The following is a 57,671-nucleotide window of genomic DNA, read 5'->3' as shown; positions in this document are numbered from 1 at the left end:
AGGCGTTGCAATTGTGCTTCAAGGTCGGTGAAAGTCTCGGCAAAGCCCGCCACCTTATCATATAAGTCGGCTGCAGTCTTCACAATTTTCTCCACGTTTTTGCTTTGCCTGTCGTATTGCCACAGGTTATATGCCAGCTGAAGCGCCATGAGCAAGTTGCTTGGCGAAATAATGATGATGCGTTTTTGGTAAGCATATCGACTCAAGTCGGGTTGTTGCTTCATGGCCGCGATGTAACTGTTTTCGTTTGGCACAAACATCAGCACGAAGCCAATAGCATCTTTCACCAGTTTGTCGTAGCTTTTAGCCGATAGCTCGTCGACATGTCGGCGCACACTTTTGGCATGTTCGGCCAAAAGTTGGTCGCGTTCGCGTTCGTCTTCGGCAGCAACAGCATCAGCATAAGCCTTTAACGACACCTTCGAGTCGATAACCACCGAGCGCCCTTCGGGAAATTTCACCACCACATCAGGGCGAAACGATGCGCCATCTTCGCTTTTCACCGTTTCTTGCACAAAGAATTCTTCATCGCGTTGCAATCCGCTATTCTCTAAAAGTGTTTCGAGCACCATCTCCCCCCAGTCTCCTTGCGTTTTGCTTTCGCCCTTCAATGCTCGCGAGAGGTTAGCCGCATCTTCACCAATACGTTCAGTTTGTAGTTTTAAGCTATCCACTGTTTGTTGTTGCTGCTGTTGAAACAGCTTCATTGTGCTTTCGAACGCTTTTTGCAATTCGGTTTTGTTCACCTCGTTTTGCGTTTTGCTCTCGTCTACAGCCCGTTTAAAGTCGTTGAATTGTTCCTTAATAGGTTTAAGCAAGTCGTCCATCTGCATGCGGTTGGTTCGTTGCAGTTCCTCTTGTTTAGCGGCCAGTTCTTTAGCCGCAGTGTTTTGCATGTTGTTTTTAAGGCTATCCAGTTTTTCTTCCCATCGCAGGTCGCTTTCTTTTCGCATTTGTTCGGCGTGTTGGCGTTCTCTTTCAAGGTTTTGGTTAGCGCGTTGCAGGTTGGCGTCAGCTTGGTCGAGCATGCGTTTAGTATATTCGCGTTCGGTTTCCAATTGCTTTTTCAGTTCGCCAATCTGCCGTTCGTATCCCGCCTTTGTGTTGTTAAAGAGCACAAAGCCAATGGCAACGGCCACGATGATGATAAGTGCAAAAACTATTTCCATGGGGAATTTTTAAGGAGTTATGGAGTTATGGAGTTGAGTCAATAAGCTATGAGGTTTTGAGGTTATAAGTGTTTTGCGGTTGAAGACAATTGAACAAAAGATGGTTGCATCAACTTGTTCAGTCGTTCACTCATCAACTCATCAACTCATCAACTCATCAACTTATCAACTTATCAACTCATCAACTTATCAACTCATCAACTCATCAACTTATCAACTCATCAACTCATCAACTTATCAACTTATCAACTCATCAACTTATAACCTCATAACCTCATAAACTTCAATCTTAATTATGCACCAATGTGCCTATATTTTCGCCGCGCATAACGCGTTCGAGATTACCCACAACATCCATATTAAAGACATAGATGGGGAGGTTGTTCTCTTTACACATTGTTGTTGCGGTGAGGTCCATAACCTTCAATCCACGTGTATAAATCTCGTCGTAGGTTATGTCGGTAAACTTAGTGGCCGTTGAGTCTTTCTCTGGGTCGGCAGTATAGATACCATCCACGCGCGTACCCTTGAGCATTACGTCGGCTTCTATTTCGATACCCCGCAGCGAACTACCAGTGTCGGTGGTGAAATAAGGCGACCCAGTGCCTGCCGAGAAGATGCAAACGTGGCCAGCTTCCATGCTTTCGATGGCCTTCCATTTGCTATAAAACTCGCCGATAGGCTCCATGCGGATGGCTGTGAGCACCTTGGTTTTAACGCCAATGGCTTCAAGAGCCGAGCTTAAGGCCAGCGAGTTCATCACCGTTGCGCACATACCCATTTGGTCGCCCTTCACTCGGTCGAAGCCTTTTTGCGCGCCACTGAGTCCGCGAAAGAAGTTACCACCACCGATAACGATACCAATTTGCACGCCCATTTCGTGCACCGCCTTAATTTGTTGGGCATATTCTTGCAAACGTTGTGGGTCGATACCATGGCTTTGAGAGCCCATCAAACTCTCGCCACTAAGCTTTAATAAAATTCTCTTGTACATAGTTTATAATATGTTATTGGTTTGTTGCTATATATAATAATGTGTGGTGTGCGCCGTTTTGATGTTTCGTGTTAGAGTACGAAGCGCAGTTTGTTGGCAGTTGGGCTATTGGTGGCATGCGGTTGGGTGTAAGTTCGCAATTGTTTTTGTTTGTCGCGAAGCGTTATTAACCCATTTGTTTCCACGCCAACCACTTCGGCTTCAAATAGTCCTTGCTCATCGCTATAGAGATGAAAGCCCGCCGACCGAAACAAAGATGCATTGTAGCGAGCGGTGATGAGTGGCGTTTTACCTTCCTGAACCAGCTGCAATTGTTGCAGAAAGCTTTGCACAATACAATTAAGGAGCGGCATTGGCGAGAGAGGTTGGCCTGTTATCTGCACCAAAGACACCGGGTTAGGTGCATCGCTTAGAAAGCGTTGCTGATTGACGTTAAGCCCGATGCCATAGACAAAACGACTGATTTGGCCCCGCGCAAGACTCGTTTCGATGAGTGTGCCACTAATTTTGCGGTCGTGCCAATAAATGTCGTTCGGCCATTTGATAGAGAAGTAGGGCGAAAACTGGTCGAGTACTTCCTTAATGGCCAATGCACCAGCCATGGAAAGTACAAATTGTTGTTGTACCGAGACGCACAACGGTTGGGCCATCACACTAAAAAGCAAGTTTTGCGCGCGTTCGCTTTCCCAGCAGTTAGTGCCCTGTCCGCGACCAGATGTTTGCCAATCGGTGCTCACCACCACCATTTCGCCCTGTTCTAGGGCAAGCGTTTTAATATAATCGTTGGTCGAGTTGGTCTCTTCCAAATGTATATGTCTAATCTTCATGCCTAAACAAGCAAGGGGTTAAAAGCGTCTTCGATGTGTTCAAGCTTAGCATTTTGTTGATTGGAACCAACAATTGTAACCACATCAAATCGCACCTGTTCCACCACATTAAACTGTTTGATGTAGTTGTTAGCGGCAATCCCCAGGTTTCTTATCTTCTGTTTGTTCACAGCATCGGCCGGTTCGGACACCTCATCAGAGGTTCTTGTCTTCACCTCAACAAACACAATGGTGGTAAGGTCGGCCGAAATAGCCACCAGGTCGATATCTCTTTTGCCACAATGCCAATCGCGGTCGCGAATAACATACCCCTGTTCTTTGAGGTATTCGGCAGCGAAATCCTCGCCCCATTTTCCCAGTTCGTTGTGCTTTGCCATGTTGTTTACGTTTTCTTTATTGCAAAAGTAGCCTTTTTATGCCAGTTCACAAAGCGCGCGTGCGTGTTTTTTAGTGTGATAAGCCTTAAGCAAAGAAGATGGTTTAGGCATCTTTGAGAGGGGATGAGCAGGTAAGAGGTGACGATGGTGCTTGAGATGTAATCAAAATAGGCGTTATTCTGGTTGGTAATACCTCTCGATAATAACGACAAAAAGAAGTATCATATATTATTGGAAAGTGATGTGTGTCAATATATTTGCAAATAATATGCAGGCTTGGAAGTGCTTGTTTTTGAATAACTAGTGCAATAAAATGCATTTTGTTTATCGTTTTTTAACTAAAAAGTTAATGCGCGTATGAGATAAGGTTACTAATTTTACACGCAAGTAAAGAAAGAAGACGAGGTGTTTGTTTGCCTTCCAATGCTTTTAATAGTGGTATTTGTGGCATTCAACAACCTTAAAGAATTAATGTTTCTAACCGCTTTTTAACAACCAAATGACAGTAAACAAAAGAAAACTTCTATTGGGAGCGCTCCTCGCTTTTACCTTAAGCGGCTTCGCCCAGAAAAAGACAACACTAAGTGCAGAGGTGTATGGTTACAAAAGAGAAATGGTTTATTTTGACTGCTTGCAGTCGCCATTCTTCAACTCAGAGTTTCATACCAACCCAGGCGACGAACATCTCTACTCGTTTGAGAGCAAAAGTCCGGTGTGCATGCTCATTAATGGGCAAGTAAATGTGTTTATGCTGCCAGGTGACAGTGTGCATGCCGTGGTGCGTTATGATGGAAAACGCCCTTCGGAAGTGGTGTTTAGCGGAACAGCTAAGGCCGTAACCGCAAATCGTTTGATGAATGGCATAGACGACATGAAGCGACAAATGCGCTATAAGGGTCAGTTGCTGGCTTGTGTGGTGGTGGATGTGAAGCCCCAACAACGCATAGACGATTCGCGAACATTACTTGCAAAGGTTCAGGAAATGGTGGCAAAAGAAAAGGCGCAGCTTAGTGATGTGGCAGCCGATTATATCCTTGCCAACACTGAAGCAGCTGCATACGTATCGTTTATGGAATATCCACCGATGTATGCGGACACAAGAAAGACGCCAATTAAAGACCAAGGCATTGGCGATTATTGGAAACTGATGGACGGTGTGAAGCTTCGTTCGAGCGTTGGTGCATTGTGCAACCCAGATTATGTAAGTTTCTTGATGCGCTATTGTTTCTACGAAAACGAGAAGAAGGCCAACGCAAAGCATGCCACTTACACCATGCCACAACAACTGGAAGACATGTTTAAGGAATTGGCAGCCTTCTATCAAGGTGAACAACGCGATGCCGTGCTCTACCAATTGCTCGTTAGCTTTGTGCGTAACGGAAAAGAACTGGAGCGCGCCAAACCTCTATTTGCCGAATATAAGGCTAAGTATAACAAGAATAAAGAGTATCTTGACATTCTTGAAAAGCTGATGGAATAAACCAATTTGCTTCAAACATGCAACCTAAACGGCTGGTGTGAGAGGGTGTAAAGAGGCTTAAAGGCCAATGGATTGTGTCCTTTCACCTTAGCCAAAATGGTTGTAAACAGATATACCGACTCCGAAACACATCATAAACTAATCTTGCTTATCGATGAAAAGAAATGTAAACTACTATCAAATCGCGCTTGCATGGCTCTGTGTGATAGGTGCTATGCTGCTGTATGTAACCGGTGCGAAGGCTCAAACACAAAGCCTAGACGACTGGAAGAATACGCCTGTGACCCTGCGCGTGAGTAACGAACCCTTGGGAACGGTGCTCAAGAAAGTGGCTAAGCAGGCCAATGCCACCATTGAATTTCAAGAAGTGGCACTCGTGGGCATTGCTAAACCAACCACATTGAATGTTAAGGATGTTCCCCTAGATAAGGTTTTGGGAGAACTTATTGGCGACCAAAATGTGCTAATTCGTTACGAGACAGGAAGACAAATCATTATCTCGTCGTACACAAAGGATGCGGATGCCAAAGATATGCTGCATATCGAAGGCGTGGTTACTGATGCTTCAACAAAAGAAACATTGGTGGGAGCCACCGTGGTACTTACCGATGGTACTAAAAATGGCGGCGTAAAGGGTAGTATTACCGATGTAAACGGAAAGTTCTCATTACAAGTTCCGCGTAAAGCTTCTATTAAAGTGTCGTATATGGGCTATGAGTCTGTGTCGATGCAGATAACCCGCCCTAACCAAAACATGAAAATCGCGCTCAAACCTGATGGCCAAATGATGGAAGAAGTGGTGGTAACAGGTTTGAGCAAACGTAGCAAATCAAGCTTCACGGGTAACTACGTGTCGGTGAAAGGCGACGAGTTGCGCAAGCTAAATCCCAACAACATCCTTAAGAGTTTGCAGTTCTACGACCCCAGTTTCAAGGTGATAGAAAACAACTCGCGCGGTTCGGACCCCAATGCTCAGCCCGAATTCCTTATCCGTGGCGACCAAAACCTTGGTTCAACGGCCTCGCTTAACAGCATGGACTTGTTGCTCGACAACGTCTCGAGCCGTCCTAACACACCGCTCTTCGTGCTTGATGGTTTCATTGTGTCAATGAGTCGCATCTTGCAACTCGACCCCGAACGCATCGAAAACGTTACCATATTAAAAGATGCTGCAGCCACTGCCATCTATGGTTCGCGTGCTTCTAACGGTGTGGTGGTTATCGAAACCAAGGTTGCTCCTGACGGCGTGCTGTCGGTTAGCTATAATGGAGGCGTAACTGTGCAAGCACCCGACCTCACCGACTATAAGCTTATGAACGCAAGTGAGAAGCTACAGATGGAATGGGATGCTGGTGTTTACAGTCCAACTAACGATAAAAGCATGAACCGTTACAACCAACTGTTGCGCAATGTACTGGCAGGCGTTGACACCTATTGGCTGAGTAAGCCACTTCGTACTGCTGTTACACATCGCCATTCGTTGTCGGCTGCTGGTGGAACAGAGGTCTTCCGTTATAGCCTAGACCTCAATGCAGCCTTCAATCCAGGTGTAATGAAAGGTTCGGAACAAAACACCAAGAGCCTTAACTTTAGCATGACTTATCGCAAAGAGAACGTAATGGTTGGTGCAAGCATCAATCTTTCGGAGAGTGGTGGACATAATTCGCCCTATGGCTCGTTCTCTGAATACACACGCGTAAATCCTTATTACCGCCCAACAAACGAGTTTGGGGAGTATTTACAGCAGCTAGATAACCACACGGGTGCTGGAAGTGTGCCCATCGCCAACCCATTATACAACGCCAATGTGGGCATTAAAGACCTCACAAGCAACACCAATATCACTGCTAGTCTGAATTTGGAATACCGCTTGTTGAAGAACTTACGACTCACCGAAAACCTGTCGTACATGCGCGGAATGGCTAGAACAGAGAATTTCTTGCCCGCTGCACACACCTCTTTTATAACCGAATTGGACAAGACTTTACGCGGACGCTACACTAAGAACACAGGAGAAATGACCTCGTGGTCGAGCAACTTGGGGCTTAACTGGAATATGTCGTTGCGCAAACATTTATTCAGCGTGTTTGGTAACTGGACACTTAGCGAAGACCGTAGCAACTATGTGAATCTCTCTGCCGTGGGCTATCCAGACCCACATATGGACGATTTCATCTTTGGAAACAAGATGACAACCAGCCCAAGCGGCTCTGAATCTATCGCAAGGTCGATGGGATTTATTACACAGCTTTCGTATAGCTACGACAATCGTTATTCGGTAGACGTAAATGTGAGCAGCGAAATAACCTCAAGATACGCCGATCACAACCTTACACCATTCTGGAGCGTGGGCTTAAGATGGAATGCTTATCGCGAAAAATGGCTTGAAGGGCGCGTTTCGAACCTCGTTTTTAGAGCTACATATGGTGTGACGGGTGCGCAAAACTCTAGTCCTGCAGATGCTATCGAATACTATACGTTTAGTCAAACAATGCGGCCTTATGCTTCGTTCTCTACATTGGGCGCAGTGCTCTCGCGCTTAAACAATCCCGATATCAAGTGGACCAAGACCGATAACCTTAGCCTTGGCTTTGATGTGGGCGTATGGAAAAACCGCATTAACCTGTCGTTCAACTATTATGATAATATTAGTAGGCAGCTGTTAACCAACTACGACCTTGCTCCCTCAACAGGTTTCGAGTCGCAATATATTAACGCTGGCGAATTGCAAAACCGCGGTTTCGATGCCACACTCAATGTTATTGCCTTGCAAAACATCCGTAAACAGTTCTATTGGACCGTGGCTATGGGTATGAACCACAACCGTAATAAGATACGTAAGATATCTGATTATCTGCGTAAAATGAATGAAGAGCAACTCAAATCTAAGTCTGCTCCGCTGCCTGTTTACCAAGAAGGTAAGTCAACCACTACATATTATGCAGTGCGCTCACTAGGCATTGACCCCATGACTGGTAACGAAGTGTTCCTCACTCGCAATGGTGAAAAGACCTTTAACTGGAACTCAGCAGACAAAGTTCCCGTTGGCGACACCACACCAAAGATTAATGGAACCATCAGTTCTTCTGTCAATTGGCGCGACCTTTCGTGCACATTAGGCTTCGTATATCGATGGGGTGGCATTGTTTATAACCAAACATTGGTAGACAAAATTGAGAATAGCAACATCGCATATAATCTCGATCGCCGTGCTGCACAAGACCGTTGGCACAATCCTGGTGATGTGACGATGTATAAAAGGATTGACCTTAACGGTTCGCAAACGCCTGCTTCCGACCGCTTCATTATGAAAGATAACGAACTGCGATTGGCAAGTATCAATGTTGGCTATCGCTTTAAACAAGCCGATTATAAGTTGCTGAGCCGACTAAACATCGATGTGTTGTCGCTTAACTTCACCACCAACGACCTCCTTCGTCTGTCAACTGTGAAGATGGAACGTGGTCTTGGATATCCATTCTCACGTTCTTACTCTCTCTCTTGCTCCATTATCTTTAAGTAACTAGCGTTATGAAGCACTTAAAATTCCCCTCCCTATTATATAAGGTGTGCCGAATGGGCACCTGCTGTTTGGCACTATCGCTTGTCACAGCTTGTTCGGATTGGTTCGATGTGAGCCCTAAAACCGACCTTAAGGCCGAAGAATTGTTCTCTACCGAGGCTGGTTTCGAAAGCTCACTCACTGGCATCTACCTCATGATGACCGACCAAGGCGCTTATGGTGGCAACATGTCGTTTGGCATGCTCGACCAATTGGCACAACAATACGATTACATCCCCGATGGTGCTAACGACCGTATGGCTATCTATAACTATGCCACAGCCACAACAGATGGCTTCCGCACCAAGCAAAAGCTGGCTCAATCGTGGTTAAAACTCTATAACATTATTGCTAATTGCAATAATCTTCTTAAATGGCTCGACAATAAAGGAGAAGCCGTTATTCGCAATGCTAATACAAGAAATGCATACAGAGCCGAGGCACTTGCTGCTAGAGCTTATTGCCAATTCGATTTGCTTAGGGCGTGGGGGCCATGGAAGTATGGCACAGATGCAACGGCTGCAGCTGCTAACTGCATTCCATATAGAAAGGTGGCCGATAATTCTAAACAACCACTTTTGCCCGCAAAAGAAATTGTGGCTTTAGCATTGAAAGACCTCAATGAGGCTAAACAACTGTTGGCAAACGAGAAAAAACTGCGCCTTGACGACAGCGAACGTCGCTTTAGATTTAATTATCATGCTGTGAACGCGCTCCTGGCGCGCATCTATTGCTATGCTGGCGATGCCACCAATGCTGTGGCTTGCGCCAAAGAAGTGATTGATAACTGTGGATTGACCTTGGCTTCAAGCAATCAAGACGACCCCGTGCTCTTCTCAGAATGCCTTTGTGCACTTAATCTCTACCATCTTTCGCAGTCTCTTTCTTCGCATTGGGCCGATGGAGATAAGTACACTAGCCAGTATTTTATTCGTTCCGAACGTTTTAATAGCTACTTCGAAGTGTCTGGCGACCGTCGTGAAGACATGCGTACTAAGTCGGCTGCGTTCTACGAACACGCCTCTACCAAAACGGCTTTGTCTCGCAAATACAACACCAATCCTAAAGAAGCAATCCCCTTGATACGCCTTCCCGAGATGTATTACATCCTTTGCGAAATGACACCCGACCTCAATCAGGCGGCACAATACTTAAATATGGTGCGCAACAAACGTGGATATTCGCGTTCGCTCAATGTGAACTTTGCTAACGAAGCCAGTCGAACCACAGCCTTAGACCGCGAGTTCCGCAAGGAATTTTATGCCGAAGGGCAATACTGGTTCTTCTTGAAACGACATGGAATGACGACTCTTGCTTACGACAACACCGTTACCTTGTCGAAAGAACGCTACGAATTCCCACTTCCTGATGCCGAGAAAGAATATGGCTGGACGGCATCTCACGATGCGCAAAACGGCGCAAACACCACTCATAACAACCCTTAAACCACGATGAAAATGAAGAATAAGTTTGGATATGTATTTGCCGCGGCTTTTGGTTGCATGCTCTCTACTGCGTGTAGCGAACAAGCCGTGCCTACTTACGATGCAAATGGCGACGGCGTTTACTTTAGCTATGGCAATAAAGAGGCGCTTAACGCAACGGTTAACTTTGCCGACTCCATTCTCACTGCTCCCAAAGAGATTGGCGTTTCTTTGAAACTCAAACTCATGGGACGCGATAGCGACCATCCCAGAAAGGTGGTTCTCAAGTCAAGAGCCGTTGAAGGTGTGGCACAAGCCATGGTCGTTTGTCCGGAGGTTGTGTTTAAACCAGGCGAACACGAAAAAACTGTGACGGTGTTGGCTCAACGTCCTTCTATCGTTGATTCTACTTTTCAAGCACAAGTTTACATTGATGCCAGCGACCCCGAATCACAAATTGGCGAAGGTATTAAGGATTTCCAAGCGTTTACCGTGCATGTGAAAGAAGCCTATTCTAAGCCTGCTCAATGGGATGGCATGGCCAGTTCGTATCTAGGCGAATGGACTGCTGATAAGATGAAGCTGATGGTAAAGGTTACAAAGCGTAACGATTTCTATAACGAACGCGACTATTATAAGTTTGTACAATGGAATCTTGCGGGCGTCGACAGCTTGCGCAAGGTGCAAAAGGCCTCGCCACAAACTGCCATAACGATAGCCATCCCCTTTACTAACGACAACGCTTACGAGAAGCCTTGGTATTGGTCCTCGCTACAAGATACTTATTTGGGCAACTATCAAAGTGGAGCTTTCGTGGGACTTTGCAACAGTATGGATATCACAACGGCCAACGAATATGCTCAATTGGGTGGAAACGAGGCCACGATGAGAAAACTAAACCTCAGTGCGGTGCACCTCATGATGCAGCGATACAACACCTTCTATCTTGATGGATGGCGTTCGGGCGATTCGTATAAGGGCAATTTTTACATTCCTATGATGGCTAATGCCAACTACGAACTCGTCGAGCCACAGCCTTGGAAAGACGAACAAGGTGGAAAGGCGTTGATAGAAAAGTACTACGGAACGTATTCTGCAGCCAAATATCGCTTTATGATTAGCGTTTGGCTCGAGCATAAAGGGGCCGACTTTGTACTCAATCAGATGTTCCCAGTGATGAACGAGTGGGGAAATGTGCATTGGGATAGTTCAATTGGCGGTGAAGCTGCCATCAAGGCTTGCAACAAGTTGTTCCGCGAAAAACTTTCACACGGCTCTTATCCTTTCACTTTCCCTAACGTGCCTTAAGGCATAGAGGATAAGGCAAGGGGCGTTGGGCGCTCTGCTTTGATAGCATCGCCTGGCGCATGTCATATCATTAACGTTTAAATAATCCTAGAAATGACGAATAACATAACCATATTAGAGGTACGCAAGCACATGATAAGAGCTGCGCGAACCGCGCAAAGCGCTGTGAAGGCCGTTAAAACGGTGGTGCCATTTACTGAAACACCAACCCCCGCTGCCGCAATAGAGCAGGGCATGGCGCATCATTCCTTACCCCTTTCCACGTGGAAGAGGGTTGGGGGTAAGGCTGTTTGTCTCTTTGTACTAGCTGCAGGCTTGTTTACTGCTTGCTACGAAGACAAAGGTAACTATACATATAACTTCGATAGCATGAATTCTATCGATACGCTTATATTCACTCCAGCCACGGTTGAGATGCTTACGGGGCAGACCATCGAGTTTACACAGCCTCTCACCGAAAGCGAAACGCATAAGCGAATCGAGGTGCAAGTACCCCAAACGCTACAATCTGGGCTCGACCAGTTAGACTTTACCTGGATTCGTTCTTATCAAAAGGGTAAGGAGACCATTTCTGATACGGTAAAGACGAAAGGCTATTTGGATGTGGAACTGCCTGTGGGAAAGACCACACGCTTTAATGTTCGCTTGCAGGTTTACGACCGCACCACTGGGCTTTCGCGCTATCAAAACTTTGCAGTAGCCACCCGCCCCATCTATAAAAACAGTCTTTTCTTCCTCCATGGCAAGCCTGGAAGCGTACTCTTGGGTAATGTTGAGAAGGTGGGAGCCGTTACCAATGTTCGTAGCGATGCTTATAAGCTTATTTATAAAGACGAGAAAAATCCCTTTGTCGATGCCTATAAGCTGATGTTTCATTATGGCTTGGTTGCCGAAGGACGAGATTTTGTGAAGAAATACAACTTCATTGTGTTCTCTAGTAAGGGCGTTGTGAAAACCTACGACCCATTTGGTATGACGCCACGTCTCACTGCTTATAAAGATTTTGTGGTGCCAATGAGTGCGCAAGGCACGTTCTTGCCCGACAAAATTGGTATGGAGGGCGACCCCTCTAATCAGTCCGACTTCTATTATATGCTTGGTAAAGACGGACGTTTCCTTACGGCGCGCACCATCCCTGCTTTCAAAACACCAGCCACCGAGGGGTCTGTGGCCAACTATAACGTTACAGCTTGTGCCATCTCGGCCAACAATTTTGTGTTCTGGGATGCACGCAACAATCGCTTCTTGTATGTTAACAAAGACGATGGTTATGGCATCTGGGCCGAACAACAGGCATATCAATCGCAACTAAACAATCCTGTGCTCGATGCCCATGTTGACTTCTCAGGACTTAAGGCTGCGCTATCGCCCGTTGGAAAGAAAGCTGTTTATGGCTTTATTCAATATCGCGAGAACTACGATAAGGCCACACCTTATTTTATTTTCCGCGATAAGGATGCACCCAATTATTATCTCTATCAACTCACCTCTACGGCTGCCGAGAGCGATAAGGATAATGGTGGTAGTAGCGACGAACCTGCATACACCATCAAAGCAAAGAAATTGGAGGGCTTCACACCATCCATCTTGGCTACTGTGATGTACAACACGTGGTTCAGCACCAATTATGTTTTCTATGCAGATGGTGGTGACGTGGTGCGATACAACACCAATAACGGCGATAAAACTGTGCTCTATTCGGCTCCTGCTGGATATACCATCACTTGTATGAAGTTCCGTTCAGAAGATAACTTCCTTTATTCTGCCGACTTGGGTCGTTATCTCACCATCGGTATGAATAAAGGTGACAATGGTGCTATCGCCGAAATAAAACTCAATACGGCATCAGATGTTGACGAGTCTTTCGCGACGCTGTTCTACGACGCTGATAACGATGGACGAAAATTGGGTAATATTCTCGACTTCCAGTTTGTTCGCGAGTATTCTTATTCGTTGCCTATTAGATAGAAAAGTGATTGATGAGTCTGCGAATTGATGAGTTTATGCGTTAATGAATAGCTCACTAAACACAAAACACGTTGATGGCAGGCTCATTAGTCCCAGGCCGAGTAGTCATTAGTTTCGCTCAATAGCAAAAAAAATCATAAATAACACCTCTAATTATGTATAAAATCTTCTTAACGGTATTGTTTTCGGTTCTTAGCACTTCGCTCTTTGCCCAAGCTTCTAGTAGCATTGAAGGCAAAATAGAGGGCATACCCGTAGGTAATTTGCAACTTCTTGTGCGCAATTCTGAAACTGGTTGGAATACCGTTTGCACCGTTCCATTCTCCAATGGACGCTTTTCCATGCCCAATATCAAAATCTCTGAGCCCATGCAAGCTCGTTTAGGTGTGGTGGGTTATCAAGGTGGTTTCTCGTTTTTTATCGAACCTGGTACCAGTTATAACGCTTTATTACGCGATGGCGAGGGATGGTTTATACATGGTAAGGGACTCCAAGACACCGATTTGGCTTATCAAGAGCGTTGCATGAGCATGATGAAAAGCTTATCTGCCTTACAAAATCGAGCCGATAGTCTTCGTAAAGCCTTGCGCTATGGTAGCGCAAGCCGTGTTAACGACACTATCGCACACATGCGCAAAGCGCTCGAAAACGAACGTGCAGCCTTTCTCTCGGCCAACAACAACATTCTCTCGGCAGCCATTATGTTGCAAGATGCCGAAACCCAAGATGCGTCTTTGGAAGTGTCTAAACAACTTTATGCTCAACTGGGCGATAAGGCTAAGCAAAGTCGTTGCGGACAAATCTTGCAACAACGCATATTGCGTTTGCAGATGATAAGCAAGGGTAGCAAAGCTCCCGACTTTACTTTGCCCACTGCCGAGGGACGTAGTTTCACCCTCAGCAAAATGCCTGGTAAGGTTAAAATCGTTGATTTCTGGGCTTCGTGGTGCGGTCCGTGTAGGCTCAATAATCCCATTTTGCGACAGCTCTATGCCGATTATCATGCTGCAGGATTGGAGATTGTTAACGTGTCGCTCGATGAAAAACGCGACCGTTGGCTTGCTGCCGTTAAGCAAGATAAACTCACTTGGACACAAGTGTCGTCGCTAAAGGGGTGGAAAGACGAAGTAGCAAAGCTATACAGTGTCACTGCCATTCCGGCTATATTTGTGCTTGACGCCAACAATAACATCTTGGCTACCGGCCTACATGGTGAAGACCTGCGTAAGTTTGTTACCAGATTGTTTGCCGAAGAGACCGAAAAGTAAGGGTATTATGTGATGGAGATAGCCTAGAGGCTGCTCACTGCGGTATCGCTTAGCTGCAAAGCCTGTTTTCTCCATCATATCTGTGGTTTTAAAACAACAAAAAACAACATAACAAACAACATGAAAAAAGAAGTCCTCAGTGTGTTGCTGCTCTGTGCCTGCCCAGCTATGGCACAGCAAAGCAATAACTATGTGATAAAAGGAACAATGAGTGTCGACTCGTTGCGCTATACGCCCGAGCGCGTAAAGAAGGTGTATCTCACCCATGAAGTTCAGGGACAAGACATTGTTGTCGACTCTGCTGTGGTGCAAAATGGCCAATTTAGCTTCAAAGGTACTGCCCCTGGTGCTGTTGCTCCCTATCACATCACAGGTTTCGACAATGGCGCTGTGCAGCTGTTTCTTGAAGCGGGAGAAATCACCGTGCTACCTTTCGATGCACGTTTCCCCGTGGGTGCAAGGGTAAAAGGTACGCCCACCAACGATGCTTTATTTGCTTATCAAAAAGCAAACGATGCCAGTGTTGATGCTGCTAAGGTGCGAATGGACAAGGTTATCTCTAGTCTTCCACCCGAAAAACGTAACGACGAAAAGGCGTTCTTCCCTTATCAGCGTGCCACTTACTATGCCAATAGCTTGTCGCATCGCACGGCGGCCATGCGTTTCGTAGCTAGTCACCTCGACTCTCCCTTTGCATTATACATCATCAAGTACGACCTTTTTAGGTTCTTTACACCACAAGTACTCGAAGAAACCTATCTCAACGCAGTTCCTGCTGATGTGCGCAAGCATCCTATGTATCGCGAACTAACCAACTTGGTACGGGCTGCCAACCTCGAAGTGGGCAAACCCGCACCCGATATTGATGGCCAAACACCCGATGATAAGCGCCTGGCCTTGTCAGACTTGCGTGGAAAATACGTGCTCATTGACTTCTGGGCATCGTGGTGTGCTCCGTGTAGACGCGAGTTCCCCGTTATCAAGCAGGCTTTGGCCGAAACGCAAGGCAAAGTGCCTTTCGTGGTGTTGAGCTATTCTATTGATAGTAAAAAGAAAGAGTGGACCGACTGCATCGAACGCAATGGCCTAAAGCATGCCAACTGGTTGCATATATCTGCCTTGAAGGGCTGGGGCTCGCCTGCTGCTAAGTTGTATAATGTTGAGGCTGTTCCTCGCACTGTGCTCATCGGTCCCGATGGCAATATTGTGGCATTCGACCTACGTGGCGAACAGCTCATCGACGCTGTAAGAAAGATGAAAAATGTTGATGCCAAGCAAGCCAATGGCTCAAAGGGGCAGAATACGATTAAGGCGGCTGTGATTAACGAGGCGCAAACCATCCCCGACAAACCGCTTTACGAGCAGTATGTGGCACTTGAACGTCAACGCGACAAACAAATTGCCGATGGTATTGCACAACTTCGAGCCACTAAAGGCGAAGCTTATCTCAATACGGCTGAAGGAAAAACAGATGTTGCCAGCATTCGCGGTATTGCCGAAATTTCGTGGATTGCCGAACGCTTGCAGTTCTTGCTCGACAACAATACTTCTGAATTGATGCCTATGCTTATGGAACGCGACATGCTACCACTGTTTAATAAAGAATATGGCCGCCAACTTTCGGCCTCTGTTGCACCACAGGCACAAGGTTCTGCCTACGCTCGTTCTCTAGAAAACAGTGTGCGTTCGCGCATGTTGATGCAGGGAAGCGATGTGCCCGATATTGCTTTGCCTTTGGCCAATGGCACAGTCAAACAACTTAGCAACAGCACAGGCAAATATGTGCTTTTAACGTTCTGGGCTTCGGGCAATGCCGATAGCCAACGCGAATTGGCTAAGCTAAAACAACTGTACGCCGATAGCCGCGCTTCGAAAGATAAGTTTGAGATGATAGGTTTCTCTCTCGACACCAACGCCAAAGAATGGAAAAAAACCGTTAAGTCGCTTGGTATTGAGGCTGCAGGATGGTTGCAAGCTTGCGACTTCAAGGGTGAAGCCTCGCCTTCGGTACGCCTTTTCAACGTTGAACATGCACCAATGCACGTGCTTATCGACCCAGAAGGCAAAGCCATCTCGCTTACGCTTCAAGGCGATGAACTGGTGGCACGCGTTAAACAAATTCTCTCGGGCGACCTCTATTATCAGAAAGAAGAACCTAAGAAATAAAACTTCTTGCCCTGGTGCGAGCTTTGGCGCGCATCAGGGCTCTGTTTATACACCACACCATGTAAACGCTGGACTTGCGCAAACAAGTTCAGCGTTTTTCTTTTGTGGCTTATTTCTTCGTTTTTCCGAGCTCTGCCCTCGCATGGCCCAACCTCTTTGTTTTTCATTACGCCTTTATAAAGCTCATGATAAATGCTGTGAAAGCTGTTTTCAGCCCGCAATGGCCTATGGGGTGTTTGTAAACAGTGATGTTGATGATAACACGTTTTATACAGCATAACGAGCGGTAGAAGGCCTTGTTGTGCCTAATACACGCGCTTTTTCCGAATAAATGTATTACTTTTGCATGTGTGTTGCCCTTATTAAGGCCATACACAACCTAAAACGCAATATACATGATGCAGAACGACGAACAACAACAAATAGACGAACAGATGATGCGCAAGGCTTTGGCCGAGGCTCAGTTGGCTTTGCAAAAAGGCGAAGTGCCTATTGGGGCGGTTATTGCTTGTAAGGGTAGGGTGGTGGCGCGTGCGCATAACCTCACCGAAACGCTTTGCGACGTCACCGCACATGCCGAAATGCAGGCCATAACGGCTGCTGCCAATATGCTCGGAGGCAAATATTTGCCCGAATGCACACTCTATGTCACGGTCGAACCCTGTCCTATGTGTGCTGGCGCATGCGGATGGGCACAGTTGGGACGCATTGTTTATGGTGCGCGCGACGAGAAACGGGGTTACGAGCGTTTTGCTCCCAAGGTGCTACATGCTAAGGCCACGGTTACGGTTGGCGTGCTCGAGGATGAATGTAGCGATTTGATGAAAAACTTTTTTGCCGATTTGCGCAAGTAATTTTTCTCGTTTCTTGTGCTTGCTTAGCATTGTAAGTGTTCTTCGTGTTCGCCAATGCAAACTAATGTGCCGTGTAGCAATGCTCGCAAGCGTGTTGAAAGATGGGAACTTGTTGCTTGTCTTATTCTTTTTACGCAGTGCACCACTGCCTTCAAGAATAACACAAGCAATGTGCTCAATCATATATAATATCTAAACAGCTCTAGCTCTAGCGATTGGGGTTAATTTATGGTGCTGGTTTTCGCAAAACAGCTTTCTTCCCTTTTTGTTAATTGGGTAATAAAATTTTACAAAACACATGCTTTCGGCCACACCATTCTAGCGAAAATTTAGGCCAAAAACCTACATTTTACTTCCTTTTTAAACCCTCCGAATTTTATTTTTACATCAACTTTGAACGCAACAACTGCGTTTTGCACCATTTTACCTTTCTATTTTGTCGTTGACGCGCCATTTTTCATTGCCAAAAATACAGCATTTTGTCGCTAAAAAGCTACTTTTTAAGGCGTTTTTTACTCTAAAAACACGTGAGAAGTTTTGCATTGAGCATACCAAAACGTAGACAAATATGTGTAAAATGTACCATTTAGCCTTGCATTTTGCATGAGTTAGCCTTGCGTTTTCTATGAGTTAGCACTGCGTTTTGCATGAGTTAGCACTGCGTTTTGCTGCATTTAGCGTTGTGTTTTGCTGCAAATAGCATAAAATCTTATGCAAAACACGGTTAATTTCGTCGAAAATTCGTTTTTCAAGACGCGTCACTTTAATTCTTTTTTCTCCTCAACAAACTCTCGCGAGAATCGATTATTTGCGAGCGAGTGGGCTGTTGATGAGAAAAAAGCCACTCATAATGTTAAAATTTATGTGAAATATTTTACATTTTGTAGGTCCGCACAACTTAAATCCCCAATAAAACAAGGTTAAAAACATATAAGCCCACGATTGCACCCCGCGAAAGCGTTAAGGTCGAAATAAGCTAGAACGCTATTTTCGTGGCGTGCGCGCAAATAAGGAGTCGCTGTTAGCCTAAGCCTAGTGTCTTAGTTCACGTCTAAGCCCATTTCTTGAGCCTTCTTTATCAAAAGTTGCATCAACGGTTCGCGTTCGTTAGGCACGCGATTATCTAGCACAGCATCCTTCAGCGTTTGTTTAAGCGTGCCAACCTCGCGGCTCGGCCCTAGGTGAAATATCTCCATAATTTCGTTACCATCTATCACAGGTTGCAGCAAGCGTTTATAATCGCGCTCCTTGAGGTCGGCCAGTTTTTCGCGCACAATGCGGAAATTGTCTAAGAACCGTTGCTTCTTGTTATGGTTTTTGCTGGTGATGTCGGCCTCACAAAGCGTCATCAGGTCGTCTGTATCGTCGCCAGCATCGTTCATCAAGCGTCTCACAGCACTATCTGTAACATTGTCTTCGGCAATAACAATGGGGCGCATGTGCAGGTCAACCATTTTTTGCACATACTTCATCTTTGCATCGAGTGGCAGTTTCAAGCGTCTAAACATGTCGGGTACCATCTTTGCGCCTATAAAGTTGTGATTATGGAAAGTCCACCCCGCTGCAGGGTCCCAGCGTTTTGTTTTGGCTTTACCCACATCGTGCAGCAAGGCCGCCCATCTAAGCCACAGGTTATCAGTGGTTCGGCAGATATTGTCTAGCACTTCGAGCGTGTGGTAGAAATTGTTTTTATGTGCCCGTCCGTTGCGAGTCTCCACATTATCCAGTCTAGTGAGTTCGGGAAAAATAAGTTGAAGCAGTCCGCAGCGGTGCAATTCCACAAACCCACGGCTGGGTTGCGGCGTCATCATAATTTTGTTTAGTTCGTCGGCAATACGTTCGCCGCTAATAATTTTGATGCGTTCGGCATTTCGTGTAAGTGCATCAAACGTTTCGTCTTCGATAAAGAAGCGCAGTTGTGTGGCAAATCTCACACATCTCAGCATGCGCAGCGGGTCGTCAGAGAAAGTAATATCGGGGTCGAGCGGTGTGCGTATAATACCATCTTCAAGGTCGTATATCCCATCGAAGGGGTCGACCAGTTGTCCAAAGTTTTGGGCATTAAGGCAAACTGCCATGGCGTTGATGGTAAAGTCGCGGCGGTTTTGGTCGTCTTCCAGTGTGCCATTTTCCACGATAGGCTTACGCGAGTTGTGGCTATAACTTTCTTTTCGTGCACCCACAAACTCAATTTCATATCCTTTGAACTTCACTTGTGCCGTTCCAAAGTTACGAAACACCGATATGTGCGCTTTTTTCCCAAGTTTTTTACGCAGTGCGTCGGCCACTTGTATGCCACTGCCCACAACAACCACGTCTATATCATTAGACGGGCGTTCCAAAAATAGGTCGCGAACATATCCTCCCACCACATAGCAAGGCACGCCAAGGGCATCGGCAGCTTCGCCTATTTGGTGAAAAATGTCTTTATCGAGGAGTTCTGCCAGTTGGGCATTTGATAATATCTTCATTCTAAATACAAGTCTTTTTAATGGTGCAAAGTTACGCATAAAAGTTGATAGTTGCTTGTTGTGCATTATATTTTAGGAGACTATGTTGTCAAGATGTGTTTCGCTGAAGCGGTGACAGGCAGGTTGTGGCTTAGCGAATACAAAATGGAGTGCAATTTGTAGAATAAATTTTAAAATACGCAAAGAGGGTTCGGCGGTTTCGCTTTTTATTATTACTTTTGTAAATTATGGTGCTTCAAGGGGCAATTTGGAACGCATAAGGCGAAACGAGCGATGTTTGCCATTTGTGTATAAAATAACAATACCCCTAACTACATCAAAAGCCCATGAACCCAATAACCGATAACCCCCCAAAGGATGAGCTTAATGGCTTGTAAAACACTAGAAATGAAAAAGATATTTTTGTTTTTGGCCCTCGTTGCTGTAACAGCGAGCTGCCAAAAGAGCGAAGACGAGAAGGCTGCACCGCTGCTTGCTAAGATAGATAGCTTGTATAAGGCAGCACAATATCAGGATGTGCTCGACTCTATTAGTGCGTTGCGCGACCGTTTTCCGCGCGCCATCAATGCCCGAAAAACTGCATTGAGCCTTTGGCAAACAGCGTCGATGAAGTTGGCGCAGGTGGATATAGCTCGTACCGACTCGGCTTTGCAGGTGCAAGAGGAGGCATTAAAGGTCACAAACCTCACTTCTCAACACAAGGCGCGATTGCTGGTTAGGCGCGATTCGTTGAAAATTCGTTACGAGGCTCTTTGCCAAATGGTGAAGGCTATTCAGAAAAAACAAGCGCAATGATGGCGCGCATGGCACGATAACTCGTGCCTTTTCTTTTGTCGTTTGCCGATAATTGTGTAATTTTGCAGAACTTAGGCTGCGCTCGGCAATGCAAAAGCCAGCTTTAATTGCGCTCGCTTGCACTAAGTTTGCAGAACTTAGGCTGCGCTCGGCAATGCAAAAGCCTCGCGTGTTGAACAAGCAATGTGTTTAAGCACACCACGTATAATGGCCTAAAAACATAAGAACGATGACACAACAAACAACAACAGAAGTACAGTTTGAAGACACGCTCAAGGAGTGTGCAGACCTTTTTACGAGAAAACTGCACGACTATGGCGCGTCGTGGCGCATTCTAAGGGCCACATCGCTAACGGATCAGCTCCTGATTAAGGCCAAACGCATTCGCTCGCTCGAAATAAAACGAACGGCAATGGTGGATGAAGGCATTCGCCCCGAATTTATTGCTCTGGTGAATTATGGCATTGTGGGACTGATACAGTTGGAAAAAGGGTTTGCTGATGAAGTAGACCTAACACCTGAAGAGGCTCTAAACCTCTATAATCAGTATGCCAACGAGGCACTCAAACTGATGCTTAAGAAGAACCACGATTATGATGAGGCGTGGCGAATGATGCGGGTTAGTAGCTATACCGATCTTATACTCACCAAGTTGCAACGCATAAAAGAAATGGAAGACCTTGAAGGAGGAACGCTGGTGAGCGAAGGTATTGATGCCAATTACATGGATATCATTAACTATGCTGTGTTTGGCGCCATCAAGTTGAAAGAAAATCAAACCGCTTGACGCACACACACGTGGCAAAAAAGCGGTTTTTCCATAAGGGATAACCAACAAGGCCTGTGACGTTAACAGGTACTCAGCATTTAGAAAGTGAACCGATTGATATATATACTTACCAATGTGTGCCGGCTGTTGCTGGCTGCCGTCTTCGTACTCTCGGGGTATGTCAAGGCCATCGACCCACTGGGCACACAATATAAGATTGACGACTATTTAACAGCCGTTGGACTTTCGGGCTACGTTTCTGAATGGATGACGCTCTTCACCGCCATTGTGTTGGCTGCAACAGAGTTTGCTTTGGGCATTTATATGCTCTTCGCCATACAGCGCAGATTGGTTTCGAAGCTGCTGATGGTGCTGATGAGCGTGATGACTCTCATCACATTGTGGGTGTATTTCTTTAACCCTGTGAAGGATTGTGGGTGTTTTGGCGATGCCATCCATCTCACCAACGGGCAGACCTTGGCCAAAAACATTGTGCTGTTGCTGGCTGCTGTGGTGGTGGTAAAATGGCCCTTACACATGGTAAGATTTGTTTCAAAGAGCAATCAATGGATTGTTACCAATTATACACTGCTCTTCATCATCGTGTCGAGTGCCTGGTGTCTCTACACTTTGCCCCTTTTCGACTTCCGACCCTATCATGTTGGGGCCGACCTACGCAAGGGAATGGAAATCCCTCCAGGGGCAAAACAACCCCAATTCGAAACAACCTTCGTACTTAGTAAAAACGGAGAGACACGCGAATTTACGTTAGAGAATTATCCAGACTCAACGTGGACCTTCGTAGATAGTAAGACCGTGCAGACCGAAGAGGGCTACGTGCCTCCTATTCACGATTTCTCTATCGAAGACCCTAACAATGGTGACAACATCACAACCGAGGTGTTAAACCGCAAAGGATACACTTTCTTGCTGATATCGCCATTCTTGGAACATGCAGACGATACCAATTTTGGTGCGATTGACCAGATTTATGAGTATGCCAAGCGACATAACGTGCCCATGATGTGCCTAACGGCAAGCGGAGACGCAGCAATTAGCCGTTGGCAAGACCTCACTGGGGCCGAATATCCTTTCTATATCACCGATGGCACCACGCTCAAAACAATGATAAGAAGCAACCCCGGGCTAATGCTGATTAAAGATGGCGTGGTGATTAATAAATGGAGTCATAACGCTCTGCCTCAACTAAAAAGGCTAGATGCACCGCTCGAGAAACAGAGTATTGGACAAATAGACCCCGCTAGCGTAACGGCACGCATCACCAAGGTGGTGCTTTGGTTTGTGCTCCCACTGTTCTTGCTCACCTTGGCCGACCGACTTTGGACGTGGACAAAATGGATTAAGAAACAAAGAAGACGCAATAAATTATATACACTGTTAAAGATAAAAAGAAGAAAAATGAGAAAAAAGATCGTAGCAGGTAACTGGAAAATGAACCTCAACCTGCAAGAAGGCCTGGCATTGGCAAAAGAAGTAAACGACGCTTTGGCAGCCGACAAACCCAATTGCGACGTGATTATCTGCACTCCTTTCATACACTTGGCTAGCGTGGCTGGTGTTTTGGATAGCCAACTCGTAGGACTGGGTGCCGAAAACTGCGCCGACAAAGAGCAAGGTGCTTACACTGGCGAGGTTTCGGCCGAGATGGTGAAGAGCACTGGTGCACAATATGTAATACTTGGACACTCTGAACGTCGCGAATATTACAATGAAACACCCGAGATTTTGAAAGAAAAAGTGCTACTCGCACTAAAAAATGGTTTGAAGGTGATATTCTGCATCGGCGAAACTTTGGCCGAACGCGAAGCTAATAAACAAAACGAAGTGGTGAAAGCCGAACTCGAAGGCTCGGTGTTTAACCTCTCTGCAGAAGAGTTTGCTAACGTTATCGTGGCTTACGAACCTATCTGGGCCATCGGTACGGGTAAAACTGCTACTGCTGAACAAGCTGAAGAAATTCATGCTTTCATTCGTTCGGTTATCGCTGAGAAATATGGTAACGAGGTGGCTGAAAACACTTCTATCCTCTATGGCGGTAGTGCTAAACCCAGCAATGCACCCGAACTGTTTGCTAAACCTAATATCGACGGTGGTCTTATCGGCGGTGCTGCATTGAAATGCGCCGACTTTAAGGGTATTATCGACGCTTGGAAGAAATAACAAGCAATGAAACTTCTTGGCGGAGTGGCTCTTTCGGGCAACGAAAGCTTGCCTACAGGGCTACTCCGCTATACTTAACATCCACTTCTCTAACGCGGAGTGCCTGCTGATATACCAAAACAAAACTTGGCTACACACAGCGCACGCCCCAACATCCATATCAATGAAACGTCTGGTAACGCTTATCACCATATTGGTTTGTATAACAATAGCCGTAGAGGCACAAACCTTTACCGACTATTTGCGCCGTCGCGACACCAAAACGCAAGGTGTTGTGACCGTCACACAGAGTGCCGCAATAGAACAATTGGTTAACGGCAAGGGTAACGCAGGGAAGTGGGCTAACCCAAATCCCAACGAACGAACAGCTACAACCGTAAACAACGGTTCAACTCTTAACGGTAAAACAACAACCGAAACAAACACCGCCTCGCGATTGCCCAACGACAAGCGTGAAACGGAACAAATGCATAAGAACGAAACCAATAAAAGGGAATCAACGCAAAAGAATAACGCCCTTGGCGACGATGGTGGAGACCTAAATATCCCCGTTATAGACACCCGAAAAAAGGTGATGAAGGGCGGTTATAAGGTGGATGGCTACCGCGTGCAAGCCTATGCTGGCGGTAACTCGCGCGACGACAAAAACCGAGCGCAACAAACTGGAAACCGGATTAAAGCTGCTTACCCCGACCAGCCTATCTATGTGCACTTTTATTCGCCAAGATGGATTTGCCGAGTGGGTAATTATCGCAGCATTGAAGAGGCCACTCGCATGCTCAACGCTATACAGGCGCTGGGGTATAAACAAGCGGTTATCGTGAAAGGAAAAATAACGGTGCAATATTAATATCAACGTTTTCGTTAAGCCAAATGAACAATGTCGAGCTTGCTCGTACATTGTCATGGCGAGAAAACGCACTTTTCAAGGAACGAAAAGAACGTTTTCGTTAAGCCAAATGAACAATGTCGAGCTTGCTCGTACATTGTCATGGCGAGAAAACGCACTTTTCAAGGAACGAAAAGAACAAAAACGAGCGAAACAATCAACAATGCCACAATACTAATCATGAACTTGGAACCAGAATACAGAGAAGGGCTTGACCAATTGGCCGCCCATTATAAAGAGGTGTTGGCCCTCTTGGGCGAAGACCCCACACGAGAAGGGCTTGAAAAAACACCTATGCGCGTGGCAAAAGCCATGCAGGTGCTTACTCGAGGCTATACACAAGACGCCAGAAAGGTGCTAACCGACGCTCTTTTTGAAGAGAAATACAACCAAATGGTTATCGTTAAAGACATCGATTTCTTCTCGATGTGCGAACACCATATGCTTCCCTTCTTCGGTAAAGTGCACGTTGCCTATATTCCTAACGGCTATATCACTGGCTTAAGCAAAATAGCACGTGTGGTAGACATCTTTAGTCATCGCCTACAAGTGCAGGAACGCATGACTCAACAAATAAAAGACTGCATTCAAGACACACTTAAACCGCTTGGCGTGATGGTGGTGGTAGAGGCTAAACACCTTTGTATGCAGATGCGTGGCGTGGAAAAACAAAACTCGGTAACCACCACTAGCGACTTTAGTGGCGCCTTTAATCAGGCTAAAACACGTGAAGAGTTTATGAACTTGATACGCCCTAAATAACATTTTTTATAGGTATGAGATGCAAGAAAAACGCAAACATGCGTTTATCTCGTAGTTATAATCAACAATGAACAAAATGAAGAAAACATTTAAAATGGCTGCTTTTGCCCTCTGTGGCATGGCAATGATGTCGTTAACTGCTTGTCTTAATGGTGGTGACGAGGGACAAGAAATTAGGTATAAACAAATCTCTAATACCGAACGCGCGGTTATTATGAATGCCGTTAAAGGCAATTATACCGGCAAATTGTACTTCAGAAAAAGCCACATTGAGAATAAATACGACTCGATTAATGTGGCTTGGACCATCACTGCTGATACTATGCTGGTGATAAATAGATTCCCCGTGAAGGCTGTTAGTGGATTAGTGCAAGCTGGAACCGAACTGCAAAACAAAATTTCTAAAGCAGATCCGGCTGAAGTGAAGATGAAAGTGCAGTTGCCTTCGTATCTGCTGGAAGATTATTACACGAAAGGATACTACCTCGCAAACCCTATTGCGGGCGAACCCATCGATGTGAGATGCGACGACACCAACGGCAAACTTACCTTTGCGAACCATATCGAAACTGGAAATATCCAAACTCAAAGGTTAAGCCAATTGTTGGAACAAAACAATGGCAAACAAGTTATTCGTTTGCTTATCGAACGTATCACGCTTGATAACCAAACTTACGAAATTAAAATGCCCTTCTATCTTAAGGGCGATAAACAATAATCCTATATGAAGTTTATTTCTTGGAACGTTAACGGACTGCGTGCCGTAGTTGGAAAAGACTTTGAAAGCATATTCAAAACGCTAGATGCCGACTTCTTTTGTCTGCAAGAAACAAAAATGCAGGCCGGACAACTTGACTTGCAATTTGAAGGGTACGAGTCGTTTTGGAACTATGCCGACAAGAAAGGCTACTCTGGTACGGCTATTTATACTCGCCATAAACCGCTGAATGTTACTTACGGCATAGGTATTGACCAGCACGACCACGAGGGAAGAGTGATTACTTTGGAGATGAACAATTTCTTTTTGGTAACGGTTTACACTCCTAATTCGCAAGACGAACTAAGAAGATTGGACTATCGTATGCAGTGGGAAGACGATTTTCAGGCCTACTTGCATAGCCTAGACCAAAAGAAACCTGTGATTGTTTGTGGAGATATGAACGTGGCACACCAGGAAATAGACTTGAAAAATCCGAAAACCAATAGGCGAAATGCTGGCTTTACCGACGAGGAACGACAAAAGATGACACAACTGTTGGACGCTGGATTTACAGATACCTTCCGCTGGAAATATCCCGAAGAGGTTACTTATAGCTGGTGGTCGTATAGGTTTAAGGCTCGCGAACGCAACACGGGGTGGCGCATTGACTATTTTCTCGTGTCGAACAGACTGCAACCCGAAGTGCTTGATGCCAAAATTCACACCGATGTGTTGGGGAGCGACCATTGTCCTGTAGAACTGGAGTTAAAGTAATAGGATAAATGTAAAACACCTCATTGCCAATCGTTGATTATTGCGAAAGGGCAATGAGGTGTTTTTTTGTTTCTGCTTGTGAAGATTTTTCTGTTCTTTTCGTTCCTTGAAAAGTGCGTTTTGCCTTTCCACTTCGCCTAAAGCTCCGTGTTGGCGATTTCCAATTCTCGCCATGACAATGTACGAGCAAGCTTGACATTGTTCATCTGGCTTAACGAAAACGTTCTTTTCGTTCCTTGAAAAGTGCGTTTTCTCGCCATGACAATGTACGAGCAAGCTTGACATTGTTCATCTGGCTTAACGAAAACGTTGGTTTAATCGCAAACGTTTGGTTTTTATTACATTGGTTGCTTCATGGGCATGCAAATTGCGGTTGCACGCTTTTTATCACGCCTGTGTTGGGCCAATACACTACTCGCGCATACTGATAGGGTTGCAAATCGTAGTAAAGTGCACGAGTAATATTATGTTCTTCTTTCGTGCTTCCGTTTTCTCTCTCCCAATAAATGTAGTAATTGGTTCGCTTTCTAGAAGTAGAAGTACTTAGTCCTATCTTACCTTGGTAAACCTTAACATCGTCTATAAAGACATCTCTCACTAAATTCACCGAAATGTAGCAAGCATATACACTGGCACCAATGCCCACTAATGCTCTTAAAATGCGCCAATAAAACTTATCTTTTTCCTTCAATGCAACTCTAAACAGGACAAATGCAGTAAAGAAACAAAACGCTGCGTAGCCCAGTTGTTGCACCAAACCCCAGTAACCGTAGGCGCCACTGCGAAATAGAAAGAACAAAGTTCCGAATACCGAAACGATTAGCAGTAGGGCGAGGACGATTTCTTTGAGTGTTCCGTCTTTATATTTTCGAGTCCAAAAGCCTCTTGTGTTGCTTTTCTCGTCTTCGTGATTATTCCACGAGTCTGCATTAGCGCCTTTCTTGCCTTGTATAGCGGCTCTTAACAATCCATCTTGAGCCAGAATAGAATGCCATTCTGCCGAGCCTTCCACCACTAGTCGTTCGCCACGATGGTCGCGTAGGGTAATAGAGACGGGCTTGTCACCATCGTATCTCACTGTCCAGCTTCGTGCTACTTGGTCGTTGTCGTTAGGGCAATTGCTGTTCATCGTTTCGCTTTCCACGGCATCAACATATCGTTTGGCTTGTTCCAATGTTCCTACACCCAAACGATGTGCTGTGGCTACAGCCTCTAACTTGCGTCCTTGTTTTAATAGTTCTATGATTTGTTCTTTCATCGTGAGCTTTGATTAAACGTTTTTCCCCAATTAAGCTATTATAAAGTAGCTAGGGGTATTACTCCAATAGACATCGGTAATAATTGAAGAGGCGCTATAAAACCTGTCGTGGGGGAAGGGAAATGTCGCATTGGTGTATTAGCAGTGTTACAACAAGACACGCTATCATCCACCCGATGATATACGCATAGTTATATGTAGAGGTGTCTGTTGGCTTTCCACGATAATAATTCATCACGCGTTCGTGTCGACCAGTCTTTACATAATACCTCCAAATACCGACGAAAAGCGCTAAAAAGGATCCACATACATATAGTATTGAGAGTTGTTTACCAAAAGGCAGCAAGTGTAGTTTATTCAATTTGTCTAACAATATAAGTAAAGGGAATAGTAAACCCATTGCTATTGCGCCTGGTCCGCTTACTTTTCTGTCGCCTCTATCATGGCTTCGTTCGCCTGCAAAGTATATTCTATCAATGATGTTAAAATGTGCCATAACGGTAAATTGGTAAGATTGTAAGACTCTAAAATCTTTGTATCCTAGTTGTATTTGTTTCTATGTGTTATAAAAGTCATTTCGGAAGAAAAGAAGAACCATATATGGTAATTATAATTGCGATTACTAAGCCCACAACAATTCCGCTGACAATATAGAAATAGTGGCATCCGCGAGTGTCTATTGCCTTGCTGCTATAGTAATTCATTACGCGTTCGTGTCGGCCACGCTTTATATATACTAACCAAACACAGAAATAAAGACCTCCTAAAGCAGCAAGTATGTAAAGGAGCGCGAACTTTTTATTAAAAGGTAGCAGGTTTTGCTCATGCAATTTATTTAATAATGAAAAGAATGGAAGAGTTAAAACATAGACTATCGCACTTGGTCCGTTCATTCTCCTGAAACCTCCAAGGTCATAAAGACGTTCGCCCGCAAAGTATATTCTATCAATGATATTTAGAGGTATCATAATGAAGAAAACAATGATGTGATGCTATAAGCGGTTTATATGTAAGCTAGCGTGGTGTTATTGGTAAAAATGGTGGATTTCAATTGATGCTTTGTTCTATTTTCTCCACACAAAAAGGTTAAGACGCCAGCGCATACTGTTTAAAAAGCAAACAAACGCCACCCTTGTTTGGGGCAAGAGCAGCGTTTGCGGTATGAATACGGAGTGTTTTCTCATCGCAAATGCTAGGTGTAACCATTGACACACCAGCTAATCGATGCAAAACACCGTTTAAATTATCCGTAAATAATCTTTCCGTTCTCGTCTTCGTAAGGACCAAGGTCCTTGCTGTATTGGTTCATGGCGCGCAGACTCATGCCCATGTTCGAAAAACCACCATCGTGGAAGAGTGTTTGCATAGTAACCTTACGAGTAAGGTCGCTAAAGAGCGTAACACAATAGTCGGCACATTCCAATGCAGAAGCGTTTCCAAGTGGTGACATTTTGTCGGCAAAGTCCATCATGTTGTCGATGTCCTTGATGCCCTTACCTGCTGTTGTGGGTGTAGGCGATTGCGAAATGGTGTTGATGCGCACGTTCTTTTCGCGTCCATAGATATAACCAAAGCTACGGGCGATGCTTTCTAGCAAGCTCTTTGCGTCGGCCATATCGTTGTAACCGAAGAATGTGCGATGCGAGGCAATGTATGTAAGTGCCACTACCGAACCATATTCGGCAATTGCGTCTACCTTCTTAGCGGCTTGCAGCATCTTGTGAAAAGAGATAGCCGAGATATCAAGAGTCTTGTTCAGCCAATTGTAGTCCAAATCATCGTATGTGCGACGCTTGCGCACGTTAGGGCTCATTCCAATAGAATGTAGCACAAAGTCGATTTTGCCACCCAATAGCTCTTGAGCTTGTACAAATACATTCTCAAGTTCTTCGTAGTTGGTGGCATCGGCAGCCACAACAGGGGCATTAATCTTCTTTGCCAGCGCGTCTAGTTCGCCCATGCGAAGGGCCATTTCGGTGTTGCTCAGCACAATGCTTGCACCTTCTTCGGCGCAGCGTTCTGCCACTTTCCATGCGATTGACATGTCGTTGAGCGCTCCAAAAATAACACCGCGCTTACCTTTTAATAAGTTGTATGACATAATTGTATTGATAATAATTCCCTGCAAAATTACGGTTTTTACGCTAGAATACCAAGAGAATGATGTGAAAAGGGCTTATAAGCCTTTTTACCCTTTCACCTTTTCTTCGCTCTTTCTCTGCGCAATACGTTTTGTAGTTCGAACACCACGTTGGGATTTTCTTTAGCTACGTTGTCTTTTTCGTATTCGCCCTTTGTCATATCGTAAAGCTGCGGAGCAGGATTATTACCCGTTTCAATCTTCGGACCCCACGAAATCATCTTCTCTCCATCGCTAGGCTCAATAAATTTCCATTGCGGAGTGCGCACCGAGAGCACACGTGAGTTGCTTTGCTCGATAATCCAGGGGCGCCCCTCATTGCTCTTACCCAAGAGATTTTCCATTCGGGCTTCGCTGTCGCTAGCTGCTCCCTTTGGCAATCGAGCACCAATAAGTTGGCCCAAAGACGCAAGCCAGTCTATTTGCGACATCAAAACATTGCTTTGCTGACCGCCCTTTATGCCCTTTTTCCACGATACGATTACGGGAACTGCTGTTCCACCTTCGAACGAACTATACTTGTTGCCTCTGAATGGGCCAGCGGGACTGTGCCCATTGAGTAGTTCTTCGGCTCTGTCGGCATAACCATCGTCAACCACAGGGCCATTATCGCTACTCAAAATAATGAGTGTGTTATCGGCCAATCCATATTGCTCTAAGGCTTTCATCAGTTGTCCAACACTCCAATCAAACTGCACAATGGCATCGCCACGATAGCCCATGGCATTTTTCCCACGGAAACGAGCGTGTGGAAAACGTGGAACATGCACATCGTTGGTGGCAAAATACATAAAGAAGGGGCGATGTTGGTTGTCGCGAATAAAGTTAATGGCGTGCGTAGTGATTGAGTCGGCTATGTTTTCGTCTTTCCAAAGCGCCTTTCCACCGCCCTTCATATAACCAATACGGCCAATTCCGTTAACAATACTCATATCATGCCCATGGCTCGACTTGAGGTTATAGAGCAGTTCGGGATGTGTTTTGCCAGTGGGCTCGCCCTCAAAATTGCGTTTATAGCTCACTTCTATAGGTGCTGTGGGGTCGTAATTGGCCACGTGTCCGTTTTCGATAAACACGCAAGGAACACGGTCGCTCGTGGCTGCCATGATGTAACTATAGTCGAAACCCAAGTCGCCTGGGGCTGCTGGTAATTGTGCATTCCAGTCTTGTTCGCCTCCCTTGTCGCCCAATCCTAAGTGCCATTTGCCAATGGCGCATGTGGAATAGCCCACACTTTTAAACATGTCGGCAATGGTAAACTGTTCAGGACGAATAATCATACCTGCATTTCCAGGTGCGATGTCGGTGTCGGGGCGTCGCCAAGCATATTCGCCAGTGAGTAACGAGTAGCGCGAAGGTGTGCTTGTTGCAGCCACGGCATGAGCATTGGTAAAGCGGACCCCCTGATTTGCTAGGCGGTTTACATTGGGTGTTTCTACGTTTTTGGCGCCGTAACATTGCAAGTCGCCATATCCCAAGTCGTCGGCATAAATGATTATGACGTTTGGACGGCGTGTGTCGTCGGCTCGATTGTTCTTCACCTGTTTAGCTTGTGCACCTACGGCCGTAAGCAATGCGGGAGCTAGGAGCACAGGATAGGTCTTCATTTTCTTCATCGTTTGCAGTATTGTTTGGTTATTTGTCGCTGCACGGGCTGTTCCGCTGGGCAACATAGTTTTGTTTATGCGCACTATGTGTTAGCGCGCGCGTTGTTAAATGTGGTTTTTAGTTTTTATGTTGTTGCATTAAGACTGGCAATGGGTGAGTTGGTGGGCTTTAATGCCATCTGGAGAGGGGCGAAAATCCCCCACATTACTACTTGTTACCATCGGTTTGCGCCCTTATACCTGTTGTTTAGAGCGACAAATGTTTTTGTCTTTACCTTAATTTTTGACAAAGTACGGGGGGTATAACGAAACGTGAAAATGAGGTAAGGAGCATTGCGTTAGTTTTCAGGGAGTTACGAAAAGGGATGGAGAGGTGGGGGTAAAACGAGATGTGACATTCGCGTTACATTCGTGTTACATGTAGGCGTTTTTTGAATGGTGTTCGAGGGGTGAATGTTACATTGGTAGCTGCGGCGAGGGGTTTTCGCGTGTTTCTTTTGCTTTGTATGGGCCTAACAACTACCATACAAAGCGTTGTTCCTAGTGTATGGGCAGGATGCTTTATGTTGAGGGCTATGGGGTGTTTTAACCGTTCGTTGCTCAGGTTTTGCCCTGCTTTCCATGTAGCGATATTCGATGTTGGGTTAAATTTGTTTTTATTGAATTATCGTAAATAGTTATTATTTTGTATATTTGTGCCCAAATATTACGATTATGACAAAGGTTATTCATGTTCATCTGCTGCATGGGCGGCGCAATTATTATTTTGGTTCTATCCCTGCCGTTTACAGCGTTTTGACGGCAGAGGACTTGGGCATAACTCAGAGCTCGCTGGAGCGCGTGGGACTAAGCAAAGGGGGCGTTGTGCTGAATAAGAAGGCGGTTATCAGGGCAGGCGAGCTGATACGCCATACTGCAAAGAAGCAAGTTCGCTAAAACATTGATTAAACAGCGGTTGAACGGCCTGTGTGCGCAATTTGAACGGCACGCAGGCCGTTTTTGTGTTCATGCGGCCATTTGCACCCCTATTTTAGAGGTTGGAAATGTTAAAAAGACGGGGTGGGAGTGCGTTTGGGGGTGCGTTTGGGGGTGCGTTGCAAAACGAAATGTAACGGTAGGGGGTGCGTTTGGGGGTGCATTTTTAACGTTTAATTGTGGCGATTTTTGGGTATTTAATGCAGAAAAACGCGTGTTTTTGGGGTGAAAATGCGTTATAGGGGGGGGCTTATTCCCGTTTTTGGGCGGCTGTTTTTAGCTAATAAAATCTTGTAAAAGCCTTGTTTACAGAGGTTTTGTGTATATTTGCAGTGTAAAACGACTAAAAAAGTATGTGTATGTGTGCTCATTATAATATTACCAACAAGCAGATAGAGTTTTTAGATGACGATACGCTTAAGTTGATTTTAGAGCGTTCGGACAAGTTAGCGGAAAGTTCTCTTGAACAGTTGCGCAGGTCTTCTGACCGGGCTTATACCTTGTTTGGATTTGTTTTGACCGTGTTTTCGGGCGTGACGGCATATCTGGTTGGCTGCCATGAGTTGCCCATGCTCATTATCGGTTATACGCTATGGGCTGGTATGGGAGTGGCGACGGCCATGATGTTTTCATGCGTTATACAGGTGCATTTGTTCAAGAATATAGGAAACGAGCCGAGGAATTGCATAACTGCGGACCTAATGAAGGCTTATAATACAAACAAGAAATACAGGCACATGCTGCTTGTTGCCGCCATTGAAGAGAACCAGGAATGTTATGACACGAATGCCAAGGTGCTTAAAGAACGGGCTGCAATGGTGGGCAAGGTTATGTGGGTGGTAAAGGCAACGATTGTTGTCGTTGCCTTACTTTCTGTCGTGGTGAAATTATTGTCCGTCTAAAAAATCTGTGCTGTTTGTGTATTCCGCACTCGTTCTTTGTGGACGGGGATATTTCACGTCATCCTTTTCTTTTTCTTCTTTTGCCATTGTGAAAAACATTAAGTGAATAAAAAATAATAGAAACGAATAATACGCCTTACTTCATGCTGTTAATGCGTACAGAGGCCTTAACAAGTGCCAGGGCATTGACACGCCGGAAGTCTATGTCGCGTGTCGCATGTTCAGGGTTTTCTGAACCAAGGGTTATGAAGGGTTCTCCCTTCCCTGATTTGCGAACATATTTCACTACGATATAGTCCTCGCCGTCTATATCATAGGACAGCAGGTACATCTCGCCGTAGAGCAGATTTTCGATATCGAGCGGCATCTGCTTATATAGTATTATATCTCCCGACTTGAGCAAGGGATACATGGAATCGCCAACAATGTGTATGGCCCCATCGCATTTGGGGAGATTGGGGATATGAATGTCATCGATTATTCTGTGCTGGTTGTTGTCGAACAAGGATCGCAAGCCTGCCGAGGCCTTGAAATCATATAAATATACCACCTGCATGGCCTCTTTCTTCTCCACAGAGCGTGGGTGGTGTATCTCTTGTACTTCTGGGGTTTGTTTGCTCTTCTCTGATTTCAGCATCTCACCTTCTCCCGTGAGCAGCCAATTTGCATCTAGATCAGGATATGCATATAGAATTTTTTCAATAGAAGCAGAGTTCAAGCCTTTTGTGCCATTTCTCGCTTTGCCTAGCTGTCCAATAGATAGACCTGCTTTTACAGTCATTTTATTATCGTTCAAGCCCTTGTTGTCCATGAAGATCTGTAATCTTTCTGAAAAAGTTGTATTTGATATTGACATTTTTCTACGTTTTATTTTGCGATATTGAAAATTATCTATAACTTTGCAACATCTGAACAGTTCATTTGCGCCCAAAGTTACAAAAAAAAGCGCGAAGGACATAATAAAACAAGAAAAATGGAAAGATACATCGAGCTAAGTCCAGATGGGAAGATTCATCTGAGGAAAATTTTCAACATCAGCAAAGGCATGGTGTCTGACACCTTGAACTTTAAGGTGGATACCGACACCGCGCGCAAGATACGCCATGTAGCCTTGTCGCAACTTGGCGGAAAGGAGAAAGTTCGTCTACCTATCGAAGAGACGATACACGACCATCAGGGGCTGATGGTGCAATACTTTCGGAACGGAGCGGTGTTGCGACTAGACAAAAGGAACGGGACGGTCACCATAACGAACAAGTATGGAGACCTGGTGAAAGAGGCGGACGTTAGTACAATATCCGATTTTGAAAGCTGCCAGGAACTAGCCGCAAGGCTGTAAGCCATTCCCGATTTTACATTCCACAACGTTAATGCAATATGGAATACTATAACAACATATTATGCGTAAGTTTCGCCGACCTCACAGCGGGGGTTATTAGCCGAAATACGCTGCGCTCAAACATCACTCGCAAGAACATCGAGTGCGTTCGTCGCGGCGGTGGCGAGGGTTGCGAGGCCTTGTACTCGTGGGCGTCGATTCCAGAGAAGTACAAACGCGCGTTCGTGGAGAAGTACGGCGACCCGGTAGAGAAGATGAAGCAAGCGCAGATTCAGAAGACGCTGCGCCTTGACGGCAAGGCGCGCGAGTTCTACGAGGCCTACACCTATGAGAAGGACGGCGCGCGGCAGCACCTGACGGGCAAGCTCATTGAAGAATACACCGTGAACGCGAGCGTCATCCGCACGCTGTTGCGCCGCATGGCCGAATGCAAGGCCGCCCGCGCCTCGCTGGGCATTGGCATGGGCGGCGTGTGGGACGTGGTGGCGGCGAGCTGCGAGAAGCTGCGCGAGACATACGGGCATACCCTACCAGCCAACACAGCGCGGTTGAAGGCTAAGATAAAGGCGTTTAAGGAAGAGGGCTACGCCGCGTTGGTTAGCGGCAAGGTGGGCAACACGAACACCTTGAAGATAACGGAGGAGTTCGGGCGCATGCTCATTGCGCTGAAACGCAGCCGCGTACCGGTGTACACCGACAGTCAACTGTTGGAGCGCGCCAACGAGATAGCCGGGGAGAGGGGATGGAAACCCATCCGCAGCTTGAGCGGGCTTAAACGCTGGCTCAACTCGCCCGAGGTGCAGCCGCTGTGGTACGACGCGGCGCACGGCGAGCAAGAGGCCCGCCAGCGGTTCAACCGCAAGCACCGCACAGCCTTGCCCACGCGTCGCGACAGCCTGTGGTATGGCGACGGAACGAAACTGAACCTGTACTACCGCGACGAGGACGGCAAGGTGCGCACGACATGCGTTTACGAGGTGATGGACGCCGCCACGGAGGTGCTGCTGGGCTACCACATCAGCGACACGGAGGACTATCTGGCGCAATATCACGCGCTGCGTATGGCGATACAGACGAGCAGGCACAAGCCCTACGAGCTGGTGACGGACAACCAGGGAGGGCACAAGAAACACGCGGCGAGCGGTTTTCTGGGCAAAGTGGCCACGATGCACCGCCCGACGATGCCCTACAACGGCGAGTCGAAGACCATCGAGAGCGTTTTCGGCCGCGTGCAGGCGCAGGTGCTGCACAAGGACTGGCGTTTCACGGGCCAGAACGTGGGGACGGTGAAGCGGGGCAGCCGCCCCAACGTGGAGTTCTTGGCTGCGAATAAGGATGCGCTGTACACGCTGGACGAACTGAAAGACGCCTACGCCGCAGCCCGCAAGGAATGGAACGAGGGGCTGCACCCCTCCACTGGGCAGAGGCGCATCGACATGTACGAGGCGGGCGTGAACGAGGATACGCAAGAGGTGACGACATACGATATGGTGGACATGTTCTGGATGTTTACGGAAAAGGCGGTGACGTTCACCGACCAGGGCGTCACCATCACGGTGAAGGGAAAGAAGTACAGCTACGAGGTGTACAGCGCGCCCGGAGAGCCCGACCACGATTGGCGCAGGCGGAACACATACCGCCGCTTCGTAGTGGCCTACGACCCCTACGACATGACCTCGGTGCGGCTTTACAGGCAAGAGGCCGACGGCAGCCTGCGTTTCGAACGCACAGCCGAGCCCTACTTCGTAATACGGCGCGCCAAGCAAGACCAGACCGCGGCCGACCACCAATTCATACGGCAAGAGCAGGAGGCCAACCTGCGCGACCGCATAGACCGGCAGGTGGCCGCCCGCGAGATAGAGCACGAGAACGGCACCGCTCCCGAACAGCACGGCCTGAACGCTCCGCAGATAAAGGGCGCGGGCAAACGCGCCAACGAGGAGATAGAACGGCAGGTTGAGCGGCGCGTGGCAAAGTACGGCATGTCCGCGGCCGACTTCGAGCTGGGCGTGCACACTAAAAGGATTTCGATGGACGACTGGCTCAACGCGAAGGAAAACAGTGCGGAGCTGGCTATTCCGCAAGCGAACTTGAAGAAAACGGCAGGAAAATTATAAACAAAAAACATAAGACATCATGGAGAATAGACAAAAGGAAGAGATAAGGGAAGCGCTTCGCCGCTACGTGGCGAAATACCCCTCGCAGAACAAGGCCGCCCAGAGCCTGCGCGGCACAAGTGCGGCCACGCTCAGCGCGATATTGGGCGGCAAGTGGGAGAACATCAGTGCGGACATGTGGCGTAACTTGCAGGCGCAGGTTGGCGACATGGGGCAGGCGGAATGGCGGACGGCCGAGACGACGGCCAGCCAGGAGATGCGCTTCGCGTTGGAAGACGCGCAGCGTTGGAAGAACGTGACGTGGGTGGTTGGCGAGGCCGGGTGCGGCAAGACCACGACCGCTAGGCAATACGAGGCGGAGCACTCGGAGGTGTTCTACATTCTCTGTTCCGAGGACATGCGCCGCGGAGATTTCATCCGCGACATCGCCCGGCGCATCGGCATCCGCACCGACGGGCAGACGCTGCGCGACAGCCTGGACGCCATTACGTCCGCGCTGGTGCAGATGGAACGCCCGCTGCTGGTGTTCGACGAGGCCGACAAGCTGAACGAGCGCGTATTCCATTACTTCATCGACCTGTACAACCGTTTGGAAGAACGCTGCGGCATCGTGTTCTTCTCGACGGCCTACATCAAGAGGCGCATGCGGAACGGCCTGCGTTACGACAAGAAGGGCTACAACGAGATAGACAGCCGCATCGGGCGCAAGTTCTTCGAGCTTGAGCCCACCAGACCCAACGACGTCTATGCCGTGTGCACGCTGAACGGCGTGACGGACAAGGACAGGATTTCGGAGATAATCCGCGAGACCGAGGAGTGCGGATTCGACTTGCGACGGGTGAAAAAGGCCGTGCACCGTGCGCGCCGGATGCGCGAACAAGAGGCGTTCGAACGCTGATTAAACGGCGTTTGAACGATGGTTAAGAGCGTAAAGAACAAGGACGGGACACGCCGTCTGAACCGCGCGCTGTCGGTAAGCGACGTCTACATGCTGGAACGAGCCACCTACCGGCTGTCTGAGCGTTGGCACGAGGCGTTTGGCGAGATAGACCGCACCGGCGTTTGGCTGATATGGGGCAAGAGCGGTTCGGGCAAGACCAGTTTCGTGTTGGAACTCTGCAAGGAACTGGCCCGTTTCGGCCGCGTGGCTTATGACAGCCTCGAGGAGGGTGACAGCCTGACGATGAAGAATGCCTTCATCCGTGCAGGGATGATGGACGTGGCACGGAGGGTGGTGCTGCTGAACCGCGAGAGCATGGCGGACTTGCACGAACGGCTGAGTCGCCCCAAAAGCCCCGACATCGTTGTGATAGACAGTTTCCAATACACGCGGATGCGTTATGCCGAATACCAGCGGTTTAAGGAGGCGCACGCGGACAAGCTGATCATATTCGTTTCGCACGCCACAGGCGACAAGCCTAAGGGACAGGCGGCGGACGCGGTGATGTACGATGCCACGCAGAAGATACTGGTAAAGGGGTATGTCGCGATAAGCAAAGGCCGATTTAAGCCAGGCGGGCGGTACGTCATCTGGGACGAGGGAGCGAGACGCGTGTGGGGCGAGGACATGGAAAGCGAACTGGACAAGTTCGCGGAAGGGTAAGTGATTATGGTATTTGTTATTATGTATTTGTTTAGCGACATCCCGGTTCGGGAGAATAGGGATGTTTTTAAAAAGGATTTCGAATAAAACGGTTACAATATGGGAAAGATACGAAACAACATGGTTTACGAGGAGCGCGGCAGGACAATGACATCGGCCGAGTTGAAAGCATACCTCGAACGGGTTATCGCTGAGTTGCCCCCAGGCGAGGAAAGGATAAGTGCCGACATCCTGCTATTTTTCAGGTGGTGGGACAAGGCGCACGGTGTGAGGCTTCCCGTCGTTTAGCGATGCGACACACTTCTGGTCGGCCCGTTCTATTAGAGGTTCCACCTCCGGGTGTCCGCATGAATGCGTATAGAACTTGGCATAAGACGAGACCTCCAGACAGGGCGATTTGCCACAGACGGGACACTTGATTTTGGCATACTCGGTGGCGAGCAGCTCATAAAGGGAATTATTAATGCTCATAACGTTAATTATATGATTGTACGCTACAAAGGTAGCGATAATATCCCGGTTCGGGAGAATAGGGGTATTTTAAAATGAAAATTCAAAATAACATTAAAAACGACAAGAATTATGAACAACAAGAGAATCTACATCAGCGGTGCGATTGCGCACCACGACCTGGACGAGCGCAAGGCCGCGTTCGCGGCGGCCGCCCGCAAGTTGAGGGGCGACGGCTACACGCCCATCAACCCATTCGACAACGGACTGCCCCAGAGCGAAGATTGGCGACGCCACATGCGCGTGGATATCGGCATGTTGTTACAATGCGACCGCATATACATGTTGCGCGGATGGGAGTTAAGCAAAGGCGCGAAGCTGGAACTGGATGTGGCCAGCAGCTGCGGAATAGAGGTAATGTTTGAAACGCACAAGCCATGATACGTGGGAAATGGGGAAAGATGACGCTCACGGACGAGGAGCGGGTATGGATGGAAGAGCATTTCGCCCATACGAAGAACGAAGAGGTGGCTCGTCACCTCGGGGTGTCGCTGCGAACTGCCGTGCGCCTGGCGCGCGAAATGGGCTTGGAGAAGAGCGCGGAGTTCGTACACACGATGCAGGCCAATGCCGTTAAGCACGCCGTACGAGCCAACCGTGGACAGGGTAATGCAGGCAAGGCCAATCTGCTGAAATACGGTAAGGCCTACCAGTTTAAGCCTGGCATAGGAAATAAGGACCGACTGTCGGCGGAAGCTTTCTCCGAAATGTACCAGCGGAGTGCAGAGACACGCAAGCGCACGGTGATGGCCGAACGTCGGCGGGTGTCCTTCGGGCTCGAACAAAAGACCGCACTGCGCGTGGTGAAAGCCCCAAAAGAGAAAATATGTCTGCGCAACAGGCTTCGCAAGCGTGGCTATGTGGTGCCCCGCGCATCGTCGGATGCAACGATAACCGCCGACACGCGTCGCTCGGCAACGTTGGAGCAGCGGGCAGAGAAGATGGGAATTAGGTTTTATCTAACAGAGAAACAGAATGATACACAAGGGAGATAAATTCACGGTGCACTGGGTTGGCCACGAGTCGGGCTATGTTGACAGAATCTACGAGGTTGTCGGAATAATTGACGATTGCCACTGTCCACGCTCGTCGTGGTTAACGGGACAACCCGAAACTCTCAGACCAATACACTGCCACATATCGGCGCGCCTGGTTCACTCTCCACTGAAGATGCTGGACAATGGGCTGCACTGGTTCAACGACATCGACCCACAGACGCTCCATAGCATAACCAGTTCCGACTTTTGGCTGGAGATTGTCCGGCAACCGGGCGACCAATTAAGTTTATTTTAAAATCAAGACAATGAAACAGATAATCGAAACAATAATGGCGCGCATGCAAGTATGGCACGAGGTGCGCGCAAGGAGAATAGAGGCTCGGCGTGTGAAGCTGCTCGACAACGAGTCGCGACGTCGCCTGCAGCTGATGGAACACAACGGCACGACCTACCTCTCAATGGACGGCATGCCCCTTCTGGAAGCTTCCGACTTGACCAACGGCCTTACCGAAAGCCTGGCACGGGTAAGGGCAAACTACGCCGACTTCAGGGAAGAGGGGATATGGGCTAAGAGGTAGACACATTCAAACAACATTAAAAGCAAGCAATATGCCCCCCGAATTCAATTACCGCCACTTCTACGCGCTGCTGGCCCGAATGCCCTACGCCGACAAGCAGACGCTGGTATATCAGTATACCAAAGGCCGTACCGACCACCTCGGGCAGATGCACCCCGAGGAATACCGCGTGATGCTGCGCGACATGAAACGCGTTGTAGACGATGACGAAGCGTCGCGCGAGCTGAAAGAGCGGCGCAGCTCGGTGCTCAAGCTGATGCAACAGCTTGGCGTGGACACCACCCAATGGCCTTGCGTGGACGCCTTCTGTCAGCATCCGCGCATCATGGGCAAACGCTTTTGCCGCATTTCGGTCGACGAACTCGAAGCCCTGGCCGTAAAGCTGCGCGCCATCAAACGCAAGGGCGGGCTGAAAGACGAGAGCCCAAATGCGGCACAACCAACACTGAAAGTGAAATACAATTTTATAATGAACAAAAACAACAACAAAGATGAAAAAGGAAATGCTTGAGGGCCTTTCGCCCGAGGAGAAGAAGGAATTGCTGGCCACGCTGCAGAACGAGGCCAACGAGGAGAAGAACAACCGCCGACAGGCATACGAAGAGTTGCGCGAGAAGTTTGCGCAAGACGTGCAGGCGCGGCTGAACGATGTGGTGACGGCCGTTACCGAGTTCCGCGAATGGCTGGAAAACGAAAGCCGCGCCTTCCGCGACGTGATGGCCGAATACGGTCAGCTGCGCAGTGAGAGCCAAGGCGGCTTCACCATGACGGTGGGAGACTTCCGCATGACGGTGGCTGCAAACAATGTGAAGGGCTTCGACGAACGCGCCGACATGGCCGCCGAACGGCTGGTGGACTACCTCAAACGCTATGTGCAGCAGACCGAGAAGGGAACGGACGACCCTATGTACCAACTGGCCATGACGCTGCTGGAACGAAACAAGAGCGGCGATCTCGATTATAAGAGCATATCGAAACTGTACGACCTCGAAACACGATTCGATGCCGAATACGCCGAGATTATGCAATTGTTCAAGGAAAGCAATGTGATTCAGCGCAACGCGCAGAACTTCTACTTCCACCGGCGCGACGATGTCGGAGTTTGGCGCAAAGTCGAACCCAGTTTCTGCCGAATGTAGTAAGGGTGAAAGGGTGAAAGGGTGAAAAGATGGCTCACGCCCGCAAGGCTATTGGCTTAACTCCCTTACTCCTTAACTATTTAAACCCTGAATGTAAAAAAGTCCCCGCAACGCTTGCCGTTGCGGGGACTTTTCCGTAATTTTGCATATTATTGTTAACGCACACAACGATTATGGCGAGAGGGAGAAACAAGGACTTGATTAACGAGCGCGACCGAAGGCTATTCGAGCGGTTCTATTATTGGAGCGAAGTTAAAAGGCTTCGCTTTGACGACACCATACGCAAGCTCTCGACCGAGGAGTTCTTTCTAGCCGAGGCCACCACGCTGCGCATCGTGCGGCGCATGCTGATGGAGGGTGCCACGGTAGACGGAAAGAGCGTGGAGAAGAGTCGGCGTCAGGGGTTCAGGTCTTCAACCGCACGGAGAGAGTCGTGCGGCCAACTGTCCTTGTTTCCCGAGTAGCCTCGGCCAGTGCGCATGTATAAGTCTCCTCGTACACCTTGATGCCGTGGTTGAAAGTGAAAAAGCGCGAGCGCGTGCGTATCAACGCCCCCTCGACCGATGGCCGATAGCCCTGCAACAGCGCGTGCAGGGCTTTTCTTTTTTCCTCGCGCTGCATGATGCGGTCTGTCGAATGGCTGCCTGCGTGGGTGTCGTCGTAGCAGTCGAGTATGAGGCGAACGCGTACCTCGCATGTTCCGCGCTGTGCGATGTCGCCTGTGTCGTTCCATTCCGTGCCGGGCATGTCGATGAGGACGGCGGGATATGTCAGTGGATACATATCCAATTGTTCGTTGTCCAGTGCCTCCAACTGTCCGTAGTCTTCGTCCACGGTGCGTGCCCAAGGCAGGGCACGTGCTATGTGATCTATCATGTTAACGAGAATCGATTCCATTTCCTATTTCTATTAGTGTGTTTAGTATCATCTTGCGTATCTTAACGTTTAGTTCGTGGCTCGGGCCGATGAACTGGCGGCGCGGGATGTGTATGGCTGTCTTGCGCGTTAGGGCCATTGCGCGCCACGCCTGCGCCATTGGCGGCAGCTCTTTCGGCATTTTATCGCCTTTTTTAACCTTGGCCAGCGAATACACCATGTGCCAGGCATAGCGGCGCATCTTGGGCGTGATGCCGATGTTGCCGCCCTCGTTGTGAATGGCGGCATAGGGCCGTGGGTTGGTAACCATCACCGCGCCGGGCATGGCCACGGCATCTATGCTGCGCATCAGGTTGTCGGTGGCCGAGGTCAGCGGCTTGTACGGCGATCCCGCCTCTTGTCGCCTTGTCTTCTTCCAGGGGTGCATCCCGCCGTTGGTGAAACCGCCATCGCGAAAGTTCTGCCGAAAGTGGTTCTTGGCGATGACGGCCGCCTTGCGGGGGATGTCTGAGCGCATGGCCTGCTCCACCCGCTGTGGGGCTCGGGCGATGATATCGGCTATTTGCTTGGCGTTCATTATTTTTCTTGTTAAAAAGTTTGTTCGTAACGAATAAATTCGTATCTTTGCAATGGTACTGGAGAGCCGGCTTGCCGTCTCCGGAACCTCCAATAACGTTAGGCTGAATAAGCCTAACGTTTTGTTTTGCCCCCATACATCAGCAACTTATTCTTCCAATGTACGAGTATTACACGTTCCTTTCCACTTTGTGAAAGGTAGCCATTAACAGTTCTATGTATAATCTCCCTATCAACGAAGCCAGGTATTTCCAGTACGATGTTGTCCGCTTGTTTCTTGGCTTTCTTTATGTGGTTGATGATGGCGTTGTGCTGTTCCTTCGCATTAGCATCCCTTTTTAAGCCGAACATGGACTTGCCGTCGAAAAGCTGTCCGTTTATCAGGTAGTCGGGGTTCTTTCCCTCTTTAACTCCCTGTGGCAACAATTGTCTGCGCAACATTCTTCCCTGTTCTGTTGTTTGCTCCAACCGTGGCAACAGGTACACCTTTGTCTTCAGCTTGTCGGCAAGAAATTCTGCCAGTCGCTTGTTGTCGTCAAGCTCGTTTTCGCCATGATAAGGGCTTATGAGAACTTGCCCGTGGTGCGTGCGCTTGTAAGAGCCCTCATCAGGCGGTTGAGCGTTAGGCTCGCCCCATTGTTTGCTTGGCAACTTAGCGTCAATGTACGGGCAATTAAAGCAATCTTTCTTCTGGTTCGAAAAGATGGCCCGCATGCGGTTCTTAAGTCCGCGCGGCTTGTAATACGGACATCGGGCACAGCTCTTGGGGAAGTACGGGTGCGTGTCGTTTATCAGGTGGCCGTCCTTGCCGGGGTTATTGTCCAGCCCCCGCTGCGGCTGCTGTGCGGGCATGTCCTCCACCACGTCGGCAGGCGTGGCGGGGTCGTCCGTGGCTTCGAGCATGCACTTGCAGTTCCAGCGGTCTTGCGGGTGGTGTTTCTCCCAAAAGGGATGCTCGATTGGCAGGGTGAGTTTCTTTTCCCAATATGAGCGGTGCGAGGCCTCGGCATCGGGCGACGTGGTGGGCATCCAGCGCAGGTTGGGGAAGATGTCTCGGTTCTCAACGAACTCCTGCCAGTCGGCCGCGGCGTGCGCGCGCAACACGGCCGTGTTGTATTCGGTGCGCAGCCACGCGCCCGTGTGGTGCGAGGCAATCGTCCGAACGTCGTTCGACCATTGTTCGAATGGTTTTATATTGCCGTTCGCATCGCGCAGTTTGTCGGCCATCGCCTTGCCCATCGCGTGTACCTTGAACGCCGCGAACACCTCGTTGCCGTGGCGCATGGCGTCTAGGAAACGGTCGTTGTGTTGCGGTTGGTATTCGCCGCGTGCCAGGCCCTCGGCTGCCGCCTCGTTCATGGAACGGCGCAACTCACGCCACATCTTCGGCTCGATTTCGTCGGAGGTATCAAAACCGTTATAGATGGTGTGCAGGAAGTCGCCCAGCAGGTCGGCCGAAACCTCCACGCCACCATCGGCGTTGTGGAAATGCGCGTGGCACCCGCACCGCCCGTCACCATAGTAGAGGTTGTCAATTAGAAGTCGTTGTCCGCCCCGATGGGTGTCGGGGCTAGGCCGAAAAAACGGCGCAGGGTGTTCTGTGGGGCTTTCTTTGTGTCCGGTTCGGGCTGTTGGGCGAGTTGCTGGTGCAAAGCCGCACGTTCCTCTTCCTTCTTCGCTTTCAGCTCGTTGTAGTTCTCCGGTTTTGTAACACCGAAAGTTTCATACAAATAGTCGTCGTCGATAGGCAGTCCCATGTTAGACAGCTTCTGCACGATGTCAATCTGCTGCGCGGTATCCACCTTCTCCTTTTTGGCATATACGAACTCGCCTCCGTCGGTATTGAAGCCCAGCTGGGCGAAGATGTCGCGCATCTGATAATTGAGGATGTTGAGGATGAAGTCGCGGTCGTCTGCGTTCATCTCGTTCTCCTCTTCCTTGTGTATCGTGCCCAGTGCTTGCGTGCCGGTACTCTTGGCGTCGGTGGTTAGGGTGTTGCCTAGCACGCGAATGCTTATCTTGCTATCCCAGTATTCGGCAAAGGTGCGGTACAGCTCGCTGCTGCCGGTCTTGTTAGCCGCCTCGAGCAGTTTTAGCTCACTGTCCTTTGGGTGAATATAAACGGCATTGGTACCCTGTTGTCGCGCCTCGCGGATGAGCGTGCGGCGTGCCTCTTCGTCGCCAGCATCGTAGGTATACTCGCGTATGGGCATGCCGAAGATGTTACAGAAACGGGCCCAGTCGCCCATATTGCCCTTCTTATATAGTACTGCTGGCAGAATTTCGGCGAATATGCCCAGCCCGCGCTCCGTCCCAACGAAGAGTGTATTTTCAAAGTTCTCAATGGGCACTCCACCCATGTCGCCCTGATAGCGAAGCACACGACCGTGAACGGGATCGTAGTGCTTACGGTTTATCAAGTCGAAATGGATATTTCCGTCATCCTCTTTTCGGAATTGCACCAGGGTAAAACCCCAGAACTCGGAGAGGATGAGTTCCTTGCGCAATTCCTTAAACCAAGGTGAGCGGAGTTGCCTATTGATCTCTTCGTCGGGCTTGCCTTCGCGCTGAAATTCGATGGGTATCTGTGTCACGCCACGCAACCGCTTGGCCATCACCCCTGTGAGGTGTAGGTCGAAATTCGCGCTCTCATACATATCATACAACCGCACGCGGTTGCTGTAATCGATGCCGCGCGCTGAGGTGACGGCATTCATGTAGTGTTGCAAATTGAAGTGGAACAGCTCGGGCATCTGCAGTACCACGTCGGGCTGTCGTTCTCCCGGGGCGGCGAGCATCCCGCCCTGCGTTATTCGGCGGCCTTGTGCGCGCCTTTGTTTCAGGTTTTTCATCTTTACCATTTTTTGTTTTTTCACTTATAAGAGCGTTGGGCGCACCTCATCCGCCTTTATCTGCCATCGACTTTTGTCCTCTACCTCTTCCGCCGGCAACAGCGGCGCACCGTCGATGGTTACGTCGCCACGCATCACGCCCTTGAGCCACTCCACCGCCCGGTTGTAGCGGTCTTCCCTACTCTTGGATATCTTATAGGGGTTGTGCTGGCAGAAGATGTGGTAGATGGCGATGTCCAGGGCGAACATCAGCACCAGGGCGTGGCGGTCGGTGCCGCTCGCGGAGAAAATCTTGTCGCAGTCGTACTTCTTATTCAAGTACGACCGCATCTCCATGACGGCGCGGTCCTCGCATATCTCCACAATCTGCGGGTCGTAGTCGGCCGTGCCCTGCCGCAGCAGGCTGTCGAGAATCTCGCGGTGGATGCTCGCGTCATAGTCGGTAATCTCTATAAAGTTGCTCATGTCGTCTATATAATAAATGGGTTGTCCTTGTTTATGTCCTCGTCGTTAAGGGCGATGGTGTAGGTGGGTTCCAATTCGCCCGTCTTGCGGTCTACCATCGTAACGGCCCCCTCCACGGCATCTGGGCCGTCTGCGGGGTAAGGCAGGGTGAGTTCGAAGAGCTTGAACTGGTTCATCAGCTCCTGCATGTGGGGGTTGTCCTTTTCTTCCTCGTTGAACACCCACGTGCTAAGCCGGTCGAGCGGTTCCAGGTTGGCCTCGATGCGCGTGGCCTTGTCGGTCTTCTTTCGCGTATCCTCACGAATGAAGAGTTGCGTATTGCGCGCTGCGCACTCGTCGCGCAGCAATGGCTTGAACACCTGTTGATAAAAAGGGTCTTGCAGCTTATTGTTTTCAATGTACCAATACACGTTGGCTCGGCCCGCCACATATTTGTCCAACTCAAAGTACCAGCCTATGAACTCGGCGTTGGTCTCACGTGCCAGGAAACCTTTTATCACGTAATACACCCCCTTGTACTTACCCACCAGCCACAGAGCCTTGGTGGAGCTGCCCTTCTTCTTGCTGTCGGAATAGGCGGGGTCTCCGTAGCCAATCAAAAAGCGGAACTTCTTCAAGGGCGGCACCTTACCGAAAGGCAGGTTCTTGAATATCTTGCCCTCTGCCACGGGGTTGTTGAAGTACTCGCCCTGCTGGGCGCGCACCGAGATCTTCGAGAGTATGCAGTCTATCTGCTCTTCGGTGTTCTTCTGCGGCCATGTGCTGCGCCCGTGCCTGTCGCGGATGTTCACCACATCCCAACTGTTGGCCAGCGCGCCGGCGCGCGTTATGCAGCAGTCTTTGGCGATGACGTTTCCGCACCACAACACCAAGGTCGGCTCCGATATGGAGCGCGTGGGATACAATGCCTGTTCGGCCCATTGCCACTTCTTGTCCAGCGTCACCGGATTTCGGCAATCCTCGTCGGTGTCATAGTCGTCGAAGTACAGCACGTCTGGGCGGATGGCCTCGTTGCGCATACCACGCGGGGCCGACCCTGCACCTAGGGCGATGAACTTCGCTCCGCATGCGCAGGTGAACTCCTTGTCGGTCCATGCGCCTATGGTTTCTTGCTTGCCGTAAAACTGAATCAAGCGCGCGTTCTTCTCAAAGTTGGCCTTATAGGGCGCAAGCAGGCGCGTGGCCGCATCGATGGTGGCCGCAGCCAATGCCACGAATCGCTTGCGCTTGGTTAGCGTTAGGTACATCAGCACGAACATCGCCACGGTGCTCTTCGCCAGCTCGCGGCTCCAAGAGAGAACCTCGTACCACTCGTCGTTGCCCACGATACGCCGTATGGCCTTAATATGGAATGGGGCGAACTCGTACTTGGCATAGGCTGGGAAAAAATAGCGTATCCACTCCACGGGGTCGCGTTCCAACTCCTTACGCCGGCGGTCTATCTCGTGGCGTGACAGGCCATCGTCCACCGGCACGTCCTTGGCCAGCCCTTCATGAAACCTGCGCCACAGCTCCAATGCTTGCTTGTCCGTATGTTTTGCTTTCATCCGCGTGTGGTCTGGTCTTTAATGAATGCGTCAAAGAGGTTGTTGAACTGCTTGGCCGCCTCGACGTCCAGCGGGCGCAGCCATGTTAGGAAGCGCATGGCCACGGACACGCAGTCGCTCACGCCGACATCGTTCTGTAACTTGTTTATAGCTCCTGCTAGTTTGGCCAACGCGTCGGCTTCGGCGGGCGTGGCGTAGCGTTGTCCCTCGTCACGCGCGGCGATGGCGTTGTTTACCTCAATAATCTGCCTGTTCCATTGTGAGATTATCTGTGCGGGGGTGATGGCCACGGATGCCTTCACTTCCTCCCAGTTGCCCTCGCGTATCCATCGGCAGACCGTCTGGCGGGTGGTGCCCACCTTGTCTGCAATCTCCTCCTGGGTGTAATTACCGTCCAAGAATAGAGATCGTGCAATGCTCTTCTTATCGATATTTGTCTTTGCCATCCATTTCTTATTTTGTATGCAAATTTCCCCCTTTTTTCACTAATGGTGAAATTGCAAATTAATCATATACGCCTGAATTGCAATGGTGTACATTCCGTATTACACCATATTTTTACGATTTTTCGGGTTCGTTTTTTCACTTTAATTTTGCCGAAAAATCAAATACGGTGCAAAAGAAATTCTTCAATATAATACCTGGTGAAGGTGAGGTTGCCATACTGCTATATGGTGACGTAGGCGACGGGCAGCGCGTGGACAGCGGCCGCGTGGTGGCCGAACTGATGGCCTTGCAGTCACAGTACTCCAAGATAGACGTGCGCATCAACAGCCGCGGCGGTGACGTATTCAGCGGCATCGCGATATATAATGCATTGCGCACGAGCAAGGCGGACATCACGGTCTATATTGACGGTGTGGCGGCGAGCATCGCGGGCATTATCGCCCTTTGCGGTAAGCCCTTGTACATGTCGCCCTATGCCAAGCTGATGTTGCATTCGGTAAGCGGCGGCGCATGGGGCAACGCATCCGACCTTCGAAGCATGGCCGAACAGATGGAAGTTCTTCAAGGCGACCTTGCGGCGATGATAGCCGGGCGGTGCGGGATGGATAAGGAAGAGGTACTCGCGAAGTATTTCGACGAAAAGGACCATTGGCTGAATGCCAACGAGGCTTTGGAAATGAAACTCATCGACGGGATATACGATATGGATGGCGAACAGGTGGAAGCCAAGACGGCAGACGACCTGTACGCATATTTCAATAACCGGCTGCAAGTTCAGCCACAAAACAATGAGAATGAAATGGCATTATTAGAATCTTTGAAAAGTGGCATCCCCTCGTTCGCCAACTTGGCCGACGAGAATGCCGTACTTGCGAAAGTTCGCGAATTGGAGAACAAGGCCGCCAAGGCCGATGCACTGGCGCAAGCCGTGGAGGGCTACAAGAAAAAGCTGCAGGACGTTGAGGATAAGGAAATCGCAGCCGTCGTGGACAAGGCGGTGGCCGAACGACGCATCACCGCCGAGCAGAAGGACAGTTTCATGGCGTTGATGAAGACTGACCGCGAGAATACCGAGAAACTGCTGGTCAGCATGAAGGCCCAGCCTTTTCGCCGCATCGTCGATGTGTATCGTGAGAATGGAGGTATCCCGACAGCCTTGGCCGACATGAGTTGGGACGAACTGGACAAGGCGGGTAAACTCTCGGAGCTACGAAATGCGGACCTCACCGCGTTCAAGGCGAAGTACCTGGAAAAGTTCGGTCTGGACTATAAGGAATAAACATCATTAGAACAACATTAAAACGACATTAGAATGGCATTGAATATCAGCATCTGGCAAACTACACTTGTCGAGAACTTCTACCCCGACAACAGTTTCGCCGCGAAATCGGTGGACGACTCCACGTTCGTCCATGCGCATAAGGTAATCATCCCCAATGCAGGCGCGCCCTCGAAGGTGCAGAAGAACCGCACGGTGAAGCCCGCTTCGGTGAACCAGCGCACCGACAACGACTTGGAATATGATATTGACGAGCTAACCACCGACCCGATCTACATTCCGAACATCGACACTGTGGAGCTCTCGTACGACAAACGTACGTCCGTAATCAGCAACGACCGCGCTCAGCTTCAAGACGAAGCGCACCTGAACCTGCTCGAACGGTGGGGCAAAGGCGTGCCTGCATCCAACGTGCTGCTTACCACTGGCACGACTGAGCGCGACGCTCACACCTCGGAGACGGCCACAGGCAAACGTAAGTGCATCACCAAGGCTGACTTGTTGAAGATTATGACACGCATGGACGCAGACAACGTGCCCGAAGAGGGGCGTTACCTGCTGCTTGACGCGTACATGTACGCCGACTTGTTGGCCGACCTCTCTGAGAGCGATAAGTGGATGTTCCAAAATTCTGCAAACATGCAGACTGGCGTATTGGGTAATCTTTACGGGCTCAACATCATGAAGCGCAGCAAGGTTCTCCGTGTGAAGAACGACAAGATGCTGCTGCCCTGGGGTGAGGATGCCGTTGCAGGCGAGCTAGCCGCCGCGCTGGCATGGCATGAAAAATCGGTAAGCCGTGCCCTTGGAGAAGTGAAGATGTTCGACTCGACGAACAATCCGCTCTACTACGGTGATATTTATTCGTTCTTGCTCCGCACAGGCGGCTCGGTGCGCCGTTACGACAAGAAGGGTGTATATCTGTTGGCCGAGGCTGCTAAATAAGAAAGGAGTGGCGTATGTTACCAAGAATTAAGATTCAGTTTTTAAACGGTCAGCTGGGTACCGTTGGTGAGAGCCCCGACGGCCTGTTCGCCCTGGTGTGCGGGGCGGCCGCCGTGGCCAAGACGATGGAGCTTGACAAGGCCTACGCGCTGCGCTCGTTCGACGACCTGGCGAAGCTGGGCGTGACGGCCGAGAACAACCCCCGCCTGCATAAGCACGTGAAGGAGTTCTACACCGAGACCGAGGAGGGTACGAAACTCGTCATCTTCCCTGTGGACAAGACGAAGACGTTCACCGAGCTGCTCGACAAGGAAACGGGCGTTGTCAAGGAACTCGTCACTGTGCAGAACGGTGCGTTGCGCGGCATCTTCGTTGCCGGCGACGGCCGTGAGGCGACCCTTACCACCAATGGGCTGGATGATGACCTCTTCACCGCCTTGCCCAAGGCGCAGCAGCTGGCCGAATGGGCCACGACGCAGCTCTACGCCCCGCTCTTCATCGTCATCGAGGGGCGCGGCTACAAGGGCGGTGCGGTGAAAGACCTGCACGGCGAAGCTTACAACCGTGTGGGCGTGCTTATCGGCGATACGGTGAAGGCATCCGAGGGCGCGGCAGTGGGCGTAATGGCCGGGCGACTGGCCTCCGTACCCGTGCAGCGCAACATCGGGCGCGTCAAGGATGGCGCGTTGAAGCCAATCGCCATGTTCATCGGCGAGAAGCCCGTGGAGGAGAACGCCTCGGCCGTTAGCGACCTGTACGATGCGGGCTACATCACCCCGCGCAAGTACGTGGGCAAGGCCGGCTACTTTTTCACCGACGACCGTCTGGCGTGCGTTCCCACCGACGACTACGCCCACATCACCGCGCGGCGTACCATCGACAAGGCCTACCGCATCGCCTATGCCGCACTGCTCGACCTGATGTTGGATGAGCTCCCCGTGAACGAGGACGGCACGTTGCAGCACGGCATTATTATGGCTTGGCAGCAGATGATGGAGAATGCCGTAAACCGCGCCATGACGGCGCAGGGCGAACTCTCCGCAGATGCCGACGGTGCGGGCTGCAAGGCCTACATCGACCCCAAGCAGAACGTGCTGGCCACGTCGAAAGTGGAACTCACGCTGAAGGTGCGCCCGTTCGGGTACGCACGCTATGTTGACGTGAAGCTTGGATTCCAGGTGGAAACGGCAGGTAAGTAACATTTCGTGGGTGGGCATCGCGCCCACTCACCTCACACTTCAAACTAAAAGGCTATGTTCAACAGCAGAGAATACGAATGGGCGGACATCTCCGTAGTGATGGGCGGACGGCCCGTTACCGGCATCCGCGGCATCAAGTACAACATCAAGAAAGAGAAGGAACTGCTATATGCGAAGGGCAACCGCCCGCACGCTGTGCAGAGCGGCAACTACGACTATAGCGGTGAGATAACGCTGTTACAGAGTGAGTATCTCGCCCTGCGCGAAGCCGCCAAGGGTGACATCCTCGCCGCCCAGCTTGATGTGGTCGTGGCGTATGGCAACCCCACCCGCGGCGACGCCATCTCCACCGACATACTGGTGGGCGTGGAGTTCACAGAGGATAACACAGAGTGGAAGCAGGGGGACAAGTTCCAAGAGAAGACCATCCCCTTCGTCTTCATCGATAAGAAATAGGGGTAAAACCAAACACCGAGATTATGAAATATACGAAACAACAGATAGAGGAGTGGAAAGCCAAGCACGGCGAACTCTTCGAAATAACCGTCGAGGGCAAGAGCTGTGTACTGCACCGCCCCACACGCCAGAACCTGAGCTACGTCAGCGTGTTGACAGATCCCATCAAGATGACCGAAGTCATGCTAAACCAGCTCTGGGTGGCGGGCGATGAGGAAATCAAGACAAGAGACGATCTCTTCCTCGCAGCAAGTCAGAAGATGCAAGAAGTGTTGGAGGTTAAGGAGGCCGAGATAAAAAAGCTTTAGAGGACGCCGACGTGGACATATCCGACGGCGTGGACGTCCTCTTCTTCAACACCGTGATGCGCTACTACCTGCACCTCGACCCCGATACGCTTTCGGACGAGGAGTGGGCCCACACGTACAAGTACCTAGGCGAGATTAGAAAAGCGGAAGCAAAAGCGAAAGGCGATGGATAATGTATTGAAGTTCCTCATCAAGCTCAAGGCCGACAAGGGCAATGTCGTGTCGGTGGCCAGGCAGACCGAACAGCAGCTGGATGCCATCAACCGAAAAGCATCGGTTGTCGGGCGCGGCTTGCGAAAGGCATTCTCGATGGAGGGGTTCAAAGGTTCGCTCATGTCGATTCCAGGCATGCAATTCCTCATGAACCCATACACGATGATTGGTGCTGGCATCGGGGCGATGGTGCGGCTGGGCGCGCAAGCGGAGAGCGTGAACGTGGCCTTCACCACGCTGGTGGGCAGCGAGCGTAAGGCCGCCGAGATGCTTGGGCAGATAAACGATTTTGCTGCACATTCGCCCTTCGGCAAGATGGACCTCACCAAGTCTGCGCAGACCATGCTCAACTTCGGTGTCGAGACGGGCAAGGTGCTGCCGCTGCTGCGCCAGCTGGGCGACATATCGGGCGGCGACAAGGATAAGATGTCGGCCCTCTCGCTGGTGATGGGCCAGGTGTCTTCTACTGGCTACCTGATGGGTCAGGACCTGTTGCAGTTCATCAACGCAGGATTTAACCCCATACAGGAGCTGTCACAGATGACCGGCATTGCCGTCGACAAGCTCAAGGACAAGATGTCGCGTGGCGAGATTACCTTCCGCAACGTAGAGCAGGCCATCGCCCACGCCACAGGTGCGGGCGGTAAGTTCAACGGCATGATGGACAAGCAAAGCCAGACGCTGGCGGGCAAGTGGAGCACGCTGATGGACACCGTGCAGCAGGGCGCGATAGACCTGTCGCAGAGCGTTAATACGCCCATCGCCGAGGTCGTGGACAAGATAACGGCGGCCATCCCGAAGATGTTTGCCGTGTTTCAATCCGTGTTTTCGGCCATATCCTCAGGCATCAGCCTCGTTGTCCGCTTCCGCACGGCGTTCATGTTGTTGGGCGGTGCGGTGCTCACGGTATGGGCCGTCTTCCGCAGCTACACGATGGCCCTGGCCGCCTACCAGGCCATAACCACGCTGGTGACGGCCGCCACAAAGATATGGACGGCCGCGCAGTGGCTGCTCAATGTGGCGATGACCGCCAACCCCATAGGCCTTATCGTCGTGGGTGTGGCCGCGCTTATCGCCGTCATCGCCTACTGCTGGACGAAGTTCGCAGGTTTCCGAGCATTTCTCATCACAATGTGGGACGTGTGGCGAAAGTTCGGCGACCTGATTAAGACCTACGTGGTGGACCGCATCAAGGAGCTTATCCGCGGCGTGGGACTGCTCTCCAAGGCGTTCTCCAAACTCTTTTCGGGCGACTTCAAGGGCGCGGCCGCCGACTTCGCCGAGGGCGTGAAAAACGTCTCGGGCGTAAACTCGGCCGTCTCGCTGGTGAAGAACACCGCCGCAACCGTTCGCGGCATCGGCGGCACGTTCCAGAAGAACCTGGCCGCAGAGCGCGCCAAGGACAAGCAGAAAGAGGGGAAGAAGAAAGGTGAACGCCCGGCCATCTCGACGCCAGGGCTCAAAGGCAGCGCGGCCGCGGAGAAGGTGGTGTTCGGTGCGGGCAAGGGCAAGGCTACCAATGGCAAGAAAGGCCGCCGCTCCGCCGAGGAGATTGCCACTGGCGGCCGCCGCTCAACGGCCATCACGATGAACATCTCGAAGTTTTTCGACACGCTGCACGTGCACATGGCCGACAAGGCCGACACGGCGGAAGTCGAGCGTATTGTCATTCGGAGTCTGAACCGCGCGCTGGCCATCGCCACAAGCACCGACCGCGGATAAACTTGTAAACCCGTAAACTCATGAATACCGTAACGCGCTTCGCTCTTGAAAATCTGGCACTCCGAATAACGGGCGGCAAGATACCTCCCTACTGGCTGTTCCGCGATGCGGGCGTGCGCCAAGTTGACGAGGGCGACTACTCCGCCATCCGCGCCATGAGCGACGCCGAACTGGCCGACCTGGTGCGCACCAACGCCCTGGGGTTGCCGATGGCAATGCCGTTGAGTTTGAAACTCGAAGAAGCCGGCGCACAAGAATGGCTGCTGCCTTTCGAGCCGATGGTAAGCATCATGGGCAGGCACATCATCAAGCGCAGGCAGGTGAACAAGGGACTGATACGCGGCAGCATCAAGGAGCGGTGGGCGCAGGACGACTACGACATCACCATCGAGGGCGTGCTTATCGGCACCGACGGCCGATACCCTTCGGCCGACGTGGCCCGGCTCAAGAACTTCTGCGAGGCGGCCTCCGTCACGGCCCTGTCTCCCTTATTGGAGGTGTTCGGCATATCTCGCCTGGTCATCGAGAGTTGGGAAATGCCCTTTACGGCAGGCGAAGCCAACCAGAACTACTCCATTAAGGCGTATAGCGACGACATATACAAGTTGCTGCTAGGCATGAACGAATAACTCATAACGAAAGGACACGCACATGTACACAATGGCCTACGACATCACCATCGGCCAATACAAGTTGGGCATGCTCGCGGCGGTAAGCGTGCACAAGAGCGTGGAGCTGCTGGCCGACACGTGCGAGATAACGCTCCCTGCGGCGCAACTCAACCAGGCACTCGACGTGGAGAACCGCATACGCCGCGGCGATGTCGTGCTGGTGAAGTTCGGTTATAAGGAAACGGGACTGATAGATGAGTTCCGCGGATGGCTGCAGCGCATCTCGACAGACGGGGGTGACATCAAGCTGTATTGCGAAGACGACCTCTTCACATTCAGGCGAGATTTGCCTAATGCCGTACTGAAAAACGTATCGTTGAGCACTCTGCTTGAACAAATCATCAAGGGCGTTGGCCGTGATTACAAGGTGAACTGCTCATACACTTGGACCTACGCCAAGTTCGTCATCCACGCCGCCACCGGCTACGACGTGTTGAAGAAGGTGCAGGAAGAATGCGGTGCTGACATCTACCTACAGGACGCTGCGCTGCACGTGCATCCACCGGGCGAGGTGACGGGCAAGGAATGCCGATACGACTTCGCCCTCAACGTAGAAGAAGCCGACCTCACCTATCGGCGCGCCGAAGACAAGAGGGTGCGGGTGGTGGTGAAGGCACTGATGCCTGACGGCAAAGTGAAGGAAGTGGAAGTGGGCAGCACTGGTGGCGAGAAGGTGGAGGTGAAATGCCATGCCTCGGACACCGCATCGATGCAGGCACGGGGCGAGGCCGAAGTGCGCCGCCGCAGTTTCGACGGTTACGACGGCAGCATCACCACCTGGTTGGTGCCGCAATGCGTGCCGGGCGATACGGCCACGCTGCACGACGCCGACTATCCGCATAAGGACGGCACATATTACGTGCGGGCCGTCACCACGGAATTCTCCGAGAATGGTGGGGTGCGTAAGATTGAATTAGGTTTCAGGTTAAGCTAAACGCAATATGGACAACTACAAGGAACTGGCGCAACTGGTGCGCACCGCAGCCGGCAAAGCCCAACTCACACTGATGCAGGGCATCGTGCGCAGGGTTAGTGGTCCGACATGCGAAGTGGAGATTGGCGGCATCACCGTGCCAGACGTGCGGCTACGCGCCTCCGAGGCTGCAACAGACGCGCAGGTGCTGATAACGCCCAAGGCGGGCACGGCGGTGATTGTGGGCAGCCTGTCGGGCGACTTGACACAGCTCGTTGTCCTGGCCATCGACCACGCGGAAAGCATAACGATAAACGGCGGCAAGCTGGGCGGCCTTATCAACATTGAGCAACTAACGCAAAAGATTAACGAAATGGTGCAGGCATTCAACGCCCACACCCACCAAGGCTTTCACGGGCCGACTGGTCCGCCCCTCAAGACTGCACAGCAGTTGAAACGGGGAGATTACGAAGATACGACGATAAAACATTAGGCAATGAACGGCATACAGCTGACGGACTTCGCCCCCGCTATCCGCGTTAGGCGAGACGAGCAAGGTAAGATCAACTCTGGGTTGCAAGTGGGCGACACGCTGCGGCAGAACCAGGCACTCATCCTCGCCCTGAACAAGGGCGAACTGAAGGAACGCCCCTCGGTGGGCTGCGGCATCGCCGACATGCTGATGGACCACGACCCGCTATATTGGCGCACCCTGATACGCGAACAGTTGGAGATGGACCGCCAACGGGTGAACAACATTAGAATTACGCCGAAAGGTATCGAAATAGACGCACATTATTACGCCAGTTCGGGATAAAAAAGTGCCCTAAAAAGTTGGTAATCTCGCTATTGTTTTGTAACTTTATAGTTGATAATCAATTAATTACAAACATATATAGCGATGATTACCACTGACAAAGTTACTGAAATATTCTGTGTATTGGATGAGTTCTGCAAGAATTTAGATGCCGAGTTAACTAAAAACCTACATATTGCCCCCATAGACGAGGGAAATAAGCGCATGCGAAACCGCAAAGGGCAGATGTCCAAGAGCGAAATCATGACCATCCTGTTGTGCTATCATTTTGGCTCTTTCCGCAACTTCAAGCACTATTATCTCTTCTTCATCAAGGAGCATTTGGCAAGCTACTTCCCTAAGTCCGTGTCCTACACGCGTTTCGTGGAACTCATGCCTCGCGTGTTCTTCGAGCTGATGGCCTTCATGCGCATCCAAGGTTTTGGAAAGTGCACGGGCATTAGTTTCGTGGACAGCACGATGATTCCCGTATGCCACAACA

General features: G+C 49.7%; 57 protein-coding genes and 1 pseudogene (1 of these 58 running past the window's edge). 41 read left to right on the top strand and 17 right to left on the bottom strand.

Features of this window, described 5'->3' with window-relative positions; all coding sequences use genetic code 11:
- The 4 genes from QME03_RS08200 to QME03_RS08185 form a co-directional block, all read right to left on the bottom strand.
- Positions 1-1,169, bottom strand: the 5' portion of a protein-coding gene (locus tag QME03_RS08200; RefSeq protein ID WP_025816599.1) for a DNA recombination protein RmuC. The gene continues 130 nt to the left of window position 1, outside the view; only the first 1,169 of its 1,299 coding nucleotides appear in the window; it begins with the start codon at positions 1,167-1,169; its stop codon lies beyond the left edge, outside the window.
- Positions 1,170-1,458: 289 nt separating this feature from the next.
- Positions 1,459-2,163: a UMP kinase gene (gene pyrH, locus QME03_RS08195; RefSeq protein ID WP_025816597.1), complete on the bottom strand. Its 705-nt coding sequence runs from the start codon at positions 2,161-2,163 to the stop codon at positions 1,459-1,461.
- Positions 2,164-2,234: 71 nt separating this feature from the next.
- A complete protein-coding gene (locus QME03_RS08190) occupies positions 2,235-2,990 on the bottom strand; it encodes a biotin--[acetyl-CoA-carboxylase] ligase (RefSeq protein WP_273146191.1) in 756 nt (251 codons plus the stop codon).
- 2 nt (positions 2,991-2,992) lie between these two features.
- Positions 2,993-3,367: a YraN family protein gene (locus QME03_RS08185; RefSeq protein ID WP_025816594.1), complete on the bottom strand. Its 375-nt coding sequence runs from the start codon at positions 3,365-3,367 to the stop codon at positions 2,993-2,995.
- 499 nt (positions 3,368-3,866) lie between these two features.
- On the opposite strand from QME03_RS08185, the gene QME03_RS08180 reads away from it, so the two are divergent.
- The 8 genes from QME03_RS08180 to QME03_RS08145 all read left to right on the top strand — a co-directional run bounded on the left by QME03_RS08180 (position 3,867) and on the right by QME03_RS08145 (position 17,397).
- Complete coding sequence (locus QME03_RS08180; protein ID WP_273146193.1) at positions 3,867-4,847, top strand: hypothetical protein; 981 nt, start codon at positions 3,867-3,869, stop codon at positions 4,845-4,847.
- Between the two features lie 154 nt (positions 4,848-5,001).
- The gene (locus tag QME03_RS08175; RefSeq protein WP_025816590.1) at positions 5,002-8,370 is read left to right on the top strand and encodes a SusC/RagA family TonB-linked outer membrane protein; all 3,369 of its coding nucleotides are present in this window, start codon (positions 5,002-5,004) and stop codon (positions 8,368-8,370) included.
- Between the two features lie 8 nt (positions 8,371-8,378).
- Positions 8,379-9,854, top strand: coding sequence for a RagB/SusD family nutrient uptake outer membrane protein (locus QME03_RS08170; protein ID WP_281724043.1), 1,476 nt, complete (start codon positions 8,379-8,381; stop codon positions 9,852-9,854).
- Between the two features lie 12 nt (positions 9,855-9,866).
- Positions 9,867-11,141 carry a DUF4843 domain-containing protein gene (locus QME03_RS08165; RefSeq protein WP_281724042.1) on the top strand — a complete coding sequence of 425 codons (1,275 nt, stop codon included), beginning with the start codon at positions 9,867-9,869 and terminating at the stop codon, positions 11,139-11,141.
- Positions 11,142-11,234: 93 nt separating this feature from the next.
- Positions 11,235-13,109 carry a PKD-like family lipoprotein gene (locus QME03_RS08160; protein WP_281724041.1) on the top strand — a complete coding sequence of 625 codons (1,875 nt, stop codon included), beginning with the start codon at positions 11,235-11,237 and terminating at the stop codon, positions 13,107-13,109.
- A 155-nt stretch (positions 13,110-13,264) separates the two neighbouring features.
- Complete coding sequence (locus tag QME03_RS08155) at positions 13,265-14,377, top strand: TlpA disulfide reductase family protein (protein ID WP_281724040.1); 1,113 nt, start codon at positions 13,265-13,267, stop codon at positions 14,375-14,377.
- A 120-nt stretch (positions 14,378-14,497) separates the two neighbouring features.
- Complete coding sequence (locus QME03_RS08150) at positions 14,498-16,543, top strand: thioredoxin-like domain-containing protein (protein ID WP_281724039.1); 2,046 nt, start codon at positions 14,498-14,500, stop codon at positions 16,541-16,543.
- A 395-nt stretch (positions 16,544-16,938) separates the two neighbouring features.
- On the top strand, positions 16,939-17,397 hold the full coding sequence (locus tag QME03_RS08145; RefSeq protein ID WP_025816577.1) for a nucleoside deaminase: 459 nt from the start codon (positions 16,939-16,941) through the stop codon (positions 17,395-17,397).
- A 1,040-nt stretch (positions 17,398-18,437) separates the two neighbouring features.
- Here the strand turns inward: QME03_RS08145 and QME03_RS08140 are convergent.
- On the bottom strand, positions 18,438-19,868 hold the full coding sequence (locus QME03_RS08140; protein WP_110370022.1) for a CCA tRNA nucleotidyltransferase: 1,431 nt from the start codon (positions 19,866-19,868) through the stop codon (positions 18,438-18,440).
- A 387-nt stretch (positions 19,869-20,255) separates the two neighbouring features.
- On the opposite strand from QME03_RS08140, the gene QME03_RS08135 reads away from it, so the two are divergent.
- The 7 genes from QME03_RS08135 (at position 20,256) to QME03_RS08105 (ending at position 26,738) form a co-directional block, all read left to right on the top strand.
- A complete protein-coding gene (locus QME03_RS08135; protein WP_025816574.1) occupies positions 20,256-20,663 on the top strand; it encodes a hypothetical protein in 408 nt (135 codons plus the stop codon).
- Between the two features lie 229 nt (positions 20,664-20,892).
- A complete protein-coding gene (locus QME03_RS08130) occupies positions 20,893-21,450 on the top strand; it encodes a DUF1599 domain-containing protein (RefSeq protein WP_025816572.1) in 558 nt (185 codons plus the stop codon).
- An 87-nt stretch (positions 21,451-21,537) separates the two neighbouring features.
- On the top strand, positions 21,538-23,613 hold the full coding sequence (locus tag QME03_RS08125; protein ID WP_025816571.1) for a BT_3928 family protein: 2,076 nt from the start codon (positions 21,538-21,540) through the stop codon (positions 23,611-23,613).
- Between the two features lie 163 nt (positions 23,614-23,776).
- Positions 23,777-24,463, top strand: coding sequence for an SPOR domain-containing protein (locus QME03_RS08120; protein ID WP_025816569.1), 687 nt, complete (start codon positions 23,777-23,779; stop codon positions 24,461-24,463).
- A gap of 219 nt (positions 24,464-24,682) precedes the next feature.
- A complete protein-coding gene (folE, locus tag QME03_RS08115) occupies positions 24,683-25,264 on the top strand; it encodes a GTP cyclohydrolase I FolE (RefSeq protein ID WP_110370021.1) in 582 nt (193 codons plus the stop codon).
- A gap of 76 nt (positions 25,265-25,340) precedes the next feature.
- Positions 25,341-25,982 carry a DUF4840 domain-containing protein gene (locus QME03_RS08110; RefSeq protein WP_281724038.1) on the top strand — a complete coding sequence of 214 codons (642 nt, stop codon included), beginning with the start codon at positions 25,341-25,343 and terminating at the stop codon, positions 25,980-25,982.
- A gap of 6 nt (positions 25,983-25,988) precedes the next feature.
- Positions 25,989-26,738 carry an exodeoxyribonuclease III gene (locus tag QME03_RS08105; RefSeq protein ID WP_273146209.1) on the top strand — a complete coding sequence of 250 codons (750 nt, stop codon included), beginning with the start codon at positions 25,989-25,991 and terminating at the stop codon, positions 26,736-26,738.
- A 352-nt stretch (positions 26,739-27,090) separates the two neighbouring features.
- On the opposite strand, the gene QME03_RS08100 is transcribed toward QME03_RS08105, so the two are convergent.
- The 4 genes from QME03_RS08100 to QME03_RS08085 all read right to left on the bottom strand — a co-directional run bounded on the left by QME03_RS08100 (position 27,091) and on the right by QME03_RS08085 (position 31,752).
- Positions 27,091-27,996 (bottom strand): cytochrome b family protein, encoded by a 906-nt coding sequence (locus QME03_RS08100; protein ID WP_281724037.1) that lies wholly within the window; start codon positions 27,994-27,996, stop codon positions 27,091-27,093.
- Positions 27,997-28,090: 94 nt separating this feature from the next.
- Entirely contained in the window at positions 28,091-28,492 is a 402-nt protein-coding gene (locus QME03_RS08095; protein ID WP_274947424.1) for a hypothetical protein, read from the bottom strand.
- 747 nt (positions 28,493-29,239) lie between these two features.
- Positions 29,240-30,097, bottom strand: coding sequence for an enoyl-ACP reductase FabI (locus QME03_RS08090; RefSeq protein ID WP_110370020.1), 858 nt, complete (start codon positions 30,095-30,097; stop codon positions 29,240-29,242).
- A gap of 95 nt (positions 30,098-30,192) precedes the next feature.
- Entirely contained in the window at positions 30,193-31,752 is a 1,560-nt protein-coding gene (locus QME03_RS08085; RefSeq protein ID WP_410521765.1) for a sulfatase-like hydrolase/transferase, read from the bottom strand.
- Between the two features lie 705 nt (positions 31,753-32,457).
- Here QME03_RS08085 and QME03_RS08080 point away from each other — a divergent pair.
- On the top strand, positions 32,458-32,679 hold the full coding sequence (locus QME03_RS08080) for a hypothetical protein (protein WP_273264027.1): 222 nt from the start codon (positions 32,458-32,460) through the stop codon (positions 32,677-32,679).
- A gap of 398 nt (positions 32,680-33,077) precedes the next feature.
- The gene (locus QME03_RS08075; RefSeq protein WP_281724036.1) at positions 33,078-33,620 is read left to right on the top strand and encodes a hypothetical protein; all 543 of its coding nucleotides are present in this window, start codon (positions 33,078-33,080) and stop codon (positions 33,618-33,620) included.
- A gap of 136 nt (positions 33,621-33,756) precedes the next feature.
- Here the strand turns inward: QME03_RS08075 and QME03_RS08070 are convergent, their stop codons facing one another.
- A complete protein-coding gene (locus QME03_RS08070; RefSeq protein WP_281724035.1) occupies positions 33,757-34,431 on the bottom strand; it encodes a S24 family peptidase in 675 nt (224 codons plus the stop codon).
- Between the two features lie 234 nt (positions 34,432-34,665).
- Between QME03_RS08070 and QME03_RS08065 the strand changes: the two genes are divergently transcribed.
- The 12 genes from QME03_RS08065 to QME03_RS08010 all read left to right on the top strand — a co-directional run bounded on the left by QME03_RS08065 (position 34,666) and on the right by QME03_RS08010 (position 41,904).
- Positions 34,666-34,959 carry a hypothetical protein gene (locus tag QME03_RS08065; RefSeq protein ID WP_281724034.1) on the top strand — a complete coding sequence of 98 codons (294 nt, stop codon included), beginning with the start codon at positions 34,666-34,668 and terminating at the stop codon, positions 34,957-34,959.
- Positions 34,960-34,997: 38 nt separating this feature from the next.
- Complete coding sequence (locus QME03_RS08060) at positions 34,998-37,076, top strand: kinase (protein ID WP_410521764.1); 2,079 nt, start codon at positions 34,998-35,000, stop codon at positions 37,074-37,076.
- Positions 37,077-37,095: 19 nt separating this feature from the next.
- Positions 37,096-37,974: an AAA family ATPase gene (locus tag QME03_RS08055; RefSeq protein ID WP_281724032.1), complete on the top strand. Its 879-nt coding sequence runs from the start codon at positions 37,096-37,098 to the stop codon at positions 37,972-37,974.
- Between the two features lie 18 nt (positions 37,975-37,992).
- Positions 37,993-38,679 carry an ATP-binding protein gene (locus QME03_RS08050; protein ID WP_273264016.1) on the top strand — a complete coding sequence of 229 codons (687 nt, stop codon included), beginning with the start codon at positions 37,993-37,995 and terminating at the stop codon, positions 38,677-38,679.
- Positions 38,680-38,778: 99 nt separating this feature from the next.
- Positions 38,779-38,967, top strand: coding sequence for a hypothetical protein (locus tag QME03_RS08045; protein WP_281724031.1), 189 nt, complete (start codon positions 38,779-38,781; stop codon positions 38,965-38,967).
- Positions 38,968-39,261: 294 nt separating this feature from the next.
- Positions 39,262-39,570, top strand: a complete 309-nt coding sequence (locus tag QME03_RS08040) for a DUF4406 domain-containing protein (protein ID WP_281724030.1) — start codon at positions 39,262-39,264, stop codon at positions 39,568-39,570.
- On the top strand, positions 39,551-39,766 hold the full coding sequence (locus tag QME03_RS08035) for a hypothetical protein (RefSeq protein WP_281724045.1): 216 nt from the start codon (positions 39,551-39,553) through the stop codon (positions 39,764-39,766). Before QME03_RS08040 ends, QME03_RS08035 begins: the two co-directional genes overlap by 20 nt.
- Positions 39,717-40,184 carry an RpiR family transcriptional regulator gene (locus QME03_RS08030; RefSeq protein ID WP_281724029.1) on the top strand — a complete coding sequence of 156 codons (468 nt, stop codon included), beginning with the start codon at positions 39,717-39,719 and terminating at the stop codon, positions 40,182-40,184. The genes QME03_RS08035 and QME03_RS08030 overlap by 50 nt, the downstream gene beginning before the upstream one ends.
- The gene (locus QME03_RS08025; protein ID WP_281724028.1) at positions 40,165-40,482 is read left to right on the top strand and encodes a hypothetical protein; all 318 of its coding nucleotides are present in this window, start codon (positions 40,165-40,167) and stop codon (positions 40,480-40,482) included. Before QME03_RS08030 ends, QME03_RS08025 begins: the two co-directional genes overlap by 20 nt.
- 51 nt (positions 40,483-40,533) lie before the next feature.
- Positions 40,534-40,758 (top strand): hypothetical protein, encoded by a 225-nt coding sequence (locus tag QME03_RS08020; RefSeq protein WP_281724027.1) that lies wholly within the window; start codon positions 40,534-40,536, stop codon positions 40,756-40,758.
- Between the two features lie 38 nt (positions 40,759-40,796).
- A complete protein-coding gene (locus QME03_RS08015) occupies positions 40,797-41,276 on the top strand; it encodes a hypothetical protein (protein ID WP_281724026.1) in 480 nt (159 codons plus the stop codon).
- Complete coding sequence (locus QME03_RS08010; RefSeq protein ID WP_281724025.1) at positions 41,257-41,904, top strand: DUF3164 family protein; 648 nt, start codon at positions 41,257-41,259, stop codon at positions 41,902-41,904. The genes QME03_RS08015 and QME03_RS08010 overlap by 20 nt, the downstream gene beginning before the upstream one ends.
- 405 nt (positions 41,905-42,309) lie before the next feature.
- Here QME03_RS08010 and QME03_RS08005 read toward each other — a convergent pair whose 3' ends face one another.
- From QME03_RS08005 to QME03_RS07975, 7 genes are all read right to left on the bottom strand, one after another.
- Positions 42,310-42,801: a hypothetical protein gene (locus QME03_RS08005; RefSeq protein ID WP_281724024.1), complete on the bottom strand. Its 492-nt coding sequence runs from the start codon at positions 42,799-42,801 to the stop codon at positions 42,310-42,312.
- Positions 42,782-43,357: a phage virion morphogenesis family protein gene (locus QME03_RS08000; RefSeq protein WP_281724023.1), complete on the bottom strand. Its 576-nt coding sequence runs from the start codon at positions 43,355-43,357 to the stop codon at positions 42,782-42,784. The genes QME03_RS08005 and QME03_RS08000 overlap by 20 nt, the downstream gene beginning before the upstream one ends.
- A gap of 113 nt (positions 43,358-43,470) precedes the next feature.
- Positions 43,471-44,595, bottom strand: a complete 1,125-nt coding sequence (locus tag QME03_RS07995) for a CdiA C-terminal domain-containing protein (RefSeq protein WP_281724022.1) — start codon at positions 44,593-44,595, stop codon at positions 43,471-43,473.
- 296 nt (positions 44,596-44,891) lie between these two features.
- Entirely contained in the window at positions 44,892-46,013 is a 1,122-nt protein-coding gene (locus QME03_RS07990) for a phage portal protein family protein (RefSeq protein WP_281724044.1), read from the bottom strand.
- 219 nt (positions 46,014-46,232) lie between these two features.
- Positions 46,233-46,673, bottom strand: a complete 441-nt coding sequence (locus tag QME03_RS07985) for a phage protein Gp36 family protein (RefSeq protein WP_281724021.1) — start codon at positions 46,671-46,673, stop codon at positions 46,233-46,235.
- 5 nt (positions 46,674-46,678) lie between these two features.
- A complete protein-coding gene (locus QME03_RS07980) occupies positions 46,679-48,220 on the bottom strand; it encodes a hypothetical protein (RefSeq protein ID WP_281724020.1) in 1,542 nt (513 codons plus the stop codon).
- On the bottom strand, positions 48,217-48,666 hold the full coding sequence (locus QME03_RS07975; RefSeq protein WP_281724019.1) for a YfeC-like transcriptional regulator: 450 nt from the start codon (positions 48,664-48,666) through the stop codon (positions 48,217-48,219). Before QME03_RS07975 ends, QME03_RS07980 begins: the two co-directional genes overlap by 4 nt.
- A gap of 167 nt (positions 48,667-48,833) precedes the next feature.
- Here QME03_RS07975 and QME03_RS07970 point away from each other — a divergent pair, with 167 nt between their 5' ends.
- From QME03_RS07970 to QME03_RS07915, 12 genes and pseudogenes are all read left to right on the top strand, one after another.
- A complete protein-coding gene (locus tag QME03_RS07970) occupies positions 48,834-49,946 on the top strand; it encodes a head maturation protease, ClpP-related (protein ID WP_281724018.1) in 1,113 nt (370 codons plus the stop codon).
- Positions 49,947-49,979: 33 nt separating this feature from the next.
- Positions 49,980-50,891 carry a hypothetical protein gene (locus QME03_RS07965; RefSeq protein WP_281724017.1) on the top strand — a complete coding sequence of 304 codons (912 nt, stop codon included), beginning with the start codon at positions 49,980-49,982 and terminating at the stop codon, positions 50,889-50,891.
- A 14-nt stretch (positions 50,892-50,905) separates the two neighbouring features.
- Complete coding sequence (locus QME03_RS07960) at positions 50,906-52,090, top strand: DUF2586 domain-containing protein (protein WP_281724016.1); 1,185 nt, start codon at positions 50,906-50,908, stop codon at positions 52,088-52,090.
- A gap of 54 nt (positions 52,091-52,144) precedes the next feature.
- Positions 52,145-52,546 carry a hypothetical protein gene (locus QME03_RS07955; RefSeq protein WP_281724015.1) on the top strand — a complete coding sequence of 134 codons (402 nt, stop codon included), beginning with the start codon at positions 52,145-52,147 and terminating at the stop codon, positions 52,544-52,546.
- A 23-nt stretch (positions 52,547-52,569) separates the two neighbouring features.
- Positions 52,570-52,854, top strand: a complete 285-nt coding sequence (locus QME03_RS07950; RefSeq protein WP_281724014.1) for a hypothetical protein — start codon at positions 52,570-52,572, stop codon at positions 52,852-52,854.
- Positions 52,855-52,865: 11 nt separating this feature from the next.
- Entirely contained in the window at positions 52,866-53,027 is a 162-nt protein-coding gene (locus tag QME03_RS07945; protein ID WP_281724013.1) for a hypothetical protein, read from the top strand.
- Complete coding sequence (locus QME03_RS07940; RefSeq protein WP_281724012.1) at positions 53,020-54,789, top strand: tape measure protein; 1,770 nt, start codon at positions 53,020-53,022, stop codon at positions 54,787-54,789. The genes QME03_RS07945 and QME03_RS07940 overlap by 8 nt, the downstream gene beginning before the upstream one ends.
- A gap of 20 nt (positions 54,790-54,809) precedes the next feature.
- Positions 54,810-55,418 carry a DUF6046 domain-containing protein gene (locus tag QME03_RS07935; RefSeq protein WP_281724011.1) on the top strand — a complete coding sequence of 203 codons (609 nt, stop codon included), beginning with the start codon at positions 54,810-54,812 and terminating at the stop codon, positions 55,416-55,418.
- Positions 55,419-55,449: 31 nt separating this feature from the next.
- Positions 55,450-56,394, top strand: coding sequence for a hypothetical protein (locus tag QME03_RS07930; protein WP_281724010.1), 945 nt, complete (start codon positions 55,450-55,452; stop codon positions 56,392-56,394).
- A gap of 7 nt (positions 56,395-56,401) precedes the next feature.
- Entirely contained in the window at positions 56,402-56,866 is a 465-nt protein-coding gene (locus QME03_RS07925) for a hypothetical protein (RefSeq protein WP_281724009.1), read from the top strand.
- A gap of 3 nt (positions 56,867-56,869) precedes the next feature.
- A complete protein-coding gene (locus tag QME03_RS07920) occupies positions 56,870-57,190 on the top strand; it encodes a hypothetical protein (protein ID WP_281724008.1) in 321 nt (106 codons plus the stop codon).
- An 84-nt stretch (positions 57,191-57,274) separates the two neighbouring features.
- A pseudogene (locus tag QME03_RS07915) lies at positions 57,275-57,671 on the top strand (IS982 family transposase); the annotation flags it as partial.

Source organism: Hoylesella shahii, assembly GCF_937990675.1.
Taxonomy (GTDB): Bacteria; Bacteroidota; Bacteroidia; order Bacteroidales; family Bacteroidaceae; genus Prevotella; species Prevotella shahii.
This window is presented reverse-complemented; position numbering and strand designations above follow the sequence as displayed.

What these genes read in the sequence shown, in the direction of transcription:
- QME03_RS07965 (WP_281724017.1), top strand. Translation starts at nt 49,980, where the DNA reads ATGGCATTGAATATCAGCATCTGGCAAACTACACTTGTCGAGAACTTC.
- QME03_RS08075 (WP_281724036.1), top strand. Translation starts at nt 33,078, where the DNA reads ATGTGTGCTCATTATAATATTACCAACAAGCAGATAGAGTTTTTAGAT.
- QME03_RS08160 (WP_281724041.1), top strand. Translation starts at nt 11,235, where the DNA reads ATGACGAATAACATAACCATATTAGAGGTACGCAAGCACATGATAAGA.
- QME03_RS07940 (WP_281724012.1), top strand. Translation starts at nt 53,020, where the DNA reads ATGGATAATGTATTGAAGTTCCTCATCAAGCTCAAGGCCGACAAGGGC.
- QME03_RS08145 (WP_025816577.1), top strand. Translation starts at nt 16,939, where the DNA reads ATGATGCAGAACGACGAACAACAACAAATAGACGAACAGATGATGCGC.
- folE (WP_110370021.1), top strand. Translation starts at nt 24,683, where the DNA reads ATGAACTTGGAACCAGAATACAGAGAAGGGCTTGACCAATTGGCCGCC.
- QME03_RS07990 (WP_281724044.1), bottom strand. Translation starts at nt 46,013, where the DNA reads ATGTATGAGAGCGCGAATTTCGACCTACACCTCACAGGGGTGATGGCC.
- QME03_RS08040 (WP_281724030.1), top strand. Translation starts at nt 39,262, where the DNA reads ATGAACAACAAGAGAATCTACATCAGCGGTGCGATTGCGCACCACGAC.
- QME03_RS08050 (WP_273264016.1), top strand. Translation starts at nt 37,993, where the DNA reads ATGGTTAAGAGCGTAAAGAACAAGGACGGGACACGCCGTCTGAACCGC.
- QME03_RS08100 (WP_281724037.1), bottom strand. Translation starts at nt 27,996, where the DNA reads ATGAAAGAACAAATCATAGAACTATTAAAACAAGGACGCAAGTTAGAG.
- QME03_RS08130 (WP_025816572.1), top strand. Translation starts at nt 20,893, where the DNA reads ATGACACAACAAACAACAACAGAAGTACAGTTTGAAGACACGCTCAAG.
- QME03_RS08095 (WP_274947424.1), bottom strand. Translation starts at nt 28,492, where the DNA reads ATGGCACATTTTAACATCATTGATAGAATATACTTTGCAGGCGAACGA.
- QME03_RS08170 (WP_281724043.1), top strand. Translation starts at nt 8,379, where the DNA reads ATGAAGCACTTAAAATTCCCCTCCCTATTATATAAGGTGTGCCGAATG.
- QME03_RS07985 (WP_281724021.1), bottom strand. Translation starts at nt 46,673, where the DNA reads ATGAGCAACTTTATAGAGATTACCGACTATGACGCGAGCATCCACCGC.
- QME03_RS07925 (WP_281724009.1), top strand. Translation starts at nt 56,402, where the DNA reads ATGGACAACTACAAGGAACTGGCGCAACTGGTGCGCACCGCAGCCGGC.
- QME03_RS08045 (WP_281724031.1), top strand. Translation starts at nt 38,779, where the DNA reads ATGGGAAAGATACGAAACAACATGGTTTACGAGGAGCGCGGCAGGACA.
- QME03_RS08065 (WP_281724034.1), top strand. Translation starts at nt 34,666, where the DNA reads ATGGTGTCTGACACCTTGAACTTTAAGGTGGATACCGACACCGCGCGC.
- QME03_RS08105 (WP_273146209.1), top strand. Translation starts at nt 25,989, where the DNA reads ATGAAGTTTATTTCTTGGAACGTTAACGGACTGCGTGCCGTAGTTGGA.
- QME03_RS08090 (WP_110370020.1), bottom strand. Translation starts at nt 30,097, where the DNA reads ATGTCATACAACTTATTAAAAGGTAAGCGCGGTGTTATTTTTGGAGCG.
- QME03_RS07955 (WP_281724015.1), top strand. Translation starts at nt 52,145, where the DNA reads ATGTTCAACAGCAGAGAATACGAATGGGCGGACATCTCCGTAGTGATG.
- QME03_RS08175 (WP_025816590.1), top strand. Translation starts at nt 5,002, where the DNA reads ATGAAAAGAAATGTAAACTACTATCAAATCGCGCTTGCATGGCTCTGT.
- QME03_RS08005 (WP_281724024.1), bottom strand. Translation starts at nt 42,801, where the DNA reads ATGGAATCGATTCTCGTTAACATGATAGATCACATAGCACGTGCCCTG.
- QME03_RS08155 (WP_281724040.1), top strand. Translation starts at nt 13,265, where the DNA reads ATGTATAAAATCTTCTTAACGGTATTGTTTTCGGTTCTTAGCACTTCG.
- QME03_RS07935 (WP_281724011.1), top strand. Translation starts at nt 54,810, where the DNA reads ATGAATACCGTAACGCGCTTCGCTCTTGAAAATCTGGCACTCCGAATA.
- QME03_RS08165 (WP_281724042.1), top strand. Translation starts at nt 9,867, where the DNA reads ATGAAGAATAAGTTTGGATATGTATTTGCCGCGGCTTTTGGTTGCATG.
- QME03_RS08110 (WP_281724038.1), top strand. Translation starts at nt 25,341, where the DNA reads ATGAAGAAAACATTTAAAATGGCTGCTTTTGCCCTCTGTGGCATGGCA.
- QME03_RS08120 (WP_025816569.1), top strand. Translation starts at nt 23,777, where the DNA reads ATGAAACGTCTGGTAACGCTTATCACCATATTGGTTTGTATAACAATA.
- QME03_RS07980 (WP_281724020.1), bottom strand. Translation starts at nt 48,220, where the DNA reads ATGAAAGCAAAACATACGGACAAGCAAGCATTGGAGCTGTGGCGCAGG.
- QME03_RS07995 (WP_281724022.1), bottom strand. Translation starts at nt 44,595, where the DNA reads ATGGGCAAGGCGATGGCCGACAAACTGCGCGATGCGAACGGCAATATA.
- QME03_RS08070 (WP_281724035.1), bottom strand. Translation starts at nt 34,431, where the DNA reads ATGGACAACAAGGGCTTGAACGATAATAAAATGACTGTAAAAGCAGGT.
- QME03_RS07920 (WP_281724008.1), top strand. Translation starts at nt 56,870, where the DNA reads ATGAACGGCATACAGCTGACGGACTTCGCCCCCGCTATCCGCGTTAGG.
- QME03_RS08080 (WP_273264027.1), top strand. Translation starts at nt 32,458, where the DNA reads ATGACAAAGGTTATTCATGTTCATCTGCTGCATGGGCGGCGCAATTAT.
- QME03_RS08190 (WP_273146191.1), bottom strand. Translation starts at nt 2,990, where the DNA reads ATGAAGATTAGACATATACATTTGGAAGAGACCAACTCGACCAACGAT.
- QME03_RS08010 (WP_281724025.1), top strand. Translation starts at nt 41,257, where the DNA reads ATGAAAAAGGAAATGCTTGAGGGCCTTTCGCCCGAGGAGAAGAAGGAA.
- QME03_RS07930 (WP_281724010.1), top strand. Translation starts at nt 55,450, where the DNA reads ATGGCCTACGACATCACCATCGGCCAATACAAGTTGGGCATGCTCGCG.
- QME03_RS08025 (WP_281724028.1), top strand. Translation starts at nt 40,165, where the DNA reads ATGATACACAAGGGAGATAAATTCACGGTGCACTGGGTTGGCCACGAG.
- QME03_RS08015 (WP_281724026.1), top strand. Translation starts at nt 40,797, where the DNA reads ATGCCCCCCGAATTCAATTACCGCCACTTCTACGCGCTGCTGGCCCGA.
- QME03_RS08135 (WP_025816574.1), top strand. Translation starts at nt 20,256, where the DNA reads ATGAAAAAGATATTTTTGTTTTTGGCCCTCGTTGCTGTAACAGCGAGC.
- pyrH (WP_025816597.1), bottom strand. Translation starts at nt 2,163, where the DNA reads ATGTACAAGAGAATTTTATTAAAGCTTAGTGGCGAGAGTTTGATGGGC.
- QME03_RS07975 (WP_281724019.1), bottom strand. Translation starts at nt 48,666, where the DNA reads ATGGCAAAGACAAATATCGATAAGAAGAGCATTGCACGATCTCTATTC.
- QME03_RS08085 (WP_410521765.1), bottom strand. Translation starts at nt 31,752, where the DNA reads ATGAAGAAAATGAAGACCTATCCTGTGCTCCTAGCTCCCGCATTGCTT.
- QME03_RS08180 (WP_273146193.1), top strand. Translation starts at nt 3,867, where the DNA reads ATGACAGTAAACAAAAGAAAACTTCTATTGGGAGCGCTCCTCGCTTTT.
- QME03_RS08055 (WP_281724032.1), top strand. Translation starts at nt 37,096, where the DNA reads ATGGAGAATAGACAAAAGGAAGAGATAAGGGAAGCGCTTCGCCGCTAC.
- QME03_RS08000 (WP_281724023.1), bottom strand. Translation starts at nt 43,357, where the DNA reads ATGAACGCCAAGCAAATAGCCGATATCATCGCCCGAGCCCCACAGCGG.
- QME03_RS08150 (WP_281724039.1), top strand. Translation starts at nt 14,498, where the DNA reads ATGAAAAAAGAAGTCCTCAGTGTGTTGCTGCTCTGTGCCTGCCCAGCT.
- QME03_RS08020 (WP_281724027.1), top strand. Translation starts at nt 40,534, where the DNA reads ATGGCACGAGGTGCGCGCAAGGAGAATAGAGGCTCGGCGTGTGAAGCT.
- QME03_RS08060 (WP_410521764.1), top strand. Translation starts at nt 34,998, where the DNA reads ATGGAATACTATAACAACATATTATGCGTAAGTTTCGCCGACCTCACA.
- QME03_RS08140 (WP_110370022.1), bottom strand. Translation starts at nt 19,868, where the DNA reads ATGAAGATATTATCAAATGCCCAACTGGCAGAACTCCTCGATAAAGAC.
- QME03_RS07960 (WP_281724016.1), top strand. Translation starts at nt 50,906, where the DNA reads ATGTTACCAAGAATTAAGATTCAGTTTTTAAACGGTCAGCTGGGTACC.
- QME03_RS07950 (WP_281724014.1), top strand. Translation starts at nt 52,570, where the DNA reads ATGAAATATACGAAACAACAGATAGAGGAGTGGAAAGCCAAGCACGGC.
- QME03_RS08185 (WP_025816594.1), bottom strand. Translation starts at nt 3,367, where the DNA reads ATGGCAAAGCACAACGAACTGGGAAAATGGGGCGAGGATTTCGCTGCC.